Annotated in this window: 50 protein-coding genes and 1 riboswitch (2 of these 51 only partly in view); of the genes, 21 read left to right on the top strand and 29 right to left on the bottom strand. The window is 70.2% G+C overall.

Translation table 11 applies throughout. From position 1 onward, the window contains the following. Both ACFY0K_RS28490 and ACFY0K_RS28485 read left to right on the top strand, forming a co-directional pair. Positions 1-1333, top strand: the 3' portion of a protein-coding gene (locus ACFY0K_RS28490) for a 2-oxoacid:acceptor oxidoreductase subunit alpha (protein ID WP_390642234.1). 596 nt of this gene lie to the left of the window's left edge; the window shows 1333 of its 1929 coding nt (coding positions 597-1929); the start codon falls outside the window, past its left edge; its stop codon occupies positions 1331-1333. 106 nt (positions 1334-1439) lie between these two features. Beyond that, positions 1440-2441, top strand: coding sequence for a 2-oxoacid:ferredoxin oxidoreductase subunit beta (locus ACFY0K_RS28485; RefSeq protein ID WP_390642413.1), 1002 nt, complete (start codon positions 1440-1442; stop codon positions 2439-2441). A gap of 120 nt (positions 2442-2561) precedes the next feature. Here the strand turns inward: ACFY0K_RS28485 and ACFY0K_RS28480 are convergent, their stop codons facing one another. Beyond that, positions 2562-2972, bottom strand: coding sequence for a winged helix-turn-helix transcriptional regulator (locus ACFY0K_RS28480; protein ID WP_390642233.1), 411 nt, complete (start codon positions 2970-2972; stop codon positions 2562-2564). 92 nt (positions 2973-3064) lie between these two features. On the opposite strand from ACFY0K_RS28480, the gene ACFY0K_RS28475 reads away from it, so the two are divergent. From ACFY0K_RS28475 to ACFY0K_RS28465, 3 genes are all read left to right on the top strand, one after another. Beyond that, entirely contained in the window at positions 3065-3916 is an 852-nt protein-coding gene (locus ACFY0K_RS28475) for an SDR family oxidoreductase (protein WP_390642232.1), read from the top strand. 120 nt (positions 3917-4036) lie between these two features. After that, positions 4037-5002 carry an EamA family transporter RarD gene (gene rarD, locus ACFY0K_RS28470; RefSeq protein WP_390642231.1) on the top strand — a complete coding sequence of 322 codons (966 nt, stop codon included), beginning with the start codon at positions 4037-4039 and terminating at the stop codon, positions 5000-5002. Positions 5003-5031: 29 nt separating this feature from the next. Beyond that, a complete protein-coding gene (locus tag ACFY0K_RS28465; protein ID WP_351957538.1) occupies positions 5032-5496 on the top strand; it encodes a VOC family protein in 465 nt (154 codons plus the stop codon). Positions 5497-5527: 31 nt separating this feature from the next. On the opposite strand, the gene ACFY0K_RS28460 is transcribed toward ACFY0K_RS28465, so the two are convergent. The 5 genes from ACFY0K_RS28460 to ACFY0K_RS28440 form a co-directional block, all read right to left on the bottom strand. Next, entirely contained in the window at positions 5528-6748 is a 1221-nt protein-coding gene (locus ACFY0K_RS28460; RefSeq protein ID WP_390642230.1) for a tetratricopeptide repeat protein, read from the bottom strand. 184 nt (positions 6749-6932) lie between these two features. Further along, positions 6933-7820 (bottom strand): ABC transporter permease, encoded by an 888-nt coding sequence (locus ACFY0K_RS28455; RefSeq protein WP_390642229.1) that lies wholly within the window; start codon positions 7818-7820, stop codon positions 6933-6935. Then, positions 7807-8853 carry an ATP-binding cassette domain-containing protein gene (locus ACFY0K_RS28450; RefSeq protein ID WP_390642228.1) on the bottom strand — a complete coding sequence of 349 codons (1047 nt, stop codon included), beginning with the start codon at positions 8851-8853 and terminating at the stop codon, positions 7807-7809. Before ACFY0K_RS28450 ends, ACFY0K_RS28455 begins: the two co-directional genes overlap by 14 nt. A 57-nt stretch (positions 8854-8910) precedes the next feature. After that, positions 8911-10173, bottom strand: coding sequence for an outer membrane lipoprotein carrier protein LolA (locus tag ACFY0K_RS28445; RefSeq protein ID WP_390642227.1), 1263 nt, complete (start codon positions 10171-10173; stop codon positions 8911-8913). 373 nt (positions 10174-10546) lie between these two features. Then, a complete protein-coding gene (locus ACFY0K_RS28440) occupies positions 10547-11557 on the bottom strand; it encodes a polyprenyl synthetase family protein (protein WP_382725962.1) in 1011 nt (336 codons plus the stop codon). 1201 nt (positions 11558-12758) lie between these two features. Next, a riboswitch (cyclic di-AMP (ydaO/yuaA leader) is annotated at positions 12759-12955 on the top strand. A gap of 5 nt (positions 12956-12960) precedes the next feature. On the opposite strand from ACFY0K_RS28440, the gene ACFY0K_RS28435 reads away from it, so the two are divergent. Then, positions 12961-13449 (top strand): transglycosylase SLT domain-containing protein, encoded by a 489-nt coding sequence (locus tag ACFY0K_RS28435; RefSeq protein ID WP_390642226.1) that lies wholly within the window; start codon positions 12961-12963, stop codon positions 13447-13449. 18 nt (positions 13450-13467) lie between these two features. Here the strand turns inward: ACFY0K_RS28435 and ACFY0K_RS28430 are convergent, their stop codons facing one another. Further along, positions 13468-14274, bottom strand: coding sequence for an HAD family hydrolase (locus ACFY0K_RS28430; RefSeq protein WP_390642224.1), 807 nt, complete (start codon positions 14272-14274; stop codon positions 13468-13470). A gap of 463 nt (positions 14275-14737) precedes the next feature. Beyond that, entirely contained in the window at positions 14738-15991 is a 1254-nt protein-coding gene (locus tag ACFY0K_RS28425; RefSeq protein ID WP_388600142.1) for an ATP-grasp domain-containing protein, read from the bottom strand. A gap of 277 nt (positions 15992-16268) precedes the next feature. Between ACFY0K_RS28425 and fahA the strand changes: the two genes are divergently transcribed. The 9 genes from fahA (at position 16269) to ACFY0K_RS28380 (ending at position 26591) form a co-directional block, all read left to right on the top strand. Further along, positions 16269-17480: a fumarylacetoacetase gene (gene fahA, locus ACFY0K_RS28420; RefSeq protein ID WP_390642412.1), complete on the top strand. Its 1212-nt coding sequence runs from the start codon at positions 16269-16271 to the stop codon at positions 17478-17480. A gap of 242 nt (positions 17481-17722) precedes the next feature. Continuing rightward, positions 17723-18661, top strand: a complete 939-nt coding sequence (locus tag ACFY0K_RS28415) for a M56 family metallopeptidase (protein ID WP_382725973.1) — start codon at positions 17723-17725, stop codon at positions 18659-18661. 149 nt (positions 18662-18810) lie between these two features. After that, a complete protein-coding gene (locus tag ACFY0K_RS28410) occupies positions 18811-19437 on the top strand; it encodes a tetratricopeptide repeat protein (RefSeq protein WP_390642223.1) in 627 nt (208 codons plus the stop codon). Between the two features lie 253 nt (positions 19438-19690). Further along, on the top strand, positions 19691-20482 hold the full coding sequence (locus tag ACFY0K_RS28405; protein ID WP_351957526.1) for a GntR family transcriptional regulator: 792 nt from the start codon (positions 19691-19693) through the stop codon (positions 20480-20482). Between the two features lie 34 nt (positions 20483-20516). Further along, positions 20517-20744 carry a ferredoxin family protein gene (locus ACFY0K_RS28400; RefSeq protein WP_010986276.1) on the top strand — a complete coding sequence of 76 codons (228 nt, stop codon included), beginning with the start codon at positions 20517-20519 and terminating at the stop codon, positions 20742-20744. 16 nt (positions 20745-20760) lie between these two features. Further along, positions 20761-22107 carry an ABC transporter substrate-binding protein gene (locus ACFY0K_RS28395; protein ID WP_390642222.1) on the top strand — a complete coding sequence of 449 codons (1347 nt, stop codon included), beginning with the start codon at positions 20761-20763 and terminating at the stop codon, positions 22105-22107. Continuing rightward, positions 22104-23030 (top strand): ABC transporter permease, encoded by a 927-nt coding sequence (locus ACFY0K_RS28390; protein ID WP_390642221.1) that lies wholly within the window; start codon positions 22104-22106, stop codon positions 23028-23030. Before ACFY0K_RS28395 ends, ACFY0K_RS28390 begins: the two co-directional genes overlap by 4 nt. Beyond that, positions 23014-23802, top strand: a complete 789-nt coding sequence (locus ACFY0K_RS28385; RefSeq protein ID WP_390642220.1) for an ABC transporter ATP-binding protein — start codon at positions 23014-23016, stop codon at positions 23800-23802. Before ACFY0K_RS28390 ends, ACFY0K_RS28385 begins: the two co-directional genes overlap by 17 nt. An 11-nt stretch (positions 23803-23813) precedes the next feature. Next, entirely contained in the window at positions 23814-26591 is a 2778-nt protein-coding gene (locus tag ACFY0K_RS28380; RefSeq protein ID WP_390642219.1) for a fumarate reductase/succinate dehydrogenase flavoprotein subunit, read from the top strand. Positions 26592-26624: 33 nt separating this feature from the next. On the opposite strand, the gene recQ is transcribed toward ACFY0K_RS28380, so the two are convergent. Continuing rightward, positions 26625-28649, bottom strand: coding sequence for a DNA helicase RecQ (recQ, locus tag ACFY0K_RS28375; RefSeq protein ID WP_390642411.1), 2025 nt, complete (start codon positions 28647-28649; stop codon positions 26625-26627). 264 nt (positions 28650-28913) lie between these two features. Here recQ and ACFY0K_RS28370 point away from each other — a divergent pair, with 264 nt between their 5' ends. After that, positions 28914-29435, top strand: coding sequence for a hypothetical protein (locus ACFY0K_RS28370; protein WP_390642218.1), 522 nt, complete (start codon positions 28914-28916; stop codon positions 29433-29435). Positions 29436-29510: 75 nt separating this feature from the next. On the opposite strand, the gene nuoN is transcribed toward ACFY0K_RS28370, so the two are convergent. From nuoN to ACFY0K_RS28300, 14 genes are read right to left on the bottom strand one after another with little or no spacing between them, the layout of a single operon-like run. After that, positions 29511-31160 (bottom strand): NADH-quinone oxidoreductase subunit NuoN, encoded by a 1650-nt coding sequence (gene nuoN / locus ACFY0K_RS28365; RefSeq protein ID WP_093499742.1) that lies wholly within the window; start codon positions 31158-31160, stop codon positions 29511-29513. Next, a complete protein-coding gene (locus ACFY0K_RS28360; RefSeq protein WP_390642217.1) occupies positions 31157-32728 on the bottom strand; it encodes an NADH-quinone oxidoreductase subunit M in 1572 nt (523 codons plus the stop codon). Before ACFY0K_RS28360 ends, nuoN begins: the two co-directional genes overlap by 4 nt. Before the next feature lie 5 nt (positions 32729-32733). Beyond that, positions 32734-34680 carry an NADH-quinone oxidoreductase subunit L gene (gene nuoL / locus ACFY0K_RS28355; protein ID WP_390642216.1) on the bottom strand — a complete coding sequence of 649 codons (1947 nt, stop codon included), beginning with the start codon at positions 34678-34680 and terminating at the stop codon, positions 32734-32736. A 14-nt stretch (positions 34681-34694) separates the two neighbouring features. After that, on the bottom strand, positions 34695-34994 hold the full coding sequence (gene nuoK, locus ACFY0K_RS28350) for an NADH-quinone oxidoreductase subunit NuoK (RefSeq protein WP_046726439.1): 300 nt from the start codon (positions 34992-34994) through the stop codon (positions 34695-34697). Then, on the bottom strand, positions 34991-35833 hold the full coding sequence (locus ACFY0K_RS28345) for an NADH-quinone oxidoreductase subunit J (protein WP_390642215.1): 843 nt from the start codon (positions 35831-35833) through the stop codon (positions 34991-34993). Before ACFY0K_RS28345 ends, nuoK begins: the two co-directional genes overlap by 4 nt. Beyond that, positions 35830-36438, bottom strand: a complete 609-nt coding sequence (gene nuoI, locus ACFY0K_RS28340; protein ID WP_352354357.1) for an NADH-quinone oxidoreductase subunit NuoI — start codon at positions 36436-36438, stop codon at positions 35830-35832. Before nuoI ends, ACFY0K_RS28345 begins: the two co-directional genes overlap by 4 nt. Continuing rightward, on the bottom strand, positions 36431-37795 hold the full coding sequence (gene nuoH, locus ACFY0K_RS28335; RefSeq protein ID WP_390642214.1) for an NADH-quinone oxidoreductase subunit NuoH: 1365 nt from the start codon (positions 37793-37795) through the stop codon (positions 36431-36433). The genes nuoI and nuoH overlap by 8 nt, the downstream gene beginning before the upstream one ends. Continuing rightward, positions 37792-40296, bottom strand: coding sequence for an NADH-quinone oxidoreductase subunit G (locus ACFY0K_RS28330; RefSeq protein ID WP_390642213.1), 2505 nt, complete (start codon positions 40294-40296; stop codon positions 37792-37794). The genes nuoH and ACFY0K_RS28330 overlap by 4 nt, the downstream gene beginning before the upstream one ends. Then, positions 40293-41639 carry an NADH-quinone oxidoreductase subunit NuoF gene (gene nuoF, locus ACFY0K_RS28325; protein ID WP_390642212.1) on the bottom strand — a complete coding sequence of 449 codons (1347 nt, stop codon included), beginning with the start codon at positions 41637-41639 and terminating at the stop codon, positions 40293-40295. Before nuoF ends, ACFY0K_RS28330 begins: the two co-directional genes overlap by 4 nt. Continuing rightward, positions 41639-42517, bottom strand: coding sequence for an NADH-quinone oxidoreductase subunit NuoE (gene nuoE, locus ACFY0K_RS28320; RefSeq protein ID WP_390642211.1), 879 nt, complete (start codon positions 42515-42517; stop codon positions 41639-41641). The genes nuoF and nuoE overlap by 1 nt, the downstream gene beginning before the upstream one ends. After that, positions 42514-43836, bottom strand: coding sequence for an NADH-quinone oxidoreductase subunit D (locus ACFY0K_RS28315; protein WP_390642210.1), 1323 nt, complete (start codon positions 43834-43836; stop codon positions 42514-42516). Before ACFY0K_RS28315 ends, nuoE begins: the two co-directional genes overlap by 4 nt. Beyond that, positions 43833-44576 carry an NADH-quinone oxidoreductase subunit C gene (locus tag ACFY0K_RS28310; RefSeq protein ID WP_382726018.1) on the bottom strand — a complete coding sequence of 248 codons (744 nt, stop codon included), beginning with the start codon at positions 44574-44576 and terminating at the stop codon, positions 43833-43835. The genes ACFY0K_RS28315 and ACFY0K_RS28310 overlap by 4 nt, the downstream gene beginning before the upstream one ends. Then, positions 44573-45127, bottom strand: coding sequence for an NADH-quinone oxidoreductase subunit B family protein (locus tag ACFY0K_RS28305; RefSeq protein ID WP_053654534.1), 555 nt, complete (start codon positions 45125-45127; stop codon positions 44573-44575). The genes ACFY0K_RS28310 and ACFY0K_RS28305 overlap by 4 nt, the downstream gene beginning before the upstream one ends. A gap of 13 nt (positions 45128-45140) precedes the next feature. Beyond that, positions 45141-45500, bottom strand: coding sequence for an NADH-quinone oxidoreductase subunit A (locus ACFY0K_RS28300; protein WP_007383963.1), 360 nt, complete (start codon positions 45498-45500; stop codon positions 45141-45143). Between the two features lie 745 nt (positions 45501-46245). On the opposite strand from ACFY0K_RS28300, the gene ACFY0K_RS28295 reads away from it, so the two are divergent. Together ACFY0K_RS28295 and def are read left to right on the top strand one after the other, a co-directional pair. Continuing rightward, the gene (locus tag ACFY0K_RS28295; protein ID WP_390642209.1) at positions 46246-47052 is read left to right on the top strand and encodes a C40 family peptidase; all 807 of its coding nucleotides are present in this window, start codon (positions 46246-46248) and stop codon (positions 47050-47052) included. Positions 47053-47321: 269 nt separating this feature from the next. Continuing rightward, complete coding sequence (gene def / locus ACFY0K_RS28290) at positions 47322-47948, top strand: peptide deformylase (protein ID WP_390642208.1); 627 nt, start codon at positions 47322-47324, stop codon at positions 47946-47948. Positions 47949-47954: 6 nt separating this feature from the next. Here the strand turns inward: def and ACFY0K_RS28285 are convergent, their stop codons facing one another. Next, entirely contained in the window at positions 47955-49289 is a 1335-nt protein-coding gene (locus tag ACFY0K_RS28285) for a geranylgeranyl reductase family protein (RefSeq protein ID WP_390642207.1), read from the bottom strand. 48 nt (positions 49290-49337) lie between these two features. On the opposite strand from ACFY0K_RS28285, the gene ACFY0K_RS28280 reads away from it, so the two are divergent. Then, positions 49338-49874 (top strand): GNAT family N-acetyltransferase, encoded by a 537-nt coding sequence (locus ACFY0K_RS28280; protein WP_390642206.1) that lies wholly within the window; start codon positions 49338-49340, stop codon positions 49872-49874. Positions 49875-49983: 109 nt separating this feature from the next. Then, positions 49984-50295: a PASTA domain-containing protein gene (locus ACFY0K_RS28275; RefSeq protein WP_351957506.1), complete on the top strand. Its 312-nt coding sequence runs from the start codon at positions 49984-49986 to the stop codon at positions 50293-50295. 60 nt (positions 50296-50355) lie between these two features. Here the strand turns inward: ACFY0K_RS28275 and ACFY0K_RS28270 are convergent, their stop codons facing one another. The 4 genes from ACFY0K_RS28270 to ACFY0K_RS28255 are packed head-to-tail and all read right to left on the bottom strand — an operon-like array spanning position 50356 to position 55077. Then, a complete protein-coding gene (locus ACFY0K_RS28270; RefSeq protein ID WP_351487518.1) occupies positions 50356-51051 on the bottom strand; it encodes a demethylmenaquinone methyltransferase in 696 nt (231 codons plus the stop codon). A 24-nt stretch (positions 51052-51075) separates the two neighbouring features. Further along, positions 51076-52305 carry an acyltransferase gene (locus ACFY0K_RS28265; RefSeq protein WP_390642205.1) on the bottom strand — a complete coding sequence of 410 codons (1230 nt, stop codon included), beginning with the start codon at positions 52303-52305 and terminating at the stop codon, positions 51076-51078. Beyond that, the gene (locus ACFY0K_RS28260) at positions 52305-54665 is read right to left on the bottom strand and encodes a bifunctional polysaccharide deacetylase/glycosyltransferase family 2 protein (RefSeq protein WP_390642204.1); all 2361 of its coding nucleotides are present in this window, start codon (positions 54663-54665) and stop codon (positions 52305-52307) included. Before ACFY0K_RS28260 ends, ACFY0K_RS28265 begins: the two co-directional genes overlap by 1 nt. 22 nt (positions 54666-54687) lie before the next feature. After that, positions 54688-55077, bottom strand: a complete 390-nt coding sequence (locus tag ACFY0K_RS28255; protein WP_390642203.1) for a hypothetical protein — start codon at positions 55075-55077, stop codon at positions 54688-54690. Between the two features lie 305 nt (positions 55078-55382). Between ACFY0K_RS28255 and ACFY0K_RS28250 the strand changes: the two genes are divergently transcribed. Then, a complete protein-coding gene (locus ACFY0K_RS28250) occupies positions 55383-56441 on the top strand; it encodes a chitinase (RefSeq protein ID WP_390642202.1) in 1059 nt (352 codons plus the stop codon). 88 nt (positions 56442-56529) lie between these two features. On the opposite strand, the gene ACFY0K_RS28245 is transcribed toward ACFY0K_RS28250, so the two are convergent. Then, positions 56530-56768 carry the 3' portion of a hypothetical protein gene (locus tag ACFY0K_RS28245; protein WP_390642201.1) on the bottom strand. 214 nt of this gene lie beyond the right edge of the window, so 239 of the gene's 453 nt are visible here — the last part of the coding sequence; its start codon lies beyond the right edge, outside the window; it ends in the stop codon at positions 56530-56532.

Here is a 56768-nt window from a genome sequence, read left to right as displayed (position 1 = left end):
CCACCGGCCGACCGAGGGCACGGAGAGATTCCTCCAGCAGAAGTTCGCCCGCAAGCCCGAGGTCATGAAGGCCAACCTGGTCGCCTTCCGCGCGGGCTGGAACTTCGGCGAGACGACGGAGGACTTCGCCGTCTCCTACGAGATCGCCCCGGCGACGACCGCCTTCCCGGTCGGCACCTACCGGAACATCTCCGGGAACCTGGCCCTCGCCTACGGCCTGGTCACCGCGTCCCGGCAGGCGGATCTGCCGCTGTTCCTCGGGTCGTACCCGATCACCCCGGCCTCCGACATCCTGCACGAGCTGTCCAAGCACAAGAACTTCGGTGTGCGGACCTTCCAGGCCGAGGACGAGATCGCCGGCATCGGCGCGGCCCTGGGGGCGGCTTTCGGCGGCTCGCTGGCCGTGACGACGACCTCCGGCCCCGGTGTCGCCCTGAAGGCGGAGACGGTCGGGCTCGCGGTCTCGCTGGAGCTCCCGCTGCTGGTCGTCGACGTCCAGCGGGGCGGGCCGTCCACCGGGCTGCCGACCAAGACCGAGCAGGCGGACCTGCTGCAGGCGATGTACGGCCGCAACGGCGAGGCGCCGGTCCCGGTGATCGCCCCGCGGACGCCGGCCGACTGCTTCGACGCGGCGCTGGAGGCGGCCCGGATCGCGCTGACCTACCGGACACCCGTGATGCTGCTGTCCGACGGCTACCTGGCCAACGGCAGCGAGCCGTGGCGGATCCCGGAGCTGGAGGAGCTGCCCGACCTGCGGGTGCAGTTCGCGAGCGGCCCCAACCACACCCTGGAGGACGGCACCGAGGTCTTCTGGCCGTACAAACGCGACCCGCAGACCCTGGCCCGCCCGTGGGCGGTTCCCGGCACGCCCGGCCTGGAGCACCGCATCGGCGGCATCGAGAAGCAGGACGGCACGGGCAACATCTCCTACGACCCCGCCAACCACGACTTCATGGTCCGCACCCGGCAGGCCAAGATCGACGGCATCGACGTCCCCGACATCGAGGTGGACGACCCGGACGGCGCCAGGACCCTGGTACTGGGCTGGGGGTCGACGTACGGGCCGATCACGGCGGCGGTTCGGCGGCTGCGCGCGGCCGGCGAGCCGATCGCTCAGGCGCACCTGCGGCACCTCAACCCGTTCCCGCGCAATCTCGGCACCGTGCTGAAGAGTTACGACAAGGTGGTGATCCCGGAAATGAACCTGGGTCAGCTCGCCACCCTCATCCGGGCGAAGTACCTGGTGGACGCGCATTCGTACAACCAGGTCAACGGCATGCCGTTCAAGGCCGAGCAGCTCGCCACGGCGCTCAAGGAGGCCATCCATGACTGACGCCATGACCGACGCCGGAACCGACGCAGGGGCCGAGTCCGCGGCCCGTGCCCATGCCGCCGACGGACTGCTGCAGCTCGTCCCCAAGGCCGAGGCCAAGCAGTCCATGAAGGACTTCAAGTCCGACCAGGAGGTGCGCTGGTGCCCGGGCTGCGGTGACTACGCGATCCTCGCCGCCGTCCAGGGGTTCATGCCGGAGCTGGGGCTTGCGAAGGAGAACATCGTCTTCGTCTCGGGCATCGGCTGCTCGTCGCGCTTCCCGTACTACATGAACACGTACGGCATGCACTCGATCCACGGCCGCGCCCCCGCGATCGCGACCGGGCTGGCGACCAGCAGGCGTGACCTGTCGGTGTGGGTGGTGACCGGTGACGGTGACGCGCTGTCCATCGGCGGCAATCACCTCATCCACGCCCTGCGCCGCAACGTCAACCTGAAGATCCTCCTCTTCAACAACCGCATCTACGGGTTGACGAAGGGGCAGTACTCACCGACTTCCGAGGTCGGCAAAATCACCAAGTCGACACCGATGGGCTCGCTGGACGCTCCGTTCAACCCGGTGTCGCTGGCGCTCGGCGCGGAGGCGTCCTTCGTCGCCCGCACGATCGACTCCGACCGCAAGCACCTCACCGAGGTGCTGCGCGCGGCGGCCGCCCACCCGGGCACGGCCCTGATCGAGATCTACCAGAACTGCAACATCTTCAACGACGGCGCCTTCGACGCCCTCAAGGACAAGCAGTCGGCCGAGGAGGCGTTGATCCGCCTGGAGCACGGGAAGCCCATCCGCTTCGGCGCGGACGGCGCGCGCGGTGTCGTACGCGACCGGCTCACCGGCGACCTGAAGGTGGTCGACGTGACCGCGGACAACGAGGCCGAGGTCCTCGTCCACGACGCCCGCTCCGCCTCCCCCACCACGGCCTTCGCGCTGTCCCGGCTTGCCGACCCCGACACGCTGCACCACACGCCCGTCGGCGTCTTCCGCTCGGTGGAACGGCCCGTCTACGACGTCGAGATGTCCGGGCAGCTGGACACCGCGGTCGAACAGCACGGCAAGGGCGACCTCGCGGCGCTGCTGGCCGGCGGGGACACCTGGACGGTCGTGGGCTGACGTTGTCCCGAGGAAACCTAGAGCGGGGCCCGGACGGTGCGTCCGGGCCCCGTTCGCGTTCCCGGGGGCCCGTTTCGCTCCCGGAGGCTCAGTTTCGCGCTCCCGGAGCTCAACGGGCCCTCAGGCGCGCTTCGCGTCGTCGTAGGCCTCCCTGGCCCGCTCCACGTCCGCCATCCGCCGCTCGGTCCACAGCGCCAGATCCCGCACCTGCTGCGCTGCCTCGCGGCCGAGATCGGTGAGGGAGTAGTCGACCCGGGGCGGGATGACGGGCTTGGCGTCGCGGTGGACGAGGCCGTCGCGTTCCAGGGTCTGCAGGGTCTGGGTGAGCATCTTCTCGCTGACCCGGCCGATCGCGCGGCGCAGCTCGCTGAAGCGGTGGGGGCGGTCGAGGAGCTCGATCAGGACCAGGACGCCCCAGCGGCTGGTGACGTGCTCAAGGACCAGGCGGTAGGGGCACATCTCCACGCCGACGACGTACTTCGCGGCATTCGCGGGATCCGGCACACCGGCTTCGGCGGCACTTACGGTCATGCCAGTACCTTACTTCAAAGTGGGTACTTTCCTTTAGTTAGCGCTACTCCTAGGGTTAGTGACAACGGAACCCCACAAGGAGATCGCACACCATGAGCATCGTTGTCACCGGAGCCACCGGACACCTCGGCCGTCACGTCGTGACGCAACTGCTGGAGAAGGTCCCGGCCGAGCAGATCACCGCCGTCGTGCGCGACGAGGCCAAGGCCGCCGACTTCGCCGACGCGGGCGTGACGATCGCCGTCGCGGACTACAACGCCCCCGAGACCTTCGACGGGCTCTTCGCCGCCGGCGACAAGGTGCTGCTGATCTCCGGCAACGAGTTCGACAAGGGCCGTCCCGGCCAGCACAAGGTCGTCATCGACGCCGCGAAGGCGGCCGGCGTGGCCCTGCTGGCGTACACCAGCGCCCCGGGCAGCCTGCACGCCTCGCTGGTGGACGACCACCGCGCCACCGAGGAGGTGCTGCTCGCCTCCGGCCTGCCGTACACCCTGCTGCGCAACGGCTGGTACCACGAGAACTACACCGAGAACCTCGCCCCGGTCCTGGCGCACGACGCCGTCGTCGCGGCCGCCGGTGAGGGCCGGGTCTCCTCGGCCTCCCGCGCCGACTACGCGGCCGCCGCGGTCGCCGTGCTGACCGGCGAGGGCCACGAGAACCAGACGTACGAGCTCGGCGGCGACACGGCCTGGGGCTTCGCCGAGTACGCGGCCGAGATCGCGCGGCAGACGGGCAGGGAGATCGCCTACAACTCCGTGCCCGGCGAGGTGCTCCAGGGCATCCTGACCGGCGCCGGCGTGCCGGAGACGTTCGCCGCGATCCTGGTCGACGTCGACGCGTCCATCGCCAAGGGCGAGCTGGTCGTCGACTCCGGCGACCTCTCCCGCCTGACCGGACGCCCGACCTCCCCGATCTCCGAGGCGATCGCCGCCGCGCTCAAGTAATCCCGGCGGAAACGCCCCACCCCGGTCTGTCATGACCGTATGCCGATACGGCCATGACAGACCGGGGTGCTCGGCGCTACCTTCGTCCCGGCGGGCTGAAGCTGGGTGTGAGGAGGGCCGGTGGCCGACATATCGAAGGGTGAGCGGCGGACAGGACTGGTGAACGGCTTCGCGGCCTACGGGATGTGGGGGCTGGTCCCCCTGTTCTGGCCGCTGCTGAAGCCCGCCGGGTCGATAGAGATCCTGGCCCACCGGATGGTGTGGTCCCTCGTCTTCGTCGCCGTCGCACTCGTCTTCGTACGGCGCTGGGCCTGGGCGGGCGAGCTGCTGCGCCAGCCGCGCAGGCTGGCCCTGGTGACGGTCGCCGCCGCCGTGATCACCGTCAACTGGGGCGTCTACATCTGGGCCGTGAACGCCGGACACGTGGTCGAGGCCTCCCTCGGCTACTTCATCAACCCCCTGGTGACCATCGCCATGGGCGTGCTGCTGCTGAAGGAACGGCTGCGGCCCGCGCAGTGGGCGGCGGTGGGCGTCGGCTTCGCCGCCGTCGTCGTCCTGGCCGTCGGCTACGGGCAGCCGCCGTGGATCTCCCTCGTCCTCGCCTTCTCCTTCGCCACCTACGGACTCGTCAAGAAGAAGGTCAACCTCGGCGGCATCGAGTCACTCGCGGCGGAGACCGCGATCCAGTTCCTGCCGGCACTCGGCTATCTGCTGTGGCTGGCCGGCCACGGCGAGTCCAGCTTCGTCAACGACGGCGCGGGACATGCCGCCCTGCTGGCCTCCACCGGCATCGTCACCGCCGTCCCGCTGGTCTGCTTCGGCGCCGCCGCGATCCGCGTGCCGCTCTCCACACTCGGCCTGCTGCAGTACCTGGCGCCGGTCTTCCAGTTCCTGCTCGGCATCCTCTACTTCCACGAGGCGATGCCGGCCGCGCGCTGGGCCGGCTTCGTCCTGGTCTGGCTCGCCCTCGCTCTGCTCACCTGGGACGCGCTGCGCACCGCCCGCCGGGGCGCGCGGGCGCTCGCGGAAGCACCCCTACCACGGCCGGCCGCCCCGGTCGCGGAGACTCCCGCAAGTCAGGTGTGACCGTCAGAGCCGTCGGCTATAAGGGCGGCATGACGCAGACGCCCGCACCCCTGCACTGGAAGCTCGTCGTCGACGCCCGTGACCCGCACGCGCAGGCCGACTTCTGGGCCGCCGCGCTGCACTACGTGGCAGAGGACAACAGCGCGTTCGTGGCACGGCTGCTGGAACTGGGCGCGCTGCCGGGCGCGGCCACCCTGGAGTACCACGGCCGTGCCGCCTTCCGTGACCTGATCGCCGTACGGCACCCGGACGACCCGTACGACGAGGAGCGCGGAACGGGGCTGGGGCGGCGGCTGCTGTTCCAGCGGGTGCCGGAGGCGAAGTCCGGCAAGAACAGGCTCCACATCGACCTGCACGCCGGGGAGGGGAAGCGGGCGGACGAGGTGGCGCGCCTGGAGGCGCTGGGCGCTGCCGTGGTACGGCATGTCTCCGAGCCCTCCGGGGCGTGGACCGTGATGGCCGACCCGGAGGGCAACGAGTTCTGCGTGCAGTGACGGGGTCTGCGTGCAGTGACGGTGGCGGTGCTCAGGCGTTTCCGGCCGCGCGGCGGGCGCGTTCCGTGAGGCGGGCCATCCGGGCGCGGGCCGACTCCAGTTCCTCGGCGTCGTCGGCCGCCGGGCCGTCCTCGGTGGCGAGCCGAGCCCACAGGTCGATCAGTTCGCGGCCCAGGCGCAGCCCGTGTTCGGGGTCGCGCACCGCGCGCCAGGCGGTCGCCGCGCTCCGCACGTTCCCGTACGCCGCCTCGCCGTCCCCCGCGTGCCGGCGCTGCCGGGCCAGGTCGAGGGAGAGGTGGAAGGCCCGCACGGGGTCGCCAGCCAGGTAGGAGATGTACGCGGTCAGCTCCCCCAGGTGCAGTACCTCGGTGTGGTCGGCGCCGAGGACCGCGGCGGCCTCGGCGACGGTGCGCTCCGCGAGCTCGGCCGCCACTTCGATACGGCCCGTCCGGACGGCCTCGTTGATCCCCGCCACCGGCTCGGTGAGCAGCGCGGCCCCTTCCGCCGTCAGCGTCACGGGCTCGTCCCCGAGCACCTCCTCGGCGACCGCGTCGAAGCCGCGGGCGGGGGTGGGGGTGGAGCGGGTGTCAGGGTCCGGGTTCGGGTACCGGTCGGCCACCGGCTCTTCGGGGGCGGGCGCGGGGGCGGCTGCAGGGGCCGGAGCGGGGGCAGGAGGGTTCATCACAGGCGGCGGGCCGAAGACGCCGGTGGGCGGGCGCACGGTACCGGGCGCGGGCGGCAGGGGCGGTTCCACGGCCGAGGGGGCCGACGGCGCGGGCAGGGCCGGCGGGACGGCGGGCGGTTGCGGTTCCGCGTGCACCCCCTGCCGGGGGAACGGCGGGGCCGCCGCCTGCACGGGTCCCGTCAGCGCGGGTCGGGCCGGTGCCGGTTCGGACGGTGCCGGTTCGGACGGTGCGGATGCCTTCGGCGCGGGCTGTTCCTTCGGCTCGGAGGCCGGTGCGGCCAGTCGTACCGGGTCGCCGGTGAAGCTGCTGGAGCCGTCCAGGTTCACCTGGAGGGGGACGACGTAGCCGATGCGGGTGTCGTGGACGGTGGCGAGGACCGGGCGGCCTGCGGCGCGGGCTAGGCGCTGGAGGTGGTTGAGGACCGCTTGCTGGGGTTCCTCACCGGGGCCCGGGAACAGCGGTACTCCGTCCACGGAAGCGGCCGCGCCCGCCACCCGGACGTCGACCGGTGCCAGGCGCCCCTCCAGCTGGACTTCCCGCTTCTCCTCGCGGCTGAGTCGGGACATCGGCCCTCATTCCCCCGGCGTCACCATCCGGTCGTACCCAGGTCGTACTCGTGCGTACGATCCAGTGTCTCCGCTCGCAACGACTCGCGCGTCACCGCGACGTCACAGCCTCGCACCAGGAAGGAGCCCCGGCGGGGCGCGGGCGGACCGGAGCCCGGGCCGGGCCAGGAGGGTGCGGGCGCCGCTAGGCGGTGATGTCCCGCGTCGTGAACCGTGCCCAGGCCGCCGATCCGAACACCGCCGTGTACAGGGCCTGCAGCTCCAGGTTCTTGACCAGGTCGTCCCAGTACACGGGGTCGCGCATCAGGTCGGCGAAGGACAGCCAGTAGTGGGAGAAGAAGTACGGCTGCAGTGCGTGCAGCTGGGGTATCTGGTCGAGGATCTGGACCGTGATGACCAGGCCCACGGTCGTCGCCATCGCCGCGATGCCGCTGTTGGTCAGGGTGGAAACGAACAGGCCGAGGGCGGCGACGCCGGCCAGGGACGCGGCGACCACCAGGGCGATCAGCAGGGCGCGGCCGAGGCCGTCGGCGAAGGAGATCCTGGTGCCGGAGATCGTCGTCAGGTCGCCGAGCGGGAAGAGGAGCGCGCCGACGGCGAGCGCGGAGGCCGCCACCACCAGGGTCGCGACCAGGCAGAAGGCCATCGTCGTCGCGTACTTGGCGAGCAGGAGGCGGGTGCGGCCCGCCGGGGCGACCAGGAGATAGCGCAGCGTGCCGGCGTCGGCCTCGCCCGCGACCGCGTCGCCGGCGACCACCCCGACGGCCATCGGCAGGAAGAACGGGAGGGTCGCGGCCAGCGCCGTGAACACCAGGAACAGTCCGTTGTTGGTGACCTGGCTGATGAACGCCGGGCCTTCGCCGCCGCCCCGGCCGACCTGACCGCCGCCGCGCGTCTCGATCCTGACGGCGACCCCGACGAGGATCGGCACCGCCGCCAGCACGCCGAGCAGGGCGACGGTGCGCCAGCGGCGGAACGTGGTGACGAGTTCGCTGCGCAGCAGGCCGAGGCTCCACAGCGGGTTCGGCCGTGCGGCCGCCGTGTCCACGACGGCCAGGTCAGCCCGCGACATCGAAGCCCTCTCCGGTCAGTGCCACGAACGCGTCCTCCAGCGAGGCCCGTTCCACGGTGAAGCCGCGGACCCGGACGCCCGCCGTGACGAGCGCCGCATTGATCTCGGCGAGGTCGCGCTCGGGCGGCTCGCCGGTCACCCGGTCGTCGGCGGCGACGACGTCCGCGACGCCCTGTTCCTTGAGTACCCGGGCCGCCTCACCGGGGTCCGGGGTGGTCACCACGAGCCGGCCACGCGCCCCGGCCGCCAGGTCGGCCATCGCGCCCTGGGCGATCAGCCGGCCCTGCGCCATCACGGCCGCGTGGGTGCAGACCTGCTCGATCTCGTCGAGGAGGTGGGAGGAGAGGAACACGGTCGTGCCGTCCCCGGCCAGTTCCCGCACCAGGGAGCGGATCTCCCGCATGCCCTGCGGGTCGAGGCCGTTGGTCGGCTCGTCCAGGACCAGCAGCCTGCGGGGCTGGAGCAGCGCGGCGGCGAGGCCCAGACGCTGCTTCATGCCGAGGGAGTAGGCCTTCGCCTTCTTCCCGGCGGCGGCCCCGAGACCCACCCGGTCCAGCGCGGCCTCCACGCGGGCGCGCCGGGTGCGCGGGTCGGCGGCCGGGTCGGCGGCGTCGTACCGCAGCAGGTTGTCGCGGCCGGAGAGGAAGCCGTACAGCGCCGGGCCCTCGATGAGGGCACCGACGTGCGGCAGTACGACGCGGGAGGCGCGCGGCATCGGGTGGCCGAGGACGCGGGTGGTACCCGAGGTGGGTGCGATCAGACCCATCAGCATGCGGATGGTGGTGGTCTTGCCCGAGCCGTTCGGGCCGAGGAAGCCGAAGACGCTGCCCGCGGGGACGGTCAGGTCGAGACCGTCCACGGCGAGCTGTCCTCCGCGGTAGCGCTTGGTGAGGCCGCGGGTGTCGATGACACCCGCGGCCACCGGCGCGCCGTCCCCCAGGTCACCCAGGTCTCCGGCAGGCTCGCAGTCCCCGGGGTGCCCGGAGTCCCCGGAGCCCTCCGGCTGCCGCTCCGTGGCGGACGGTCGGTCCATCGGCTCCCTCGATTCGTCGTGCGGCAGAGGGTACCCACCGCACCCGCGCCGCCCCTGCTAGCCCGCGTTGGCCGCCTTCACCAGCGCGGCCTTGTCCACGGCACCGACGTACACCTTGCCGTCGTCCGTCATCAGGGCGTTGATCAGCCGGGTGGAGAAGACGGTGCCCTTGCCGAACTTGCCGGAGACGGGGTCGCCGAGCGAGCCGAGGAAGCCGCTCAGGTCGCCGCCGCCGGAGGCGGAGCCGGTGGGCACGCCTCCCTTGCTGCCGGTGTCGAGGACGGCTATGGAGTTCCAGCCCTTGCCGAGGACGTCGAAGCCAGACTTGTCGAGGCCCTTGGCGGATCCGTCACCGGGGGCCTCGGAGGCCTTGCCGCCCTGGGCCGTCCCGTTGCCCCCAGCCGTCTTGCCGGCCTTGCCCGCATGGTCGCCCTCGGTGACCTTGGCTCCCTTGAGCGGGGTGAAGTCGAAGGTGGAGGCGGCCGGCTTCGCGAAGCTGACCTGGGTGTAGCCGGCGTCGACGACGGCCGCGCCGCCGCTCGACGGGGTGAGCGTGAACTTCAGCGGCGTACCGGTCTTGGCGTCCACCGCGATGCTGATCGCGCCGACCGTCGTACCGGACTTCTTGGGCTTGATGACGAGCCGGTAGGCGTCCCGGCCGGCCACCTGGGCGGTGCCGTCGACCGTCACCGACGTGGTGTCGTCGACCGACTTGAGGACCTCGTCGGCGAAGTTCTTGGGCGTGGCCGGGGTTTCGTGCTGCTCGGCCTTGCCGGAGTCGGCGGCGGTGGAGTGGTAGACCTCGTTGGACTTGCTGTCGTAGCCCCACACGTCGGTGCCGTTGTGGATGAGGCTGTACTCGGCGCCGCTCTCCAGCACCGACACCTTCTGCTTCTCGGGGCCGTCGGCGGCCACCCGCAGGGTGTGCGTGCCGGAGGCCAGCTCGGTGAGCTTGCTGGTCGGGTCGGCGGACGAGCCGTCGCCGCTGCCCTGCGTCGCCCCGGACAGCAGGCTGCTCTCCAGGCCACCGAGGTCGGGCAGGCCGAGGTCCGTACTGATCTTCACGGTGCCGGACAGCTGCTGCACGTCCGACTTGGCGATCTTGTCGATGAGTTCCTGCGCGGTGATCTTCGGCAGGTTGGGGTCGCCGGAGTCGGCGAGCGCCGGGACCAGGCCGATGGTGGCCGCGGCCACGCCCACCACCGCGACGGGGACGACGTATCGTGCGGCCTTGCGCCGTCGCTCGGCGCGCAACTCGTCGCGCGGCTCGTCGCCGGCCTGCGCGGCCCCCGTGCTGTCGTCGGATTCGTACGGTGCCATGTGTGCCTTACCTCCGTCGTCGGCGGCGGCCGTCTTCGCACGTGTCCCACCCTGAGCCGCCATTCTCACCCGAATCGGTGAGTGGTGGTGATTTCCGTGGCTTCCATCTCACCAAATCGGGGGCGGGTAAGCGTCAGACCACGGAGCCAACTCCGCGTACACCTGCGGTATGACACAAGGGTGGAGGCGCCGTCTCCGACCCGTAGGGGTCGTGCGGCGTAGAGGCCTCCTGTCACGTACCGTGTCCGACCGGTCGGCGGTCCGTGTCCGGCCGGTCCACGTGCTGTGTCCGCGCCGCTCAGTGCCGTACGAACACGTAGTCCGCCCGGTAGGGGACGCCGGCGACGGCACCCGGAGTGCAGCCGCCGAAGGCCTATCCGGCTCGGTGCACCACCGCGTCGCACAGCTCCACGAGCGCCGTCTTCGCGTCGCATTCCGGGAGCGGACTCAGCGCGGCCCGCGCCTCCTCCGCGTACCGGACCGCGTCCCGGCGGGCCTGCTCCAGCGCCGGATGCGCCCGCAGCGCCGTCAGGGCCTCCGCGTGCCGCGCGTCGTCCGTGAGGTCGGAGTCCAGCAGCTCGCACAGGGCGATGTCCTCGGCCAGTCCCAGCCGGGCCGCCCGCTCCCGCAGCCGCAGCACCGGAAGCGTGGGCACGCCCTCGCGGAGGTCCGTCCCCGGGGTCTTCCCGGACTCGCGCGAGTCGGAGGCGATGTCCAGGACGTCGTCGGCGAGCTGGAAGGCGACGCCGAGCCGTTCGCCGTACTGGGTGAGGACGTCGACGACCGTCTCGTCGGCTCCGGACAGCATCGCGCCGAAGCGGCAGGAGACCGCGACCAGCGAGCCGGTCTTGCCGCTGAGCACGTCGAGGTAGTGCTCGACCGGGTCACGGCCGTCCGACGGGCCGGCCGTCTCCAGGATCTGACCGGTCACCAGCCGTTCGAACGCGAGGGCCTGGACCCGGACCGCCTCGGGACCGAGGTCGGCGAGGATCTGGGAGGCGCGGGCGAAGAGGAAGTCGCCGGTGAGGACCGCCAGCGAATTGCCCCAGCGGGTGTTGGCACTGTCGACACCGCGGCGTACGGCCGCCTCGTCCATGACGTCGTCGTGGTACAGCGTGGCCAGGTGGGTGAGCTCGACGACGACGGCCGACGGCACGACACCGGGCGCGTACGGGTCGCCGAACTGCGCGGCGAGCATCACCAGCAGCGGACGGAACCGCTTCCCCCCGGCCCGCACGAGGTGCTGCGCGGCCTCCGTGATGAACGGGACCTCGCTCTTGGTGGCGTCTAGCAAGCCTTCCTCGACAGCCGTCAATCCGGCCTGGACATCGGCTTCCAGAGCCTGGTCCCGCACGCTCAGCCCGAACGGCCCGACGACGGTCACGAGGGGTCTCCTGTCTGCTGGTGTCTACTGGCGATTACACGGTTTGTCGATAGGTCGCTGCCATCACTCAAGTCAGCGTATCCGGTCAGGTTTCGATCACCGATAGCGCCCACGGTTACACCCCGGGCGCTATCGGATCACGACCGTTATGTTTTTGATCAGCTGATACGACCTGACATGCAATGACTTAACAGGAAGTGCGGTCAGTTGTCGCGAACCGAGGCCCAAGCCGTGTCCCGCACCGGTCTCCATGCCGGGCCCGGGTCCGGGGTGACGCGCCGCATCCGTCCGGCAACGAACCCTCCGGACGGCCGCCGCCCGGAAACCGCCCCACTCCCCCCGGCCAACGTCACCTGCCCGGGCGTACCCCTCTCCACCGCCCACCCGGGCCGACGGGGACACCCGATGCACGAACGGCGGCATCCCGCACCCGTCCGCACACCCTTCCTCCACGGGACCACGCACGGCGACCTCCACGTTCCGTCGGCCTACGTCCCCCGGCCTGCGCCTCCTGGATGCGCACGCTCCCCGGCCCGGCTCGCAGGGACATCTCATGCCCGGGTCCCCGCCCAGGCTGCCGTCATGTCAACGACTCACACCGCAGAGGAGGTTCCGCCCTCACGACGGGCACTCACACCGACGATCCCCGAGCCCCTGACACACCTCCTCCGACGTGACGAGAATCACGCATACGCACACCGACCCTCGACACGCTCCCGGCACCCGGACCGGCCAACCAGGAGCCTCACCTGCGCCGTTGAGCCCGGTCGGCGGCCCCCGCCCACTCCCTTCACCCGACCCGAATCAACCATAAGCTGATACAAGCCACCAATTCGGACTAATCTCGCTAATCATCCAGACGGGGACAACCGAGAATCCAACCCCAACGAATGCGAGCCGGGCGCTATTCCGCCGAACCAGGAAAAGGCAGTTTCCAATAGTCCCTGATGTCTGATTTGCCGCTATTGCGAATTCGTGAAGTAGGTCACGCGCACCCAAATGCCGCAAGGCGCGTAAGGCGCCCTTTCTTTCCTTTCCCTGTGGGCCAGTTGAGGGTTGGCAGTCGCAAAGGATCAAGCGGTTCATACGGCGCGGATCAAGGCCAATCGGCACGTTGTGTGAATCAGGCTCTTGTTCCGGACATGTGCTGTCGCATACGTTCCGGCTCGCCGGGCGGACGCCGAATCCTGCCGCCGCCCGTAATGACCCATCGACGAGTTCATTCGCACGGCAGGAGCGGGGGACCCAGGTAAGTCGCCGGACCGGGCGGCCGACGTCACAGAACAGACGCCGTTCCGGAACGGCTAGGGGTGAAGTCGTATCGCCTTCGGGCGGTGCGGCCGGGCACTCCCCGGGCCCGAACCCGACAGCTCACCTCGCAGGCGACGGAGAGGAACCTCGCCATGCCTGCTGCCGCCCAGCACCGCCGTCCCCGCCGTAACCGCATCGTCCGCACGCTCGCCGTCGTCGGCACCGGTGCCGCCGTCCTCGCTATCCCGCTCATCGGGGCGACGACCGCGTCCGCCGCCGGCTCCTCCGCCGCAACGGCCTCCACGACCCTCGCCGGGTACCCGAACAACCTCGACGGCTGGATCCGCGAGTCGCTCGCGATCATGCACGAGAAGAGCATCCCGGGCACCTACAACGGCATCTACCGCAACCTGATGCGCGAGTCCTCCGGCAACCCGCGGGCCATCAACCTCTGGGACTCCAACGCGGCGAAGGGCATCCCGTCCAAGGGCCTGCTCCAGGTCATCGACCCGACGTTCAAGGCCTACCACGTGGACGGCACGTCGTTCGACATCTACGACCCGGTCGCGAACATCACCGCCGCCTGCAACTACGCCGCCGCACGGTACGGCTCGATCGACAACGTCAACGGCGCGTACTGACCCGACCGACGCCCCGCGTCAGTCGAAGAGTCTTTCGAGGACGACGGCGATGCCGTCGTCCTCGTTCGACGTGGTGATCTCGTCGGCCATCGCCCTGAGTTCGGGATGGGCGTTGGCCATCGCCACCCCGTGGGCCGCCCACTCGAACATCGGGATGTCGTTGGGCATGTCGCCGAAGGCGATGGCCCGTCCGGGGCTCAGCCCCAGCCGGTCCGCGGCCAGCGCGAGCCCGGTCGCCTTGGTCACCCCGCACGGCTGCAGTTCGACGGTGCCCGGCCCCGACATCGTGACCGTCGCCAGCGATCCGACGACCGAGCGGGCGGTCGTCGCCAGTTCGTCGTCGGACAGGGTGTGGTGGCGCAGCAGCACCTTGCTGATCGGCGCGCACCACAGGTCGTCGCGCCGGGCGACGCGCAACGCGGGCAGCGTGGGATGAGGCATCAGATAGCCCGGCTCGATGAGGGTGAGCCCGTCCACACCGTCCTGGTCGACCGCCGCGTACACCTGGCCGACCTCGGCCTCGATTTTGCCGAGTGCGGTCTCCGCCAGCTCCCGGTCCAGGGTGACCGACCACAGCAGCCGGTGCGTGCCGGCGTCGTACACCTGCGCGCCCTGGCCGCAGACCGCGAGCCCCGTGCAGCCGAGGTCGTCGAGGAGCGGGCGCGCTCTCGGGGCCGGACGGCCGGTCACCACGAGGTGCTGGGCACCGGCCCGGCGGGCCTGCCCGAGCGCGGCGAGCGACCGTTCCGACAGGGTGTCGTCGCCGCGCAGCAGCGTGCCGTCCAGGTCTGTGGCGATCAGTGAGTACGGGGAGGGTGCGGCCATGATCAGAGAATACGGACAGCGCGGCCGTGGGACTCACGTGCGTTTCGGCCTCAAGTGGCGCCCGCCGCCTCCGTGATGGGGCCGTTGTCAGTGGCGGGCGTTGTGTCTTCCGAGACGCTCGGCACTTGCCCAGAGGACCCGGCCGGCGATGCGCTGCGCGTCGGGGAGGTCCGACGGCTCGGACTCCGGTTCGACGGGGACGGCGACGCAGTCGAACTGGACGTCGCGCACGAGCTGTTGGGGCTGCGCTGCGCCGGCACGGACGGTCCGGCCCCGGGGTTTCAGGCGGGGGCCGGCGCCAGGTGCCTGGCCAGGGCCGAGGAAGCCCGTCGCGCCGGTGTCCATGCGGTTGCCGGTGGCGGCCGTGAGGTGGCCGGCGGTGCGGCGGTCGGTGCCGCCGTCGCGGGGTGCTGACGGTGAGGACGGGTGGCACCGCCGGAGGTGTCGGCGCAGGTCACGGCGGCTATGGTGCCTGCTTCGTGGCGTTGCTGGAGCCGCGGCGGTTGGTACGCCACAGCTGGTAGAGGTGCTTCGCGCCCGGACGCACGAAGCGGGCGAGCATGGTGACGAACGGCAGCGGGTCGTCACCCGCCAGCCAGGCCAGCTCGGTCCCGCTCGGCCGCTTCGGCGCGTGCGGTGTCGTGTAGCCGCTGCGGCGGTAGGCGAGGAGGGCGGGCAGGTCGATGTTCTCCACCACGTAACGGTGGCCGGTGCGCTGTTCCCCCTCCGGGACACGGCGCCCGGTCAGGTCCAGATGCATGGCACGGACGACGTCCACGCCCGGCTCGCTCTCGAAGAGCCGGAACTGGGCGCCCATGCGCGGGTTGAAGTCGAGCAGCTTGTACTGCCCGTCGCGCCGGTCGAAGCGCAGGTCGAGATCGATGATGCCGGTGAAGCCGATCTGCTTGATGAAACGCGCGGCGAGGTCGGCGAGTTCCGGGTTGTCGACGACGTACGCGTTCGCGGTCATGCCGGCGTGCGGCGGCCAGGAGCGGACCTTGACCCCGGTGAACAGGGCGCGCGGAGTGGAGTCGGCGTCGAAGTAGGCGTGCACGATCCAGTCCTCGGCCTCCTCCCTCGGGAGGTACTCCTGGAGGATGACACCCGGATGGGTGCCCCAGTCACGGGCGAGGGCGAGCAGTCCCTCCCTGGTGGCGATCCGCGTCGTTCCGTTGACGGCGGGCTGCTTGCGCCGGACGAACGCCTCACGGTTCTTGGCGACGATCGGGAAGCGGGCCTTCTCCGCGAAGTCGGCGATCTCGTCGTACGAGTCGGGAAAGGCGGCCGCCGGGCTTGGGATGCCGTGTTCCACGCACAGTTCGTGCAGGCCCTGCTTGCTCGCCAGCCGGCGGGGCAGTTCCGGGTCCACGCGCGGGAAGAGGAAGCGGTCGCCGAGTGCGTCCTGGTGCTCGGCGATCAGGACGGCGGCCTCCTCGTCGGTGGGGATCAGCACGGTCGGACGGCCGATGCGGCGGCCGATGCGCAGCAGCCCCTCGACGAGATGGTCCGGTTCCTCGGCGCCTGTTGTCGGCCACACGAACGCCCGTTTGAGATAGCGGGACGAAGCCGCCGGCGTGTACGCGTCCTCCGTGATCGCGTACATGGGCACGCCCAGGCGGCCCAGACTGCGAATCGCGCCGACCCCGCCGTGGTGCAGCGGATAGTCGCCGAACTTGACGATCAGGCCCGGCACGTCGCGGTCCGCCTCGAACGGCACGCTGACGGCATTCCTGGCCACGGGTCCCCCCACGTGTCCCCCTCTACGGACCGGACCCACCCCGTCCGTGTCCCCCAAAGGACGCTAAGCCGGAATTGCCTACTCCGACAAGGCCTATTAGGACATTGCGAACTCTTTAGACACTGTCACGACAGGCAACTCACCCGTAACGTGTGGCGCGACCACATGGAACGTCGCGCAACGCCATAGTGACGTCGCCACATGGCCGTCCCCCGCGCGGCACGGATGAGAGTGAGGCAGCCACCCCATGCCCTCCTTGCCACCCTTCGAGGTCCCCGAGGGTGACCCCTTCGGCCCGAACAACCTTCCGTATGGCGTGTTCTCGACCTCCGAGAGCTCGGACCGGAGGGTCGGCGTCCGCCTCGGCGACCACGTCCTCGACGCCGGTGCCGCGGCCCTCGCCCTCGGCTCCCCCTACGCCTCCCTGCTCGCCAGGCCGACCCTCAACCCGCTGCTGGCCGCCGGCCGCACCGCCTGGTCGGACGTGCGGCGCGCCCTGACCGCCTGGGTGACCGTGCCCGCGCACCGGGAGACACTCGCCCCTCTCCTGCACCCGCTGGCCGAGGTGACCCTGCATCTGCCCTTCGAGGTCGCCGACTACGTCGACTTCTACGCCTCCGAGAACCACGCCCGAAACGCCGGCCGCATCTTCCGCCCCGACGCCGCCGAGCCGCTCACCCCCAACTGGAAGCACCTGCCGATCGGTTACCACGGCCGCGCGGGCACGGTCGTGGTGTCCGGGACGGACGTCGTACGGCCCTCGGGGCAGCGGAAGGCACCCTCGGACGCGGCACCGGTGTTCGGCCCGTCGGTGCGACTGGACATCGAGGCCGAGGTCGGCTTCGTCGTCGGCACGCCTTCACCGCAGGGCAGCCCCGTGGCACTGGCCGACTTCAGGGAGCACGTGTTCGGCCTCTGCCTGCTGAACGACTGGTCGGCGCGGGACATCCAGGCCTGGGAGTACGTCCCGCTCGGCCCGTTCCTCGGCAAGTCGTTCGCCACCTCGGTCTCGGCGTGGATCACCCCGCTCGACGCGCTGGAGGAGGCACGGGTCGCCCCGCCGCGGCGGACGCATCCGCTGCTGCCGTACCTCGACGACGCCATGGAGGAACCCGCCGGCTACGACCTGCGGATCTCGATCGCCATCAACGGGCAGACGGTGTCCGAGCCGCCGTTCTCCACCATGTACTGGACCGCCGCCCAGCAACTCGCCCACCTCACGGTCAACGGCGCCTCCCTGCGCACCGGCGACCTGTACGGCTCCGGCACGGTGAGCGGCGCGGAGCCCGGGCAACGCGGATCCCTGCTGGAGCTGACCTGGAACGGACGCGACCCCCTCGAACTCCCGGACGGAAAGCGGACGTACCTGGAGGACGGCGACGTGGTGACGATGTCGGCCTGGGCTCCGGGGCCGGGCGGCAGCCGGGTCGGGCTCGGGGAGGTCAGCGGGCGGGTCGTGGCGGGGTGAGGAGGACGCCGGGCCGGTGAACGGATGGGTGTGCCCGGATCGTCGTCGACACCTGACTCGGGGCACCCGGCACCGTCATACTGACGGGACACGCACCATGCGATGCGCCCGCACGCGCACCATGCGAGGCGTCGGCGCCCGCACCAAGGGACGCGTCGGCGCGCGCCATGTCACGCAGCGGCGTATCGCCCCGCACCAGCCGCCACTCGCACGCATTTCCGATCAGGAAACGGAGCCCCGGCATGACCGTCTGCCTGCTCCTGCTGACCGTCGTCGCCCTGACAGCCGCGGTGCCTGCGCCGCGTGCCCTGGTGCGGTCCCTGTGGCCGGAGCGGGAACCGGTGGTCGCGCTGTGGGTGTGGCAGTGCCTGGTCGCCACCGTGCTGATGTGCTGCCTGGCCGCGCTCACCCTGGGCGCGGCGGCCGTCTTCCACACCGTGCGCGACCGGGTGTTCGCGCCGGCGCCACCGGCGGTCACCGCCGCGTACGACCTCTCCGTCGCGCCCCCTTGGGCGGTCGCCCTCACCGTGCTGCTGGCGTCCGGAGCCGCATGGACGACGGCGATGCTCGCCCGCGAACTGGTCGAGGCCCGGCGCCGCCGCGACCGGACCCGCGCACACCTGCGCGAACGGGCACCGGAACTGCCGGCAGGGCTGCCCGCGGCACGCGGCCCGATGCTGGTGCTGGAGGACGAGTACCCGGACGCCTGGTGGATGCCGGGCCATCCACCGCAGCTGGTCGTGACGACGGGGGCACTGCACCGCCTCACCGACCACCAGCTGGACGCCGTACTCACCCACGAACGAGGACATGCCCGCGCCCATCACGACTGGCTGCTGCACCTGTCCAGCGCCCTGGCCACGGGTTTCCCGCGCGTGCCGCTCTTCTCCCACTTCTGCGACCAGACCCACCGGCTCGTCGAACTCGCCGCGGACGACACGGCGTCCCGCCGCTGCGGCCATCTCACCACCGCGCTGGCCCTGATCGAACTGAACCAGCACCGTGGGGTCCTGTCCTGCGCGTCGAGCCGCCGACTGCTGGGAGAACGCGTCGACCGCCTGCTGGAACCGCCACCACGGCTGCTGCGCCGCCAGCGTGCCCTGACGACGACAGTGGCCGCCCTGGTCCCCCTGCTGCCGCTCCTGATCGCGTTCGCACCGGGACTGACCGCACTCGGCTAGAGCGAACACCGCCGGACCGCGGACGGCAGGAGCCGGAGAGCCGCCCTCACAATGGCTCGGCTGCTTGCGGTGAGCGCGGGATAGCCTCGGCACCGTCATCGTCCGGCAGGAAAGGCAGGGGGCTGCGGATGCAAGGGCAGGACTGGGTCGTGCAGGCGGAAGAGCTCTTCGAAGCGGCGATGTTCGGCGGGGACACATCCGCGCTGGACCGGTCCGACGACGTACTGGACGCGGTCGAGGCGCGGCTTTCCATGGCGCGGGGCAAGGTACTGCACGTGCGTTTCCTCAACGACCGCGAGGAGAACAGCCGGGAGGTGGCGCTCTTCGAGCGCGCGGCGGAGTTGTACCGGCGGCTGGAGGACGCGTCGGGTGAGGCGCACGCCTTGTTCTGGATCGGCTGCTGGCACCAGGTGGTGAAGGGCGAGGACGCCACCGGCAGACCGTACTTCGAGCAGTCGTACGCGCTGGCGAAGTCCGTCGGCGACCGGTTGACGATGTCGTACGCAGTACGCCATCTCGGCTTCACCGACAAGGACGCGGGCCGCGTGGACCTGGCACGGGAGCGGCTGGCCGAGTCGGTGGCGCTGCGCCGGGAGATCGGCTTCAGACCCGGGGAGGCGGCCGGCCTGCTGGCCCTGGCCCACCTCGCGGCCGAGACCGGCGACCGGCCGGCGGCACTCCGGCACCTCGACGAGGCCCAGGCGGTTGCCCGGAGCTGCGGCGCCAAGGCGGTCTCGGGGTGGGTCGAACAAGCCCGCGCGTCCATGTGCGCGTAGCTGTCGGCGGGCAGGGTGACCGTCGCGGCCGCCCGATCACCCTTCCCACGAACGTGATCGTCCAAGACCGCCCGGCGGCTGAGACCTGCTTGCCGGCACGCCACGGGTGCGCGGGTGAACAGACCCGCGCCCGGGTGGCAGATCTTCCCCGCACTGTGGAATAAACCCAGCTCAGCGGAGTGCGCACAGAGCCACAAGTGGCGCAACATTTCCGCAACACGCGTTTCCCTACCCCATCGGTATGGTTCCAGCCATGCCACCCGCCGACCGCATCCGAGACCACTCCGGTCAGGGCGCCGCGACCACGGTCGCCGCCCACCGGACACGTCGCCGGCTGCGTGCGGACCAGGCCCGGCAGCTCGCCGACCTCCTGCGCCACCAGATCCTCGCCGGAGCCTTCCCGGACGGCACCCTCCCGCACGAGTCCACCGTCGCCGACGACTACCGCGCCACTCGCAACACCGTCCGCCAGGCCCTGGATCTGCTGCGGGCGGAGGGACTGGTCGACCGGCTGCCCGGCGTGGGCACCGTGGTCGTCGCCCGCAAGTACCCGCACGGGCTCGACCGCCTGATGGGCCTCGCGGAAACCCTCCGCGAACACGGCCAGGTCACCAACGAGGTCCGCACCATGGGCCCCTCCGCGGCACCCACACCCGTCGCCGAACGCCTCCGCGTCCCGCCCGGCGCCGACGTCCTCTACATCGAACGCCTGCGCCGCCTGAACGGCCTGCCCCTCTCCCTCGACCTCACCTACATCCCACTCGACATCGGCAGCGCCCTCCTCGGAGCCGACCTGGAGAACAACGACGTCTTCAGGCTCCTGGAGTCGATCACCGGACAGCCCCTGGGCCACGCCGAGATCACCCTGGAGGCGGTCAACGCGGACGCCCACTCCGCCGCCGTGCTCCAGGCCCCGCGCGGCGCGGCTGTCCTGATGCTGGAACGGCTCACGCACCTCGCCGACGGCCGGCCCGTCGATCTCGAGTTCATCCGCTTCCGCGGCGACCGCATCACCATGAGCGGCCTCCTGCACCGCTCCCTCTGACCATCCCCGCCCGACCCGTTCCCCGGAGACAGCCATGCCCTTGGCACCCCAGCGGGCCGACGTGCCCGTGACCATCGACGAGTCGAAGTGCATCGACGGCTGCACCCTCTGCGTGGACATGTGCCCGCTGGACTCCCTCGCCATCGACGAGAGCAACGGCAAGGCCTACATGCACGTCGACGAGTGCTGGTACTGCGGCCCGTGCGCGGCCCGCTGTCCCACCGGAGCCGTCACGGTCAACATGCCCTATCTGCTCCGGTGAGAGGCCCACAACTCCCATGAAACGCACCGCGACCGCCGCGACCGCCGCCCTCCTTCTGCTGTCGCTCTCCGCCTGCGGCGGCAGCGCCCGGGCCGGCGACGGCAACACGGTCACCATCACCGTCGGCTACCAGTCCAAGACCATCAACACGGTCACGGCGGGCACCTTGCTGCGTTCCCTCGGCTACTTCGAGCAGCAGCTCAACGCCCTCCACGACGGCCACACCTACAAGGTCGACTGGCAGGACTACGCCACGGGCGCCCCGATCACCGCGCAGATGACGGCCGGGAAGATCGACATCGGTTCGATGGGCGACTTCCCGCTGCTGCTCAACGCGGCCCGGGGCAAACAACTCGGCCGGCCCACCCGCCTGGTCTCCGTCACCGGCTACAACCTCCGTGGCGGCCTCAACACCGTGGTCACCGCACCCGACTCCAAACTCACCTCCCTGACGGACCTGAAGGGCAAGAAGGTCTCGACGAGCATCGGGTCCGCTGCCGACGGCACGCTCGTCCGCGCCCTGCAGCGCGCCGGCATCGACCCGGACAAGGGCATCTCCAAGCTCAACCAGCAGCCCGCGGTGGGCGCTTCGGCGCTGTCGGCGGGCAGTGTGGACGCACTGTCCCAGTTCGTGGCTTGGCCGGGCCTGCTCGCCTATCAGGGCAAGGCGAAGGTGCTCTACGACGGCGCGCAGCTGAACCTTCCCACCTTCCACGGCGTCACCGCCCGCGAAGACTTCGCCCAGCAGCGGCCCGCCGTCCTGGAGGCCTTCCTCAAGGCCCAGGCGAAGGCCACCGACTACCTCAACGCCCATCCTCTGACGGCTGCCGAGAAGGTCGCCGAGGCCACCGGCCTGCCGGCGGAGGTCGTCTACCTCTACAACGGCGCCCACGGCATCGCCACCTTCGATCCTGCCGTCAAGCCCGCGCTGGTCTCCGCGCTGAAGCAGGACGTTTCGGTGCTGAAGGCCGCCAAGCTGACCGGGGACGTCGACGTGGACTCGTTCGTCGACGACCAGTACGCGAAGAAGGCCTTCGGCAGCACCGACTATGCCCAGCGGCTCGCCGCCGCACCGCCGGCGTCCGCGAGCGAGGTGTGGGCGAAGGGGAGCGAGAAGACGACGAGCTTCGCCACTCCGGAGGAGTTGCTGGCCTACGTCGCCAAGCACAGCGGTGGCATTCGCGCCGCCTACGTCCCCGATGCCACCACTCATACCCTCTGGTTCGCCGACAAGGCGGTGTGGGTGGCCGACGGCGGGCAGCTGCTGCCGTTCGTGACGCAGGCGACCGCGCTGGGGTACGTGGACGCGCACGACGGTGCGCAGGTCCTCAGTTACGCCGACGCGCTGCGGCGCGCGTCATGACCCGGTACGTCCTGCGGGTGGTGTCGCTGGCCGCCGCCCTGGGGCTGTGGCAGTTGCTGACCAGCCTGAAGGTCGACCTGTGGCTGCGTTTCTCGCAGTTCCCGACGGTCACGGACGTCGCCCGTGCCTTCGCCGGCCGGATCTCCGGCGGCGACTACTGGACCGATCTCACTGACAGCCTCACCCGCATCCTCACCGGGTTCGCGCTGGCGGCCGTCCTGGGTGTGGCGACGGGTGTGCTCGTGGCCCGCTCGCGTGTCGCCGAGGATCTGCTCGGCCCCGTCCTGGAGGTGGTCCGTCCGATCCCGGCGATCGCCCTCGTGCCCGTGGCGATCCTGATGTTCCCCTCCAATGAGCAGGGCATCGTCTTCATCACCTGCACCGCCGCGTTCTTCCCGGTGATGGTCTCCACGCGGCACGCGGTGCGTGCTCTCACTCCGGTGTGGGAGGAGGCGGTGCGGACGATGGGTGGTGGCAGGTGGCGGATCCTGGGTTCGGTGGTGCTGCCGGGTGCGTTGCCGGGGATCTTCGGCGGGTTGTCGGTCGGTATCGGCGTTTCGTGGATCTGTGTGATCTCCGCGGAGATGATCTCCGGCCAGTACGGGGTCGGTTACCGCACCTGGCAGGACTACACGATCGTCAACTACCCGGGGGTGTTCGTCGGGATGGTCACGATCGGTGTGCTCGGCTGGGTCACCTCGACGGCCGTGGAACTTCTCGGCCGGTGGCTGACCCGCTGGCTGCCCCGTACGTCGTACGTCCCCGGCGGCCGGCCGCGCGTTGCGCGGCCCGGCGTCGTCGCTGCTCCTCGCCAGGGCGAGGTCGCAGTGCAGGCCGACGGCGAGTCCCAGAAGCAGTCCGATGCCCAGCAGCAGGGCCGCGGCGACACCGGCAAGGAGGCGCGCGATGAGCACTTCGTCTGAGGTGGCCGTACCGGCGGTGGTTGCGCCGCCGGGGGCCGCGCGGGGGGCCCGGCTCACGCTGGGTGCGGCTGTGCTCGGCCGTCCGGGCGCGCCGGTGCTGCACGATGTGGCGCTGGACGTCCGGCCCGGGGAGATCCTCACCGTGGTCGGGCCGTCGGGGTGCGGCAAGTCGACGTTGCTGCGGACGTTCGCGGGGCTGCTGCCGCCGCTGGCTGGGACGGTGTCGCAGGACGGCTCGGTGGTGACGGGGCCGTCGGCCGACCGGGCGCTGGTCTTCCAGGAGGATGCGCTGCTGCCCTGGCGGACGTTGCGCGGCAATGTCGAACTGCCGCTCGCGATCAAGGGGGTCGCGCGTGCCGAGCGTCGTGCGCAGGCTGAGTCGTGGCTGGGCCGGGTCGGGCTGGCCGCGCAGTCGGGGCAGTTGCCGCACCGCGTTTCCGGTGGGCAGCGCCAGCGGGCGCAGTTGGCGCGTGCGCTGGCCGGTTCGCCGCGCGCGGTGCTGATGGACGAGCCGTTCGGGGCGCTGGACGCCCAGACCCGTTCCGGCATGCAGGACCTGCTGGTGGAGGTGCTGGCGGGCACGGGCGCGACCGTCGTCTTCGTCACCCATGACGTCGACGAGGCGCTGTTCCTCGGTGACCGGGTGGCCCTGCTCACCGCCGGCCGGGTGACCTCCGTGCGTGACGTTCCGCGGCCGCGTGAGCGCGGCGCCCTCGACGACCCGGCCCGTGTGGCCCTGCGCCGTACCGTCCTCTCCTCGTTCGGCATCTGAAAGGCATCCCGGTGACCACCCCCGCGAACGCCCCCGTCCCCGCTTCCCTGGAGGTTCCCGCCGTCTCCGACGCCGATGAGCTGGCCTGTGACGTCCTCGTCGTCGGCGGTGGCACCGCCGGCACCATGGCCGCTCTGACCGCCGCCGAGCGCGGTGCGAACGTGCTGCTCCTGGAGAAGGCTCATGTCCGTCACTCCGGGGCGCTCGCCATGGGCATGGACGGCGTCAACAACGCGGTCGTCCCCGGCCGTGCCGAGCCCGACGACTACGTCGCCGAGATCACCCGCGCCAACGACGGGATCGTCGACCAGTCCACGGTCCGGCAGACGGCGACGCGCGGTTTTGCCATGGTCCAGCGCCTGGAGTCGTACGGGGTCAAATTCGAGAAGGACGAGCATGGCGCGTACGCGGTCCGCCAGGTGCATCGCTCCGGTTCGTACGTACTGCCGATGCCGGAAGGCAAGGATGTCAAGAAGGTCCTGTACCGGCAGTTGCGGCGTCGTGAGATGCGGGAGCGGATCCGGATCGAGAACCGGGTGATGCCGGTGCGGGTGCTGACGGTGGACGGTCGTGCGGTGGGTGCGGCCGGGTTCAACACGCGTACGGGGGCCTTTGTCACGGTCCGCGCGGGCGCGGTGATTCTGGCGACCGGTGCGGCCGGGCGGCTGGGGCTGCCGGCTTCCGGGTACCTGTACGGGACGTACGAGAATCCGACCAACGCCGGTGACGGTTACGCCATGGCCTACCACGCGGGCGCGGAGCTGACCGGGATCGAATGCTTCCAGATCAATCCCCTGATCAAGGACTACAACGGGCCTGCGTGCGCGTACGTCGCGAACCCGTTCGGGGGTTACCAGGTCAATCGGCACGGTGAGCGGTTCGTCGACTCCGACTACTGGTCGGGGCAGATGATGGCGGAGTTCGCCGCGGAGGTCGCCTCGGACCGTGGTCCGGTCTACCTGAAGCTGAGCCACCTTCCCGAGGAGTCGGTCTCCGCTCTGGAGTCCATCCTGCATTCCACCGAGCGGCCCACCCGCGGCACGTTCCATTCCGGGCGGGGGCACGACTACCGGACCCATGACGTCGAGATGCACATCTCGGAGATCGGTCTGTGCGGGGGGCATTCCGCGTCCGGGGTCCGGGTCGACGACCATGCCCGGACGACCGTTCCCCGCCTGTACGCGGCCGGTGACCTGGCCTGTGTCCCGCACAACTACATGATCGGCGCATTCGTCTTCGGTGATCTGGCGGGTGCGGACGCCGCCCAGTACGCGGCGTACGAAGGGGAGTTGCCGGCGGGCCAGGTGCGTGAGGCGCACGAGTTGGTCTACCGTCCGCTGCGCCATCCGGACGGCCCGCCGCAGCCCCAGGTCGAGTACAAGCTGCGCCGTTTCGTCAACGACTACGTGGCGCCGCCGAAGTCCGGGGCGCGGCTGTCGCTCGCTCTGGAGTCCTTCGAGCGGATGCGGGAGGACATCGCCGCCATGGGTGCCCGCACTCCGCACGAACTGATGCGCTGTGCCGAGGTGAGTTTCATCCGCGACTGTGCGGAGATGGCGGCGCGTGCCTCCCTGGCCCGTACCGAGTCCCGTTGGGGTCTCTACCACGACCGGCTCGATCACCCCGAGCGTGACGACGCCTCCTGGTTCCATCATCTCGATCTGCACAAGTCCCCCTCTGGTGCGATGGAGTTCACGGCTCGTCCCGTGGCTCCGTATCTGGTGCCGGTCGAGGAGTTCACCCCGGTCGGCGGTCCGTCCCGGTACATCGGCGAGGTGCGTCCGCTGGACGTGGCCACGGCGGGTGCCCGGGACGTGCCGCCGGTGGCCGCGGGGCCGGTGGCGGCTGCCGCCGTGCGGCCGGTGGAGCTGGACCGGGCCGAGCCGGTCTCGCCCCGCCTTCTGGGGCTCCTCGCCCTCGCCGAGGAGGAGCCCGAGCTGGCTGTTCTGGAGCCGTACTTGACGGACCTCGATGCCTCGGTGCGCCGTACCGCTGTTTCGGTGCTCTCGGAGACGGCTCCGGCAGGGGTCGGGCCTGCGCTGGCCGGTGCGCTGGCGGATCCCGATGCCGGGGTCCGTTCGGTGGCCGCGGCCTCGCTGCGCGAGCTGGTCGAGACCCTGCCGTCCGATCCGGCGCTGGGCGACGCCCTCGTCGACGCGCTCGGTGTGACCGATTCCCTGGTCCGGGCGGCCGTACTCGACGTGCTGCGGGCGTTGCGCCTGGGTGGCGCCGGTCTGTTCGCCGGTTTCCTGGCCGACTCCGATCCGGCGGTGCGGATCGAGGCGGTGCGGGCGCTGGTCTCGGTGGACGCCGTCGACGTCCTGGCGGGTGCCGTCGCCGTCGGGGACCCGTCCCGTGAGGTGCGGGTGACGGTGGCGAAGGCCCTCGGGACGGTGGGCTCCGCCGGTACCGCCCCTGGAGAGGGCGGCGTCCTGGAGGCCCTGACCACGCTTGTCGGCGATGCCGATGTGCTGGTCCGGAGTGCGGCTTACGAGGCCCTGGGGGGCGTCGGCTGTCCGCCGGCCCTGGCCGGGGCCGCAGTGGCCGCGCTGGCGGAGCCGGCCTGGCAGGTGCGGGTCGGCGCGGCCAGGGCGCTGGGGGCTGCCGACGGTGCCGTGGCGGTTCCGGCTCTCGCCAAGTCCCTCGCCGACCGGAACGCCGACGTCCGCAAGGCTGCCGTTCTGGCCCTGACCCGGCATTCCGGTGTCGAGGGGGCCCGTGCGGCTCTGGCCACGGCGACGGCCGACCCGGACGCGGACGTCAGGGCGTATGCGGCGAGGGGGCTGTAAGCGGCGGCTCCCCCGCCGCCACCCCGGGCCGCCCTATATCCAGTCCTCCGGTTCCGGTTCCGCGTCCATCTCGGGCCAGTGGTCCTCGTCCCCGGTTCCCGGCGCCGCGGGGGCCGGGGCGGCGGTCGGCGTCTTCAGGCCGGCCAGTACCCCTAGGACGCCCTCTCCGTACGTCATGAGCTTCTTCTCGCCGACGCCGCCGACGGTGGCGAGTTCGGCCACGGACTCGGGCCACCGGCTGACGATCTCCCGCAGGGTGGCGTCGTGGAAGATCACGTACGCGGGTACGCCCTGTTCGCGGGCCTGCTCGGCGCGCCAGGCACGCAAGGCCTCGAAGGCGGGGAGCAGTTCCTCGGGCAGCTCTGCCACGGCTGCCTTCGCCTTGCCCCTGCCGGAGGCTCCGGCGGACCCGGAGCTTCCGGTCGCTCGCGAGGCCGCCGGCTTCTTCGGCTCCTTGCGCAGCGGAACCTCGCGTTCCCGCCGCAGTACCGTCCCGCTGGCCTCGGTGAGCACCAGGGTGCCGTACTCGCCCTCGACGGCGAGCAGCCCCTGGGCGAGCAGTTGCCGGACGACGCCCCGCCATTCGCCTTCGTCGAGGTCGGTGCCGATGCCGAAGACGGACAGCTGGTCGTGGTCGAACTGGATGACCTTGGCGGTGCGCTTGCCGAGCAGGATGTCGACGATCTGGACGGCGCCGAACTTCTGCCCGCGTTCGCGCTGGAGCCGTACGACGGTGGAGAGGACCTTCTGGGCGGCGACGGTGCCGTCCCAGGTCTCGGGCGGGGTGAGGCAGGTGTCGCAGTTGCCGCAGCCAGCGGGGTCGGGGTCCTGGCCGAAGTAGTTGAGGAGTTGCCCGCGGCGGCACTGGGCGGTCTCGCACAGGGCGAGCATGGAGTCGAGGTGGGCCTGGGCGCGGCGGCGGAAGGCCTCGTCGCCCTCGCCGGACTGGATGAGTTTGCGCTGCTGTATGACGTCGTTGAGGCCGTAGGCCATCCAGGCGGTGGAGGGCAGGCTGTCGCGGCCGGCGCGGCCGGTCTCCTGGTAGTAGCCCTCGACGGATTTGGGCAGGTCGAGGTGGGCGACGAAGCGTACGTCGGGTTTGTCGATGCCCATGCCGAAGGCGATGGTGGCGACGACGACCAGGCCGTCCTCGCGCAGGAAGCGGGACTGGTGGGCGGCGCGGGTGGCCCCGTCGAGGCCGGCGTGGTAGGGCACGGCGTCGATGCCGTTGCGGGTGAGGAATTCGGCGGTGGTTTCGACGGACTTGCGGGAGAGGCAGTAGACGATGCCCGCGTCGCCTTCGTGTTCCTGGCGGAGGAAGGTGAGGAGCTGCTTCTTGGGGTCGGCCTTGGGGACGATCCGGTACTGGATGTTGGGCCGGTCGAAGCTGGCCACGAAGTGCCGGGCCGTCGGCATGTGCAGCCGCTGGGTGATCTCCTGGTGGGTGGCGTGGGTGGCGGTGGCCGTGAGCGCGATGCGCGGGACGTCGGGCCAGCGCTCGCCGAGGAGGGAGAGGGCGAGGTAGTCGGGGCGGAAGTCGTGGCCCCACTGGGAGACGCAGTGCGCCTCGTCGATGGCGAACACGGCGATCTTGCCGCGGGCGAGCAGGTCGAGTGTGGAGTCCAGGCGGAGCCGCTCGGGAGCGAGGTAGAGCAGGTCGAGCTCGCCCGCGAGGAACTGGGCTTCGACCACGCGCCGCTCGTCGAAGTCCTGGGTGGAGTTGATGAACCCGGCGTTGACGCCGAGGGCGCGCAGGGCGTCCACCTGGTCCTGCATGAGGGCGATGAGTGGTGAGACCACGATGCCCGTACCGGGTCTGACCAGGGCGGGGATCTGGTAGCACAGTGATTTTCCGCCGCCGGTGGGCATGAGGACGACGGCGTCGCCGCCCGCCACCACGTGCTCGATGATCGCTTCCTGCTCGCCCCGGAAGGCGTCGTACCCGAAGACGCGGTGCAGCGTGGCCAGTGCCTCGCTGTCCGCCAGGCCGTGCGCCTGTGGCGCCCCCGGCGTCTCGGTCGTCCCTGGCATGTCGTCGGTCCCGCCCGTCCCGCCCATCGTCGTGTCCCCCGTACGTCGTCCTTCGACCACTGCCACCACGATAGGGGTCCGGACCGACAGCGCCGGAGTTATCCACAGGCTGCCCGCCGGGAGGGGGCGGGTGCGGGGTTCCCCCGTCCGGCGGTGGCCTCAGTCCTTTGGCGGTCTTCGCGTGGCGGCGGGGAAGAGGTGCGGGCGATGCTGCACGGGCGGGACCGGGGAGGCCCGCGTTGTACGGAGGCGTCGCGCTCGCGTGCCTCTTCCGCCCCAAGGAGCATCAGGATGTCTCTCAGGTCCCGCACCGCCGGCGCCGTTCTGGCCCTGGCCGTGCCGTTCGCTCTGGCCGCGGTTCCCGCCGGCGCGGATCCCGTCCCCGGTCCCGACCCGTTCGCGTGGACGGACCTGACCTCGACGTACACGGCGACAGCGGACTACCAGCACGAGCCGTTCGCGGTCACGGACGGGTACGCCAGGACCGAGATCTGCGACAAGGACGGCCCGGGCGGCAAGGGAGGCGCGGGCTACCACTACGTGAAGGCCTCCGGCGTCGGCAGTCTGGACCCGGCCGAGCCCGCTGGTCTCCTCTACGAGACCGACTCCGGCGGCGGCCGTGCGCTGGTCGCGGCGGAGTGGATCGTGCGGGCGGGCAGCGGCACCGTGCCGACGTTGTTCGGCCGGCAGTTCCAGGGGCCGACGACGGTTCCGGGTGTGACGGGGTCCGTGTACACGCTGCGCGCCTGGATCTGGAAGGACAATCCGAGCGGTCTGTTCGCTCAGTGGAACCCGACGGTGACGTGCCCGTAGTCCTGGTCCGTGCACGCGCGCGTGGGCCCCGGTTCCTGTGTGGGGAACCGGGGCCCTTGGGACGCGCAGGTTGTCTCAGCGCACGAACACTCCGGCCTGGCTGGCCAGGTTCAGGAAGTACTGCGGTGCCACACCGAGGACCAGGGTGACGGCGACACCGAGGCCGATCGCCGCCATGGTGAGCGGTGAGGGCACGGCGACCGTGGGTCCTTCGGGCCTCGGCTCGCTGAAGAACATCAGGACGATCACTCGGATGTAGAAGAACGCGGCGATCGCGGACGAGATCACACCGATCACGACGAGCGGGACCGCGCCGCCCTCGGCCGCCGCCTTGAACACGGCGAACTTTCCGGCGAAGCCGGAGGTCAGCGGGATGCCCGCGAAGGCCAGCAGGAAGACGGCGAAGACGGCTGCCACGAGTGGTGAGCGGCGGCCGAGGCCTGCCCACTTGGACAGATGGGTGGCCTCGCCGCCCGCGTCGCGCACCAGGGTGACCACGGCGAAGGCTCCGATGGTCACGAAGGAGTAGGCGGCCAGGTAGAAGAGGACGGACGACACGCCGTCCTTCGAGGTCGCGATGACACCGGCGAGGATGAATCCGGCGTGCGCGATCGACGAGTAGGCGAGGAGCCGCTTGATGTCGGTCTGGGTGATAGCGACGATCGCGCCGCCCAGCATGGTGATGATCGCGACCCCCCACATGACCGGCCGCCAGTCCCAGCGCATGCCGGGCAGGACGACGTACAGGAGACGCAGCAGGGCGCCGAAGGCGGCGACCTTGGTGGCGGCGGCCATGAAGCCGGTGACCGGGGTGGGTGCGCCCTGGTAGACGTCGGGTGTCCACATGTGGAAGGGGACGGCGCCGACCTTGAAGAGCAGGCCCATGACGACCATGGCGGTGCCGATGAGGAGCAGTGCGTCGTTGCCCATGGTGTTGGCGAGGGCGGGGTCGACGCTGGTGACGGTGCCGTCGACGACCTGGGCGATGGTGGCGTAGGACACCGAGCCGGCGTAGCCGTAGAGCATGGCGATGCCGAACAGGGTGAACGCGGAGGCGAAGGCGCCGAGCAGGAAGTACTTGACGGCGGCTTCCTGTGACATGAGGCGCTTGCGGCGGGCCAGGGCGCACAGCAGGTAGAGCGGGAGGGAGAAGACCTCCAGGGCCACGAAGAGCGTCAGCAGGTCGTTGGCCGAGGGGAAGACCAGCATGCCGGCGATGGCGAAGAGCAGGAGCGGGAAGACCTCGGTGGTGGTGAAGCCGGCCTTGACGGCGGCCTTCTCGGTGTCGCTGCCGGGGACCGCGGCGGCCTGGGCGGCGAAGGAGTCGACGCGGTTGCCGTGCGCCTCGGGGTCGAGGCGGCGTTCGGCGAAGGTGAACAGGCCGACGAGGCCGGCCAGCAGGATCGTGCCCTGGAGGAACAGGGACGGTCCGTCGACGGCGATGGCGCCCATGGCGGCGATGTGCGCCTTGGTGGTGCCGTAGCCGTCGGCTGCCAGGGCGACCACTGCCGCGAAGGCGGCGCACAGGGCGACGGCGGAGACGAACACCTGGGCGTAGTAGCGGGACTTGCGTGGGACGAACGCCTCGACCAGCACTCCGACGATCGCCGCGCCGACGATGATCAGGGTGGGTGACAGCTGCCCGTATTCGATTTTCGGTGCCGGGATCTTCGAGATCGGCTCGGCTGCGGTTGTCCACAGGCTGTGGACGGCTGCTGCGCTCACTTGGCCGCCTCCACTGCGGGCTTCGGGTCGGTCTTGTGTACGTCCGACATGGTCTGCTTGACCGCCGGGTTGACGATGTCCGTGACGGGCTTCGGGTAGACGCCCAGGAAGATCAGAAGAACGATCAGCGGGGCGACCACGACGAGTTCGCGGGCCTTCAGGTCGGGCATCGCGGAGACCGCCGGTTTCACCGGGCCCGTCATCGTCCGCTGGTAGAGGACGAGGGTGTAGAGCGCGGCGAGCACGATGCCGAAGGTGGCGATGATCCCGATGGCCGGGTAGCGCGTGAACGTGCCGACTAGGACGAGGAATTCGCTGACGAAGGGTGCGAGGCCGGGCAGGGACAGGGTGGCCAGGCCGCCGATAAGGAAGGTGCCGGCGAGGACCGGGGCGACCTTCTGCACGCCGCCGTAGTCGGCGATGAGCCGGGAGCCGCGGCGGGAGATCAGGAAGCCGGCGACCAGCATCAGGGCGGCGGTGGAGATGCCGTGGTTGACCATGTAGAGGGTGGCGCCGGACTGGCCCTGGCTGGTCATCGCGAAGATGCCCAGGATGATGAACCCGAAGTGGGAGATGGACGCGTAGGCGACCAGCCGCTTGATGTCGCGCTGCCCGACGGCGAGCAGTGCGCCGTAGATGATGCTGATCAGGGCGAGGACGAGGATGGTGGGCGTCGCCCACTTCGAGGCCTCCGGGAAGAGCTGGAGGCAGAAGCGGAGCATCGCGAACGTGCCCACCTTGTCGACGACCGCGGTGATGAGGACGGCGACGGGGGCGGTGGACTCCTGCATGGCGTTGGGCAGCCAGGTGTGCAGCGGCCACAGCGGCGCCTTCACGGCGAAGGCGAAGAAGAAGCCGAGGAACAGCCAGCGTTCGGTGCTGGTGGCCATGTGCAGGGTGCCGTTGGCGCGGGCCTGGGCGATCTCGGCGAGGGAGAAGTTCCCGGAGACCGTGTAGAGGCCGATCACCGCGGCCAGCATGATCAGGCCGCCGACCAGGTTGTAGAGGAGGAACTTCACGGCGGCGTACGACCGCTGCGTCGACGCGGCCTCCTCGCCCTGGGCGTGGGCGCGGTCCCCGAAGCCGCCGATGAGGAAGTACATCGGGATGAGCATGGCTTCGAAGAAGATGTAGAAGAGGAAGACGTCGGTGGCCTCGAAGGAGATGATCACCATCGCCTCGACGGCCAGGATCAGGGCGAAGAAGCCCTGGGTGGGCCGCCACCGCTTGCTGCCGGTCTCCAGCGGGTCGGCGTCGTTCCAGCCGGCCAGGATGATGAACGGGATGAGCAGGGCGGTCAGGGCGAGCAGGGCGACCGCGATGCCGTCGACGCCCAGTTCGTAGCGGACGCCGAAGTCGCTGATCCAGGCGTGGGATTCGGTGAGCTGGTAGCGGGCGCCGCCGGGATCGAAGCGGACCATGACGACGATCGCCAGGGCGAGCGTGGCGAGCGAGACCAGCAGTGCGAGGTATTTGGCGGCGGTGCGCCGGGCGGCCGGTACGGCGGCCGTGGCGACCGCCCCGACGGCCGGGAGGACCGCCGTCGCTGTCAGCAGAGGAAAGGACATCGGTATCAGACCGCCCTCATCAGCAGGGTCGCGGCGACCAGGAGGGCAGCGCCGCCGAACATCGAGACCGCGTACGAGCGCGCGTAGCCGTTCTGCAGTTTGCGCAGCCGGCCGGAGAGCCCGCCGAAGCCCGCTGCCGTGCCGTTGACGACGCCGTCAACCAGGGTGTGGTCGACATATACAAGGGAGCGGGTGAGGTGTTCGCCGCCGCGGACCAGGACGACGTGGTTGAAGTCGTCCTGGAGGAGGTCGCGGCGGGCCGCGCGGGTGAGCAGGGAACCGCGCGGGGCGACGGCGGGGACGGGACGGCGGCCGTACTGGAGGTAGGCGATGCCGACGCCGATGATCAGGCAGACCATGGTGGCGCCGGTGACGACGCCGGCGCTGATCGGGGAGTCGCCCTCGCTGTGGCCGGTGATCGGCTCCAGCCAGTGCAGGAAGCGGTCGCCGATGCTGAAGAAGCCGCCGGCGAAGACCGAGCCGACCGCCAGGACGATCATGGGGATCGTCATGACCTTCGGGGACTCGTGCGGGTGCGGCTCGGCGTGCTCGCCGTGGTGTTCGGCGGCGGGCTCGGCGCTGGGGGCCTGCGGGGAGCGGGTGGGCTGGTTGCGCCAGCGTTCCTCACCGAAGAACGTCATCAGCATCACGCGCGTCATGTAGAAGGCGGTGATGGCCGCGCCGACCAGGGCGCAGGTGCCGAGGATCCAGCCCTCGGTGCCGCCCTTGGCGAACGCCGCCTCGATGATCTTGTCCTTGGAGAAGAAGCCGGACAGGCCCGGGAAGCCGATGATGGCGAGGTAGCCGAGGCCGAAGGTGATGAAGGTGACCGGCATGTACTTGCGGAGGCCGCCGTACTTGCGCATGTCGACCTCGTCGTTCATGCCGTGCATCACGGAGCCGGCGCCGAGGAAGAGCCCGGCCTTGAAGAAGCCGTGCGTCACCAGGTGCATGATCGCGAAGACGTAGCCGATCGGGCCGAGGCCGGCGGCGAGCACCATGTAGCCGATCTGCGACATGGTGGAGCCGGCGAGGGCCTTCTTGATGTCGTCCTTGGCGCAACCGACGATCGCACCGAAGAGGAGGGTGACGGCGCCGACGACGGTGACGACCAGTTGGGCGTCGGGGGCCGCGTTGAAGATCGCTCCGGAGCGGACGATCAGGTAGACGCCCGCGGTCACCATGGTCGCCGCGTGGATGAGGGCGGAGACCGGGGTGGGGCCTTCCATGGCGTCGCCGAGCCAGGACTGCAGCGGCACCTGGGCGGACTTGCCGCAGGCGGCGAGCAGCAGCATGAGGCCGATCGCGGTGAGCCGGCCCTCGGAGGCGTCGGTGGCGTGGCTGAGGACCGGACCGAAGGCGAACGTGCCGAACGTCGTGAACATCAGCATGATCGCGATGGACAGGCCCATGTCGCCGACGCGGTTGACGATGAAGGCTTTCTTCGCCGCGGTCGCCGCGCTGGGCTTGTGCTGCCAGAAGCCGATCAGCAGGTACGAGGCGAGGCCGACGCCCTCCCAGCCGACGTACAGCAGCAGGTAGTTGTCGGCGAGGACGAGCAGCAGCATCGCCGCGAGGAACAGGTTGAGGTAGCCGAAGAAGCGGCGGCGGCGCTCGTCGTGCTCCATGTACCCGACGGAGTACAGGTGGATGAGGGAGCCGACGCCGGTGATCAGCAGGACGAAGGTCATCGACAGCTGGTCGAGGCGGAAGGTGACGTCCGCCTGGAAGCCCTCGACCGGCACCCAGGTGTACAGGTGCTGCATCAGGGTGCGGTGTTCGGGGTTCTTGCCGAGCAGGTCGGCGAAGAGGATGACGCCGAACACGAAGGACGTCGTCGACAGGATGGTGCCGATCCAGTGGCCCACGGCGTCCAGGCGCCGGCCGCCGACGAGGAGGACGGCCGCTCCGAGCAGGGGCGCCGCGATCAGCAGCGCAATCAGGTTCTCCACGATTCAGCGACCCCTTACAGCTTCATCAGGCTGGCGTCGTCGACCGAGGCCGAGTGGCGGGTACGGAACAGCGACACGATGATCGCGAGCCCGACCACGACCTCCGCGGCGGCGACGACCATCGTGAAGAAGGCGATGATCTGGCCGTCGAGATTGCCGTGCATCCGGGAGAAGACGACGAACGCGAGGTTGCAGGCGTTCAGCATGAGCTCGATGCACATGAAGACGACGATCGCGTTCCGTCTGATCAGCACACCGGTGGCGCCGATCGTGAACAACAGGGCCGCGAGGTAGAGGTAGTAGACGGGGTTCACTTCGACGCCTCCTCGCTGCGCTTGAAGTGCGCGGGCTCGACCGGGGTCCGCTCCAGCCGTTCCTCGGAGCGCTGTTCCAGGGCGCGCAGGTCGCCGAGCGCCTCGGCGGACACGTCGCGGATCTGGCCGCGGTCGCGGAGCGTCTTGCTGACGGTGAGCTCGGACGGGGTGCCGTCGGGGAGCAGGCCGGCGATGTCCACGGCGTTGTGCCGGGCGTAGACGCCGGGGGCGGGCAGCGGCGGCAGGTGCTTGCCGTCGCGGACGCGCTGCTCGGACTGCTCGCGCTGGGTCTTGGCGCGTTCGGTGCGCTCCCGGTGGGTGAGCACCATGGCCCCGATCGCGGCGGTGATGAGCAGGGCGCCGGTGATTTCGAAGGCGAAGACGTACTTGGTGAAGATGAGGGCGGCGAGGCCCTCCACGTTGCCGTTGGCGTTGGCCTGGCCGGTGCCCGCGAAGTCCTTCAGGGAGGCGTTGGCGATGCCCGCGAGGAGCAGGACGCCGAAGCCGGCCCCGCAGAGCAGGGCCAGCCAGCGCTGGCCCTTGATGGTCTCCTTCAGGGAGTCGGCGGCGGTCACGCCGACCAGCATCACCACGAAGAGGAACAGCATCATGATCGCGCCGGTGTAGACGACGATCTGGACGATGCCGAGGAAGTAGGCGCCGTTGGCGAGGTAGAACACCGCCAGGACGATCATGGTTCCGGCGAGCGAGAGTGCGCTGTGCACGGCCCGCTTCATGAAGACGGTGCACAGGGCGCCGATCACGGCGACGGTGCCGAGGACCCAGAACTGGAAGGCCTCGCCGGTGGAGGTGGCGTAGGCGGCGAGCTGCGGGCTCATGCGTCCACCTCCCGGTCCTGCTCCTCGGGCTTCTCGCCCTTGGAGACGGCCACCTGGCGTACGGTCCCGGGGGCGGCCTCGGTGACCAGGCCCCGGTAGTAGTCCTGTTCGTCGGTCCCAGGGAAGATCGCATGGGGGGTGTCGACCATGCCCTCCTCGAGGCCGGCGAGGAGCTGTTCCTTGGTGTAGATGAGGTTGGCGCGGCTGCTGTCGGCCAGTTCGAACTCGTTGGTCATCGTGAGCGCGCGCGTGGGGCACGCCTCGATGCACAGGCCGCACAGGATGCAGCGCGCGTAGTTGATCTGGTAGACGCGGCCGTAGCGTTCACCCGGCGAGTAGCGCTCCTCGTCGGTGTTGTCGGCGCCCTCCACGTAGATGGCGTCGGCGGGGCAGGCCCAGGCGCACAGCTCGCAGCCGACGCACTTCTCCAGGCCGTCCGGATGGCGGTTGAGCTGGTGCCGTCCGTGGAACCGCGGGGCCGTGGTCTTCGCCTGTTCCGGGTACTGCTCGGTCAGCCGCTTCTTGAACATGGCCTTGAAGGTCACGCCGAAGCCGGCGACGGGGTTCTGGAAACCGGGCTTGGTCTCCTTGGGCTCCTCAGCCATCGGACGCCTCCTTTCCATCCGTAGATCCGTCACTGACAGTGTCCGGCCCGCCACTGACAATCAGCTCCCGCTCCCGGCGTGGGGTGCGCCGGGGCACCGGCGGCAGTTCCTGTCCGGGCAGTGGCGGTACGGGGAAGCCGCCCGCCATCGGGTCGAACGCGGCCGGTTCGGCAGCGGGCTGAGCGGCCTCCTTGCCCTTGTCGCGGAACATGTCGACGACGAAGGACAGGACCAGCAGGGCGAGGACTCCGCCGCCGACGTACAGGGCGATGTCGGCGAAGCCGTAGTTCTGGTTGCGCAGGGTCCGCACCGTCGCGACGAGCATCAGCCAGACGACGGAGACCGGGATGAGGACCTTCCAGCCGAGCTTCATCAGCTGGTCGTAGCGCACGCGCGGGAGCGTGCCGCGGACCCAGACGAAGCCGAACAGCAGGAGGACGACCTTGGCGACGAACCAGAGCATCGGCCACCAGCCGTGGTTGGCGCCCGCCCAGACGGTGCTGATCGGCCAGGGGGCCCGCCAGCCGCCGAGGAACAGGGTGGTCGACACGGCCGAGACGGTCACCATGTTGACGTACTCGGCGAGCATGAACATCGCGAACTTGATCGACGAGTACTCGGTGTTGAAGCCGCCGACCAGGTCGCCCTCGGACTCGGGCATGTCGAAGGGTGCGCGGTTGGTCTCGCCGATCATGGTGACGATGTAGAGGACGAAGGAGACCGGCAGCAGCAGGATGTACCAGCGGCCCTGCTGCTGGTCGACGATCGTGGACGTCGACATGGACCCGGAGTACAGGAACACGGAGGCGAACGCGGCGCCCATGGCGATCTCGTAGGAGATCATCTGCGCGCAGGAGCGCAGGCCGCCGAGGAGCGGGTAGGTGGAGCCGGAGCTCCATCCGGCGAGGACGATGCCGTAGATGCCGACGGAGGCGACCGCGAGGACGTAGAGCATCGCGATCGGCAGGTCGGTGAGCTGCATCGTTGTGCGGTGGCCGAAGATGGAGATCTCGTTGTCGGCCGGGCCGAACGGGATGACCGCGATGGCCATGAACGCCGGGATCGCCGCGACGATCGGCGCGAGGACGTAGACGACCTTGTCGGCGCGTTTGACGACGACGTCTTCCTTGAGCATCAGTTTGATGCCGTCGGCCAGCGACTGGAGCATGCCCCAGGGGCCGTGCCGGTTGGGGCCGATGCGCAGCTGCATCCAGGCGACGACCTTGCGCTCCATGACGATGGAGATCAGCACGGTCACCATCAGGAAGGCGAAGCAGAAGACCGCCTTGATGACGACCAGCCACCACGGGTCGCGGCCGAACATGGAGAGGTCTTCAGCGGCGAGAAACGGGCTCATGCCTCCACCTCCTTGAGTGCCTCACCGGCGGTGGCCGCCGGGCCGATTCGGACGAGGGAGCCGGGCAGCGCCCCGGTGTCGGAGGCGACGCCGCCGCCGGCCGAGTTCAGCGGGAGCCAGACCACGCGGTCGGGCATCTCGGTGATCCGGAGCGGGAGTTCGACGGTGCCGGCGCCCCCGGTGACGGCGAGGAGGCCGCCGTCCTCGACGCCCGCCTCGGCGGCGGTCGCCGCGGACACGCGCGCGTGGGCGGCGTGCCGGGTGCCTGCCAGTGCGTCGTCACCGTCCTGGAGGACGCCCTGGTCGAGGAGGAGCCGGTGCCCGGCGAGCACGGCCTCCCCGGCGGCGGGCCTGGGCAGCGAGGCGGCCGTCTCCAGCGGTTCGGAGGCCTTGGGTCCGTCCCAGGCGCCGAGCCGGTCCAGTTCCGCCCGCGCGGTGCGCAGGTCGGGCAGGCCGAGGTGGACGTCCATGGCGTCGGCGAGCATCTGCAGCACGCGCGCGTCGGTGGGCGGCAGCCGCCGGGTCATCTGCTCGGGCTTGAGGGCGGCTTCGAAGAGACGCGCCCGGCCTTCCCAGTTGAGGAAGGTGCCAGCCTTCTCGGCGACCGCGGCGACCGGCAGGACGACGTCGGCGTGTTCGGTGACCTCGCTGGGCCGCAGCTCCAGGGAGACCAGGAAGCCGACGGCTTCGAGTGCGGCACGCGCGCGTGCAGGGTCGGGCAGGTCGGCGACCTCGACGCCGGCGACCAGCAGGGCGGACAGTTCGCCGCGGACGGCGGCCTCGACGATCTGGCCGGTGTCGCGGCCGTAGCGGAGCGGGAGTTCGGCGACGCCCCAGGCGGCGGCGACCTCCTCACGCGCGCGTGGGTCGGTGGCCGGGCGGCCGCCCGGCAGCAGCGACGGCAGCGCGCCGGCCTCGAGCGCGCCGCGCTCACCTGCCCGGCGCGGGATCCAGACCAGCTGTGCGCCGGTGGCGGTGGCGGCCCGTACGGCGGCGGTGAGGCCGCCGGCGACCGATGCCAGCCGCTCCCCTACGACGATCACCGCGCCGTCGGAGCGCAGCGCTTCGGCGGCCCGGGTGCCGGGCTCCTCCAGGCCGACTCCGCTGGCGAGGGCGTCCAGCCACTCGGTCTCGGTGCCGGGTGCGGCCGGCAGCAGCGTGCCGCCGGCCTTCTCCAGCCCGCGTGTGGCGTACGTGGCGAGGGAGAACACCTGCTGCTTGTGCTTGCGCCATGCCTTGCGCAGCCTCAGGAAGACGCCGGGTGCCTCCTCCTCCGACTCGAACCCGACCAGGAGGACGGCGGGCGCCTGCTCCAGGGAGGTGTAGGTGACGCCCGTACCGTCCAGGTCGCGGCCGCGGCCCGCCACCCGTGCGGCCAGGAAGTCGGCCTCCTCGCTGGTGTGCACGCGCGCGCGGAAGTCGATGTCGTTGGTGTCGAGGGCCACGCGCGCGAACTTGCTGTACGCGTAGGCGTCCTCGACGGTGAGCCGGCCGCCGGTGAGGACGCCGGCCCGGGAGCGGGCGGCGGCCAGGCCCCGGGCGGCGGCTTCGAGGGCCTCCGGCCAGGAGGCGGGTTCGAGGACGCCCTGGGCGTTGCGGACCAGCGGGGTCTCCAGGCGGTCCTTCTGCTGTGTGTACCGGAACGCGAAGCGTCCCTTGTCGCAGATCCACTCCTCGTTGACCTCGGGGTCGTCGGCGGCGAGCCGTCGCATGACCTTGCCGCGCCGGTGGTCGGTGCGGGTGGCGCAGCCGCCCGAGCAGTGCTCGCACACGGACGACGAGGAGATCAGGTCGAAGGGCCGGGAGCGGAAGCGGTACGCCGCCGAGGTGAGGGCGCCGACCGGGCAGATCTGGATGGTGTTCCCGGAGAAGTACGACTCGAACGGGTCGCCCTCGCCGGTGCCGACCTGCTGCAGCGCGCCGCGCTCCAGGAGTTCGATCATCGGGTCGCCGGCGATCTGGTTGGAGAACCGGGTGCAGCGGGCGCACAACACGCACCGCTCGCGGTCCAGGAGCACCTGGGTGGAGATCGGGACGGGCTTCTCGTAGGTGCGCTTGCGGCCGTCGAAGCGGGAGTCGGCGTTGCCGTGCGACATGGCCTGGTTCTGCAGCGGGCACTCGCCGCCCTTGTCGCAGACCGGGCAGTCCAGCGGGTGGTTGATGAGCAGCAGCTCCATCACGCCGTGCTGGGCCTTCTCGGCGACGGGCGAGGTGAGGTGAGTCTTCACCACCATCCCGTCCGTACAGGTGATCGTGCAGGAGGCCATGGGCTTGCGCTGCCCCTCGACCTCGACGATGCACTGGCGGCAGGCGCCGGCCGGGTCGAGCAGGGGGTGGTCGCAGAAGCGCGGGATCTCGATGCCGAGCTGTTCGGCGGCGCGGATGACCAGGGTGCCCTTGGGCACGCTGATCTCGATGCCGTCGATCGTCAGCGTGACGAGGTCCTCCGGCGGGACCGCCGCCGTTCCCCCCGAGGAGGGGGAACTCGTGGTCACGGTCATGCGTTCACCTCCGGGCGGTCCGCCCAGGCCGTCGACTTGGCCGGGTCGAAGGGGCAGCCCCGGCCCGTGATGTGCTGTTCGTACTCCTCGCGGAAGTACTTGAGCGAGGAGAAGATCGGGGACGCCGCGCCGTCGCCGAGGGCGCAGAAGGACTTGCCGTTGATGTTGTCGGCGATGTCGTTCAGCTTGTCGAGGTCGGACATCACGCCCTTGCCGGCCTCGATGTCGCGGAGCAACTGCACGAGCCAGTAGGTGCCTTCGCGGCAGGGGGTGCACTTGCCGCAGGACTCGTGGGCGTAGAACTCGGTCCAGCGGGTGACGGCGCGCACCACGCAGGTGGTCTCGTCGAAGCACTGGAGTGCCTTGGTGCCGAGCATGGAGCCCGCGGCGCCCACTCCTTCGTAGTCGAGGGGGACGTCGAGGTGCTCGTCGGTGAACATGGGTGTCGAGGAACCGCCCGGGGTCCAGAACTTCAGGCGGTGGCCCTCGCGCATCCCGCCGCTCATGTCGAGGAGCTGGCGCAGGGTGATGCCGAGCGGTGCCTCGTACTGGCCGGGGCTCGCGACGTGGCCGCTGAGGGAGTAGAGCGTGAAGCCGGGCGACTTCTCGCTCCCCATCGACCTGAACCATTCCTTGCCCTTGTGGAGGATGGCGGGAACCGAGGCGATGGACTCGACGTTGTTCACAACAGTCGGGCAGGCATAGAGCCCTTCGACAGCAGGGAAGGGGGGACGCAGTCGCGGTTGACCGCGGCGGCCTTCGAGCGAGTCGAGCAGTGCGGTCTCCTCACCGCAGATGTACGCGCCGGCGCCGGCGTGCACGGTGAGCTGCAGGTCGAGTCCGCTGCCGAGGATGTTCTCGCCGAGATAGCCGGCCGCGTAGGCCTCGCGGACGGCCTCGTGCAGCCGCCGCAGGACCGGGACGACTTCACCGCGCAGGTAGATGAAGGCATGCGACGACCGGATGGCGTAGCACGCGATCACGATGCCCTCGATGAGGCTGTGCGGGTTGGCGAACAGGAGCGGGATGTCCTTGCAGGTCCCGGGCTCCGATTCGTCGGCGTTGACAACTAGATAGTGCGGTTTGCCGTCTCCCTGCGGAATGAACTGCCACTTCATCCCGGTGGGGAATCCCGCGCCGCCGCGGCCGCGCAGTCCGGACTCCTTGACATAGGCGATCAGGTCGTCCGGTGACATGGCGAGCGCCTTGCGGAGCCCCTCGTATCCCTCGTGCCTCCGGTAGACGTCGAGCGTCCAGGAGCGGTCCTCGTCCCAGAAGGCCGACAGCACGGGTGCGAGCAGCTTCTCGGGGCTGGTGTCCTTGAGGTCGGGTACCACCGTCATCACTCCCCCTCCTCGGCGGCAGGCCCTGCCGGGCGCGACGGGTCGGAGGCCGAGGTCTCCTGCGGTGCGTCATGGGAACTGAGGTGCTCGGCCGGCGACGGCCGGTGCACCGGCCGGTCCTGCCGGTCCGGTGCTCCCTCTTGCGGACCTCCGCGCGGATGGACCACGCGCGCGGGTGCGGCCTCACCCCTTGCCAGGCGGAGGCCCACCAGCGACGCGGGTCCCGCACTCCCGCTCTCCTCGACGGCCCCGGGCCGCTCGTCGGGGAAGCCGGCCAGGATCCGCGCGGTCTCCTTGAAGGTGCACAGCCGGGCGCCGCGGGTGGGCTCGACGTCCCGGCCGGCGCGCAGGTCGTCGACGAGGCGTTTTGCGCTGGCCGGGGTCTGGTTGTCGAAGAACTCCCAGTTGACCATCACGACGGGCGCGAAGTCGCAGGCCGCGTTGCACTCGATGTGCTCCAGGGTGACCTTGCCGTCGCCGGTGGTCTCGCCGTTGCCGACGCCCAGGTGCTCCTGGAGGGTCTCGAAGATCGCGTCGCCGCCCATGACCGCGCACAGCGTGTTGGTGCAGACGCCCACCTGGTAGTCGCCGGAGGGCTTGCGCCGGTACATGGTGTAGAAGGTGGCGACGGCGGTGACCTCGGCCGTGGTCAGCTCCAGGACGTCCGCGCAGAACTGCATCCCGGTGCGCGTGACATGCCCTTCCTCCGCCTGCACGAGGTGCAGCAGCGGCAGCAGGGCGGACCGGGAGTCGGGGTAGCGGGCGACGATGTCGCGCGCGTCCGTCTCCAGGCGGGCCCGGACGTCGTCCGGGTAGGCGGGCGCGGGCAGCTCGGGCATGCCCAGGCTGATTCCGCGCTCCGAGGAAGAGGTGGTCACCGGTCGACGCCTCCCATCACGGGGTCGATGGACGCGACGGCGACGATGACGTCGGCGACCTGGCCGCCCTCGCACATCGCCGCCATGGCCTGCAGGTTGGTGAAGGACGGGTCGCGGAAGTGGACCCGGTAGGGGCGGGTGCCGCCGTCGGACACGGCGTGTACGCCGAGTTCGCCCTTGGGGGACTCGACGGCCGCGTAGGCCTGGCCGGGCGGGACCCGGAAGCCCTCGGTGACCAGCTTGAAGTGGTGGATCAGGGCCTCCATGGAGGTGCCCATGATCTTCTTGATGTGGTCGAGGGAGTTGCCGAGTCCGTCCGGCCCGAGGGCGAGCTGGGCGGGCCAGGCGATCTTCTTGTCGGCGACCATGACCGGTCCGGGCTGGAGCCGGTCCAGGCACTGCTCGACGATGCCGAGCGACTGGCGCATCTCCTCCAGGCGGACCAGGAAGCGGCCGTAGGCGTCGCAGGTGTCGGCGGTCGGGATCTCGAAGTCGTACGTCTCGTAGCCGCAGTAGGGCTGTGCCTTGCGCAGGTCGTGCGGCAGGCCCGCGGCGCGCACGATCGGGCCGGTGGCGCCGAGGGCCATGCAGCCGGCCAGGTCGAGGTAGCCGATGTCCTGCATGCGGGCCTTGAAGATGGGATTCCCGGTGGCGAGCTTGTCGTACTCCGGGAGGTTCTTGCGCATCTTCTTCACGAACTCGCGGATCTGGTCGACCGCGCCGGGCGGCAGGTCCTGGGCGAGGCCGCCGGGGCGGATGTAGGCGTGGTTCATCCGCAGGCCGGTGATGAGTTCGTAGAGATCGAGAATCATTTCACGATCACGGAAGCCGTAGATCATGATCGTGGTGGCGCCGAGTTCCATGCCGCCGGTGGCGATGCACACCAGGTGGGAGGAGAGCCGGTTCAGCTCCATCAGGAGCACCCGGATGATCTTGGCGCGCTCGCTGATCTGGTCCTCGATGCCGAGGAGCTTCTCGACGGCGAGACAGTAGGCGGTCTCGTTGAAGAAGGACGTCAGGTAGTCCATGCGGGTCACGAACGTGGTGCCCTGCGTCCACGTGCGGAACTCGAGGTTCTTCTCGATGCCGGTGTGCAGGTAGCCGATGCCGCAGCGGGCCTCGGTGACCGTCTCGCCGTCGATCTCCAGGATGAGGCGGAGCACTCCATGGGTGGACGGGTGCTGGGGACCCATGTTGACGACGATGCGTTCGTCGTCGGCGCGGGCCGCGGACTGGACGATCTCGTCCCAGTCGCCGCCGGTGACCGTGTATACGGTGCCCTCGGTGGTTTCGCGGGCGGCTGCTGACTGTGTGCTCACGAGTACGACCTCCGCTGGTCCGGAGCCGGGATCTGGGCGCCCTTGTACTCGACGGGGATGCCGCCGAGCGGGTAGTCCTTGCGCTGCGGATGGCCCTGCCAGTCGTCCGGCATCATGATCCGCGTCAGGGCCGGGTGACCGTCGAAGACGATCCCGAAGAAGTCGTAGGTCTCGCGCTCGTGCCAGTCGTTGGTGGGATAGACCGGGACCAGCGACGGGATGTGCGGGTCGGCGTCCGGGGCGCTGACCTCCAGGCGGATCAGCCGGTTGTGGGTGATCGAGCGCAGGTGGTAGACGGCGTGCAGCTCGCGGCCCTTGTCGTGCAGGTAGTGGACGCCGCTGACGCCGGTGCACAGTTCGAAGCGCAGGGCGGGGTCGTCGCGCAGGGTGCGGGCGACGCGCGGAAGATGCTCGCGCTCGATGTGGAAGGTGAGCTCGCCGCGGTCGACGACCGTCTTCTCGATGGCGTTGTCCGGGAGCAGTCCCTGCTCCTCCAGGGCGCCTTCGAGCTCGTCGGCGACCTCGTCGAACCAGCCGCCGTAGGGGCGGGCGGCCGGTCCCGGGAGGCGGACCGAGCGGACCAGGCCGCCGTAGCCGGAGGTGTCGCCGCCGTTGTTGGCGCCGAACATGCCGCGCTGGACGCGGATCTCCTCTCCGCCCTGGCCGCGCTGGCCGGGGAGGTTGTCGGCGGCCAGGTCCTTCTCGGGGTTGACCCCGTTGTGGCCGTTCACGTCGCTCACCGCAGCAGCCCCTTCATCTCGATCGTGGGCAGGGCCTTGAGCGCCGCCTCCTCCGCCTCCCGGGCCGCTTCCTTCGCGTTGACGCCGAGCTTGGAGGTCTGGATCTTCTGGTGGAGCTTGAGGATCGCGTCCATCAGCATCTCGGGGCGGGGCGGGCAGCCCGGCAGGTAGATGTCGACGGGGACGATGTGGTCGACGCCCTGGACGATCGCGTAGTTGTTGAACATGCCGCCCGATGAGGCGCAGACGCCCATGGAGATCACCCACTTGGGGTTGGGCATCTGGTCGTAGACCTGCCTGAGCACCGGCGCCATCTTCTGGCTGACCCGGCCGGCGACGATCATGAGGTCGGCCTGGCGGGGTGAGCCGCGGAAGACCTCCATGCCGAAGCGGGCCAGGTCGTAGCGGCCGGCGCCGGTGGTCATCATCTCGATGGCGCAGCAGGCGAGGCCGAAGGTGGCGGGGAAGACGGACGCCTTGCGCACCCAGCCCGCGGCCTGCTCGACGGTGGTCAGCAGGAAGCCGCTCGGCAGCTTTTCTTCGAGTCCCATGTCCAAAGACCCCTCAGTCCCATTCCAGGCCGCCGCGCCGCCAGACGTATGCGTAGGCGACGAAGACGGTGAGCACGAAGAGCAGCATCTCCACGAGCCCGAAAACACCCAGGGCGTCGAAGGTGACGGCCCACGGGTAGAGGAAGACGATCTCGATGTCGAAGACGATGAAGAGCATCGCCGTCAGGTAGTACTTGATCGGGAAACGCCCGCCGCCGGCCGGCGTGGGGGTCGGCTCGATACCGCACTCGTAGGCTTCGAGCTTGGCGCGGTTGTACCGCTTCGGACCGATCAGCGTGGCCATGACCACGGAGAAGATCGCAAAGCCTGCCCCGAGGGCTCCCAGTACGAGGATGGGCGCATAGGCGTTCACCGCTCCTCGCTCCTCTCAGTCGGCACTGACTGGTGGCGGTTCGGATCGGGCTCCCCACCTGCCTCGTCCGTCCCGCGAACCCCGCGCGTCCCAGGCGAAGATCGCGAACATGTGAAGCAGGTCACAAGCCCAACTGCCTCGCATCTTATGCCTGCCGCTCTGTGATCTGCGACACGGGGTATTCCACAAGCTTTGTGATCTCCACCACCTGACGATCGATCATGAAGTCGGATGAGTGGTGATCTTCGTACGCGAAGCGTTCAGCTGATCACCAGAAGTGACAATTTCGACCGTTGATGCAGACCAGATGGGGTCGCGAGCGGGCGTCTCTATATCAAGAGGGTTCCTCTGCATGCAAATTCGCCGTGGACGAGACCCCTTGATAGTGAGCCGCGTTCACACATCAGAGGGAGGTTCGGCGGCCGATGTGGACGCGTGCGCGCGTTCACGAACCCGGACGCGCGAGACGCGCCTCCACCGGTAACCGTTCCGTGACCTCCACCACATCGATGAGAGGCGCCTGAGAACGGGGCTTGGCCAACCATCCCGACCGATGGTAGGCGGGGGGCAATCCGGACGTAACAGCGAAAGAACGTGATCACGGGCTTGATCACAGGAGTCCGCAATGTCCGTTACGGCGTCAATAAAGGAAGACGCGCGAGGGATTCGCCGTCTCGATTGAGCAACTGTGGCGCAGCACACGTTTCTTGTAGATATGAAGGAGCCCCTGATACCGGTTGTTCCCATGTCCCACACCGCTCACATACGCAGCCACCGAAAACCCCGCCGCAGCGCGACGACAAGCATCGCCGTGCGCGCCGGAGTTGCCAGTGGCGTCCTCGGCATGGCAGCGGCGGGCGCGGCCTCGGCGAGTGCCGCCGAACCCGTGACGCAGACGCTCGAACTGCCCACCCTGACGGCCGATCTGGCCACCCAGGTGGCCCAGTCCGCCGACGCCACGCAGCAGGCTGCGGCGAACTACACCCTCCAGGCCGAGCGCGACGCGGCTGCCGCAAATGCCGCGAAGCAGGCCAAGGCGGACCTCGCCGAGGCCAAGCAGAAGGCCGAGGCCAAGAAGAAGAAGGCCGAGGAGGCCCGCAAGGCCGCCGCTGAGCGCGCCGCCTCGCGCAGCGCCGAGCGGACCACCCTCAGCGCCTCCACGACCTCCAGCGCCGCCACGAGCACGTCCACGGCGACCGGTTCGGCGGCCGCGGTGGTCGCCTTCGTGAAGGCACAGATCGGCGACGCCTACGTCTCCGGCGGCACGGGCCCCAACTCGTGGGACTGCTCGGGCCTCGTCCAGGCCGCCTTCAAGTCGGTCGGTGTCAGCCTGCCGCGCGTCTCCCAGGACCAGTCGACGCAGGGCACCCAGGTCTCGCTGAGCAACCTCCAGCCCGGCGACATCCTCTACTGGGGCAGCGCCGGCAGCGCGTACCACGTGGCGGTGTACGTGGGCGACGGCATGTTCGTGGGCGCGCAGAACCCCTCCAGCGGCGTCGGTGAGCACCCGCTGTCGTACGACCCGCCGACCGGCGCGGTGCGGGTGCTCTGACAACCCGGGCAACCAAGACAACTCAGGCATCGCACAAGCACGGTAGGGCCGCAGCCGCTCGGGGGCAGCGGCCCTTCCGGCGTACCCGCCCGGCCACGGATCGCCCCGCCGTGCGGGTCACCCTCCCCCCGGCCGGTTTTCCACAGGCCGCAGCCCCTCGCGAGGGTTTTCCACAGGCCCGCCCGTGATCCGGTGACTCCTGGGATGCTCGGTGCAGGCCGCTCGCACACGGTGCGGCCGCCCCGAGATCCGAGAAGGAGAACATCGCGATGCCACGCGTCTTCGTCCAGGGCAACCCCATGGACTACTACCCCCGGCACGCCCCCGAAGCCCGGCGCGGATCGGTGCGCCGGATCACCGAGACCGGTGAGGACGTCCTGCACAAGCCGTGCCGGGACGTCACCGAGTTCGGCCCCGACCTCGCCGCGCTCATCGACGACATGTTCCGCACCATGTACATCGCCGAGGGAGCCGGCCTCGCGGCGAACCAAGTCGGGGTCGACCTGCGGCTCTTCGTGTACGACTGCCCCGACGGCGACGGTATCCGACATGTCGGGCACATCGTCAACCCCGTCCTGGAGGCACCGGACCCGGCCGGGCGGCGGCTGCTCGACAAGGGGGAGGGCTGCCTGTCGGTGCCGGGGGCGGTGATGGAGGTGCCGCGGCCGGACCGCGCGGTCGTGCACGGCCGGGACAAGGAAGGCAATCCGCTCACCATCGAGGGAACGGGGTATTTCGCCCGCTGCCTGGCGCACGAGACCGACCATGTGAACGGGCGCGTGTATCTCGAGCGCCTGTCCAGGCGGGAGCGGAAGGAAGCGCTGCGGCAGATGGCGGACCGGCGGGAGGACGTCTACGCCCGCCGGGCCGCCCACATCGAGGCGACCGGCTCCTAGGAGCGGTCAGGCCTTCGGGGCCACCTTGCTCAGGCCGTTGATGATGCGGTCCATCGCGTCGCCGCCGGTCGGGTCGGTGAGGTTCGCCAGGAGCTTCAGGGTGAACTTCATCAGCAGCGGGTGGGTCAGGCCGCGCTGGGCGGCGATCTGCATGACCTTCGGGTTGCCGATGAGCTTCACGAAGGCGCGGCCCAGGGTGTAGTAGCCGCCGTAGGTGTCCTTGAGGACGCGCGGGTAGCGCTGCAGGGCCAGCTCGCGCCCGCTGGGCGTGGCCCGCGCGTGGGCCTGGACGATGACGTCGGCGGCGATCTGGCCGGATTCCATGGCGTAGGCGATGCCCTCACCGTTGAAGGGGTTCACCAGGCCGCCGGCGTCGCCGACGAGGAGGAGGCCGCGGGTGTAGTGGGGCTGGCGGTTGAAGGCCATGGGGAGGGCGGCGCCGCGGATCGGGCCGGTCATGTTCTCGGGGGTGTAGCCCCAGTCCTCGGGCATGGAGGCGCACCAGGCCTTGAGGACCTCGCGCCAGTCCAGTTCCTTGAAGGAGTCGGAGGTGTTCAGGACGCCGAGACCCACGTTGGAGGTGCCGTCGCCCATGCCGAAGATCCAGCCGTAGCCGGGAAGGAGGCGGTCCTGGGGGCCGCGGCGGTCCCAGAGTTCCAGCCAGGACTCCAGGTAGTCGTCGTCGTGCCGGGGGGAGGTGAAATAGGTCCGGACGGCCACGCCCATCGGGCGGTCCTCGCGGCGGTGCAGGCCCATCGCGAGGGAGAGCCGGGTGGAGTTGCCGTCGGCGGCCACGACGAGTGGCGCGTGGAAGGTGACTTCGCGCTTCTCCTCGCCGAGCTTGGCGTGCACGCCGGTGATCCGGCCGGTGCGGTCGTCGACGATCGGGGCGCCGACGTTGCAGCGCTCGTAGAGGCGGGCGCCCGCCTTCTGCGCCTGGCGGGCGAGCTGTTCGTCGAAGTCGTCGCGCTTGCGGACCAGGCCGTAGTCGGGGAAGGAGGCGAGATCCGGCCAGTCGAGCTGGAGGCGGGTGCCGCCGCCGATGATGCGCAGGCCCTTGTTGCGCAGCCAGCCGGCCTCCTCGGAGATGTCGATGCCCATGGCGACCAGCTGTTTCACCGCGCGCGGGGTGAGTCCGTCGCCGCACACCTTCTCGCGCGGGAACTCGGTCTTCTCCAGCAGGAGGACGTCGAGGCCGGACTTGGCGAGGTGGTAGGCCGTCGTGGAGCCGGCTGGCCCCGCGCCGACGACGATGACATCGGCGGTGTTTTCGGAGAGGGGCTCGGTCACGGCGGGGGCTCCCCAAGGCTCGAAATCTGCGTGCCGACCGGCACTGGACATGGGCAGTCTATTCAGCGGTACTGATCACCCTGCTGAAGGGCTGTCCCTGTGAACCGAGCTCTCCCCGCGGTACGGCTGCGTGTACCCACGCACGAGGACGCGTTCGCCTGGCACCGGGTCTTCGACGACCCCGAGGTCATGGAGTTCCACGGCGGCCGGGCCGCCGAGCTGTCCGTCTACGAGGAGCTCACCGCACGCCAGCGCCGGCACGACGCGGAGCTCGGCTTCTGCCTGTGGACGATGACCGACGAGACCGGGCAGGTCATCGGGTTCACCGGCGCCCAGCCGTGGGCGCCGGACTGGGGACCCCGGGGTGAGATCGAGATCGGCTGGCGGCTCGGGCGGGCCCACTGGGGCAAGGGGTACGTGACGGCGGCGGCGCACATGACGCTGGGGCGGCTGCGGGCGGCGGGCGTGCCGACGGTGGTGGCGATGGTGCGGCCGGGCAACGAGCGGTCCGTCGCGGTGACCCGGCGCCTCGGGATGGAACTGCGGGAGACGTTCCCGCACCCGCGCCTGCCGGAGGAGGCGCTCTGCTTCCGGCTCGACCTGCGGGGCGGCAGCGCACCTAACTACACAGAGTGACGATCTGTTACAGAAAGACACTTGGCGCTTCCGGCCGCCGCGTGCCGGGGTTACCCTTCCAGTACCGCTGGGGGTGACATCTGTGCATATAACACCCAAAACACCCGAAGTGCGCGTGCCACGGCTGGTCGGACTGATGGCCGTGGACGCGCGCGAGACCGCCCGGTCGCGGGGTCTGTTCCTCAACGCGCCGGACCGGCCCGACTTCCACCTCACGGTCGTCGACTACGTCGTGCGCCAGTTCCCGCAGCCCGGTGCCGAGGTGCCGCGGGACTCGATGGTGTACGTGTGGTTCGACTTCGGTGAGGGCGAGGGCGGCGGAGGAGTGCGCGAGCCACGCATCCCACGGCCGCCCAGTGGCGGGCTGCAGCGGGAGCTGGACCAGCCCGGGGACAACACCTTCGAGGTGAGCAGCCTGTGAGTCACCGGCCGGCGAGTCCCGGGCCGGCGTGTCCCACGCTGGCGAGTCCCAGGCCGGGGCTCAGGCCTCCTTGAAGCCCCGGTGCAGGGCGACGATCCCGCCGGTGAGGTTGCGCCAGGCCACCTTCGACCAGCCCGCCTCGCGCAGCCGGCCGGCCAGCGCGGGCTGGTCGGGCCAGGCGCGGATGGACTCGGCGAGGTAGACGTAGGCGTCCGGGTTGGAGGAGACCGCGCGGGCGACCGGCGGCAGGGCGCGCATCAGGTACTCGGTGTAGACGGTCCGGAAGGGCGCCCAGGTCGGGTGCGAGAACTCGCAGATCACGACCCTGCCGCCAGGCCGCGTCACCCGGTACATCTCACGCAGGGCCGCGTCGGTGTCCTGGACGTTGCGCAGCCCGAAGGAGATCGTCACGGCGTCGAAGGTGTCGTCCCCGAACGGCAGCCGGGTGGCGTCCCCGGCGGTGAAGGGCATCCAGGCGTTGCGCCGCTTGCCCACCTGGAGCATGCCCAGGGAGAAGTCGCAGGGCACGACGTAGGCGCCGGCCCGGACGAACGGCTGGGAGGAGGTGCCCGTGCCGGCCGCCAGGTCCAGGATCTTCTGCGCGGGGCGCGCGTCGACCGCCTTGGCGACCTCCTTCCGCCACTGCCGGTCCTGGCCGAGCGACAGGACGTCGTTGGTCAGGTCGTACCGTTCCGCCACGTCGTCGAACATCGAGGCGACTTCGTGCGGCTGCTTGTTCAGGGAAGCGCGGGTCACGCCTGCCATTCTTGCAGCACGCCCTCAGGGCAGAAGCTTCGGCTTCTTCTTCGCGGCCACGTCCTCCACCCAGCCGCACGCCACGACGAACACCGCGATCAGGATCCAGCCGACGCCGAACATGAACCACTGGCTGTCCAGCGGGAGCCATTTCTCGAACGCGGGCACGTTCCACATCTGGTCGATCAGCGGGACCGCGAGGACCAGGGCGATCTCGTGCCAGAGGTAGATCGTCACCGCGCGGGCGTTGAAGATCGTGACCGTCCGGTCGAGCTTCCGGTAGCGGGTCAGCCAGGCGAAGTCGATCTTGAAGTAGGCCTTCGCCCACATCAGCAGCATCACGAACCCGGCGGACCAGAACGCCTGCGCGAGGGGGTTCTCGTCCAGGTCGTAGGTGCCGAAGTCGGCCTGGTGCGAGAAGGCGTACCAGCCGCCGTAGCCGACGGCGGCGAACGAGCCCACGATCACCAGGCCCGGCTTCATCCGCCGGAGCACGCCGTCGCGGTGCGCGAAGCCGAGGATCCAGCAGAAGAGGTAGGTCGACAGGTCCCACAGGGCGCTGCCGAAGCGGTTGTCCGGGCCGGACCAGACGAAGTTCAGCACCAGGATCGGGGCGAGGGACAGCAGGAGCACCGGGATCGGGGCCTTGCGGAAGATGCACAGCAGCGCCGGGGAGAGGAGGACGAACCAGAGGTAGGTGCGCAGGTACCAGAGGATCTCCCAGGCCTGCTCGCCCCACGCGTTGCCCGGCGGGTCGCCGAGCGGCACGATCCAGTAGACGATCTGCCAGCCCGGCATCCAGTCGTGGATCAGCATCGCCAGGACGACGAAGAAGCCCCAGAACCAGAAGGGCGGGAGAAGACGGCGGAGGCGGCTCTTGACGACCTTCGGAGCGGGGCGCTCCAGGGACTTCGCCATGAGGGTGCCGGCGAGGCCGAACATGATGCCCATGGAGGGGAACACCATGCCGCACCAAGCCCAGCCGAAGGTGTGGTAGGTGACGACGCGGATCAGGGCGACGGCGCGGAGGGTGTCGAAGTAGCGGTCCCTTGCGGGGGGCTTGGGCCGACGGTCGGCTTCCGGCTCCGGTTCCACCAGGGGCAGTGGGGCCGTCTGATCAGGCACCGGAGTGTAGGAGTAGCCGGCGTACGGCTGCTGGGCGTACTGCTGCTGGCCGTAGGAGCCGGAGTCGTAGCCGTTGTAGCCCTGCTGGTACGGGTTCTGCTGGTACGGGTTCTGCTGGTCCCAGGTCATCAGCCGCTCACTCCTGCCGGGGTGCCGACCTCGCCGGTGCGCTTGAGTTTCTGCCAGCGCAGGCGGCCGCCGGTGAGGGCGGTGATGCAGGAGTGGATGAGGACGAGGTACATCATCTGGCGGTAGGCCAACTGCTGCAGCGGCATCATCGCGAGGTACCGGTACCTCTCCTTGTCCAGGCGGAACGCGTAGGCAGCGCAGGCCAGTTGGATGCCGAGGACGGCGAGCCAGGCCAGCAGGGCCGCCTCGAAGTCGACGAAGATCATGGAGTAGACCGTGAACACGTCGATGAGCGGGGCGAAGACCGGGGTGACGATCTGGAAGAGGACGACCAGGGGCATGCCGACGCGGCCGAAGCGGCCCGAAGCGCCCTTGTCCGTCAGGGACTTGCGGTGCTTCCACAGGGCCTGCATGGTGCCGTAGGACCAGCGGTAGCGCTGGGACCACAGCTGCTTCAGCGAACCGGGCGCCTCCGTCCAGGCCTTGGCGTGCTCCTGGTAGACGACCCGCCAGCCCGCGCGGTGCATGGCGATGGTGATGTCGGTGTCCTCGGCGAGGGTGTCCTCGCTCATCCCGCCGACCCCCAGGACCGCCTCGCGGCGGAACGCGCCGATGGCACCGGGGATGGTGGGCATGCAGCGCAGCAGGTCGTACATGCGGCGGTCGAGGTTGAAGCCCATCACGTACTCGATGTGCTGCCAGGCGCCGATGACCGTGTTGCGGTTGCCGACCTTGGCGTTGCCGGCGACCGCGCCGACCTCGGGGTCGGCGAACGGCTGCACCAGGTGCCGTACCGTGTCCGGCTCGAAGACCGTGTCGCCGTCCATCATCACGACGATGTCGTAACTGGCGTTGCGGACGCCGTTGTTGAGGGCGGCGGGCTTGCCCGCGTTCTCCTGGCGGATGACCCGGACGTTGGGCATGCCGAGCTTGTCGGCGGCGGCGCGGGCGATCTCCGAGGTGCCGTCCGTGGAGCCGTCGTCGACGACGATGACCTCGATCGGGTGGGTGCTCTGCGCCAGCGACTCCAGGGTGTTGGCGATGCACTCCTTCTCGTTGTACGCCGGGACGATCACGCTCACCGGCCGGGTGACGGTCGGCCCCCAGCTGAACCGGCGTTTGTTGCGCTGTCTGTAGTGGCGGCGGGCGATGAGCAGCATCATCCCGAAGCGGCCCATCACCGCGACGCCGACGACGAACAGCAGGCTGGAGAGGACGGGGAGGGCCCACTCGGCTATCGCGACCGCCACGATGAGGGCCTTGCCCTCGTAGAGGGTCATGCCGGTGGCGGTGCGGTGGGCGGCCTGGAGGCGGGAGACGGCGGCGCCTCCAGCGCCCGCACCGGTGCCGGTGCCTGTGCCTGTGCCGGTCCCGCCGTTGGGGACGGTGCCGGTCACGCCCGCCTCGGTGAGGCCGGTGGTGGTCTGGCTCTGGCCGTTCGTGGCGGAGCTCGCGGCGGCGGCCTGCCGGCTCGCGGCGTTGCGCTTCTCGATGACTCCGCTGACGGTGGTGAAGGTGTAGCCCTTCGCCTTCATCTTCTCGATGTACTGCGGCAGCGCCTTGATGGTCTGCGAGCGTTCGCCGCCGGCGTCGTGGAACAGGACGGCGGCGCCCTTGGTGCCGCTCGGGGTGGCCCACTTGACGATCTTCGATACGCCCGGCTTCTTCCAGTCGTCGCTGTCGGTGTCGACGAAGACGCTGCTGTAGCCCTCGTCGCCGAGCTTCTTGTAGACCGGCCAGCTGTAGTTGTCGATGGCGTCCGTCTCCGAGGAGTACGGCGCGCGGAAGAGGGTCGTGGTGATGCCGGCCGCGCCCGCCAGCGCGAGCTGCGTCTGCTGCATCTCGCGGTTGATCCGGGCGTCGCTCTGGTACGAGAGGTCGACGTGCGTGAACGTGTGGATGCCGACCTCGTTGCCCTGCCGGACCATCGTCTTCACGATGCCCGGGTAGCGCGACACCATCGAGCCGACCAGGAAGAACGTGGCGGGTACGTCGTACTGCTTCAGGATCTTGAGGACCTGCGGGGTGTAGGTCGGGTTCGGGCCGTCGTCGAAGGTGAGGGCGATGGTCTTGGAGGGGACCGAGACGGTGGTCGCCTGGCCGCCCCGGAAGGTGAGGATGGGACCGCCGTCGAGGACCTTGTCCGGGACCTTGCTCGAGCTGGCTCCGGTGCGCACCCGCTGGTCGCCGCCGACCTCTGCGCGCAGATAGCCGTCGAGCAGCATCACGCAGGTCAGCGCCAGCAGGAGCAGCAGGGCGAGGATGACACGTGGTTTCTGCAGCGCCGCGGCCCGGCCCGCCGCCCGCTCGATGCGGGTGGGGGCGCGCCTGCGGCCGCGTGCGGACGTCGGAGTGGTCATGGGGAGAGGCCTGCGTTCCCGGTCAGTCCGCGGTGGCGGATGCGGAGGCGGACGGGGTGGCGGATGGGGTGGCGGCGGTCGAGGGCGGCGCCGAGGGGCGGCCGCTGGGCAGGCCGGCCTGCCGGCCGATGCCGCCCTGCGGGCGTTCGCCGATGGGGGCGTTGCCGGCGCGCGCGAAGTCGGGGATCAGCGAGTCCGGGGTGAGCGAGGTTCCCCAGCCCATGAAGGCGGCGCCGAGCACTCCGGTGTAGGCGAGGCAGACGACGCCGAGGAGGAGGCCGACGCGCCGCAGCACCTTGGAGCGGCGCCCGGAGGAGTCGACGAAGACGGGCCCCTCGGCAGCCCCGTTGCCTTGTTTGCGGCGGCGACCGCGCCCCGCGGCGCGGCTTTCGATGGCAGGCTCGGATTGCATTCCACGGATATTAGGGAGCCTTTATGTGATCGCCTTCGGAGTTCTTGTGAGGCGCCCATGAGAAACCCCTTAGCCTGTCTTTTCGCTGAGAGATTCTGTGAACACCTGCGGCGGCGGGCAGGGGCGGGAAACCGCCTGAACGCCCTTTTCGCGGCGCACCTTTCGCCCTGTTCGCGCCCTCCATTCCATGAGGTTTCTATGTATTGATCGAACCGATGAACACCATGACCGTGTGAGACGTTTTCCTTTGGAATCAGGCTTTGTTTCGAGCCTGAGACACAAATCACGAGAGCGGGTGCGTGTTAATGCGGAGTTTCCTCAGGCCGGCTGCTGGGCTTACCTGCCTGTTTGCCATGGCAGTCACGGGGTGCTCCTCGGGTTCCGGCGCCACGTCGGACGCGGCGCCCGCACCGTCGAAGAAGGCGTCGGCGTCCGCGTCGGCGTCCGCGAGCGAGGCCGACGGGTCGGGCGGGTCGGACGGGTCCGGCACGTCCTACGCGCCCTACGTCAGCGCGACGGAGGCCGCCGGCACGGACGACGCGGGGTCACCTTCGACGTACAACCTGGCCTTCGTGATCGCAGACGGCAGCAGCTGCACGCCCGCGTGGAACGGGGCGGACGCCATAGGCAGTTCGACCGTGAAGTCGCGGATCTCCAAGCTGAAGGAGGAAGGCGCGTCGGTCCGGGTGTCCTTCGGCGGGGCCTCCGGCAAGGAACTGGCGACGACCTGCTCCAGCGCGTCGCAACTCGCCGCCGCGTACGGCGCCGCGCTGGACGCCGCGGGCTCCGCGCAGGCCGACTTCGACATCGAGGGCGACACGCTGACCGACTCCGGCTCGGTCACCCTGCGGTCGCAGGCGATCGCGCTGCTCCAGACGGAACGGCCGGACCTGAAAATCTCCTTCACGCTCCCCGTGATGCCGTCCGGGCTGGACTCCGGCAGCCTCGCGCTGCTGGCGTCCGCGAACAAGTACGACGTGCAGGTCTCGACGGTCAACATCATGACCATGAACTACGGCGAGTCGTACGACGGGGACATGGGCGACTACGCGCTCACCTCGGCGAGGGCCGCGCACACGCAGCTGAAGAAGGTGTTCGGGCTGTCGGACGCGGCAGCGTGGGGCGGGATGGCGCTGACGTCGATGATCGGGGTCAACGACGTCGACGGGGAGACGTTCTCGTTGTCCGACGCGAAGGACGTACGGGCGTTCGCGGAGGAGGAGGGGGTCGCGTGGGTGTCGATGTGGTCGACGTTCCGGGACGTGCAGTGTGAGAGCGGGGCTGCTTCGCAGGATGACGCCGCGACGAACTGCAGTGGGGTGACGCAGAGTTCGGGGGCGTTCGGGGAGGCGTTTGCCGGTTGAGTGCCGTCTGCGGGACGGTCCCGGTTGAGTGCCGTCTGCGGGGCGGTGGGGCTTGACCGCGCAGCTCCCCGCGCCCCCGGAAAACCTCCTAGCGCCGTCTGTGGACAAGGCGGCCCGCGCACACCGTGGCGATACACTCCCCCGCCTCGTCGAACACCGCCAGGTCGGCCCGGGCGGTCCGCACGATCGTCGGCGTCGGGGGCGTACCCGGCAGAACCGCCACGTCGTTGCGGTCCGCCGCCGCGCGCAGTCCGGGTGAGTCGACGTACCGCTCGAGGACCGCGGCCGCCCCCGTCTTCAGCACGGCGTGCACGCGCTCCCGTGGGC

It is taken from the genome of Streptomyces sp. NPDC001507, assembly GCF_042894765.1.
In the GTDB taxonomy this organism is placed as follows: Bacteria; Actinomycetota; Actinomycetes; order Streptomycetales; family Streptomycetaceae; genus Streptomyces.
Note: the sequence above shows the minus strand (reverse complement) of the source record. Positions and strands in the feature narration are given on the sequence as shown.

What these genes read in the sequence shown, in the direction of transcription:
- ACFY0K_RS28485 (WP_390642413.1), top strand. Translation starts at nt 1,440, where the DNA reads ATGAAGGACTTCAAGTCCGACCAGGAGGTGCGCTGGTGCCCGGGCTGC.
- ACFY0K_RS28480 (WP_390642233.1), bottom strand. Translation starts at nt 2,972, where the DNA reads ATGACCGTAAGTGCCGCCGAAGCCGGTGTGCCGGATCCCGCGAATGCC.
- ACFY0K_RS28475 (WP_390642232.1), top strand. Translation starts at nt 3,065, where the DNA reads ATGAGCATCGTTGTCACCGGAGCCACCGGACACCTCGGCCGTCACGTC.
- ACFY0K_RS28465 (WP_351957538.1), top strand. Translation starts at nt 5,032, where the DNA reads ATGACGCAGACGCCCGCACCCCTGCACTGGAAGCTCGTCGTCGACGCC.
- ACFY0K_RS28460 (WP_390642230.1), bottom strand. Translation starts at nt 6,748, where the DNA reads ATGTCCCGACTCAGCCGCGAGGAGAAGCGGGAAGTCCAGCTGGAGGGG.
- ACFY0K_RS28455 (WP_390642229.1), bottom strand. Translation starts at nt 7,820, where the DNA reads ATGTCGCGGGCTGACCTGGCCGTCGTGGACACGGCGGCCGCACGGCCG.
- ACFY0K_RS28450 (WP_390642228.1), bottom strand. Translation starts at nt 8,853, where the DNA reads ATGGACCGACCGTCCGCCACGGAGCGGCAGCCGGAGGGCTCCGGGGAC.
- ACFY0K_RS28445 (WP_390642227.1), bottom strand. Translation starts at nt 10,173, where the DNA reads ATGGCACCGTACGAATCCGACGACAGCACGGGGGCCGCGCAGGCCGGC.
- ACFY0K_RS28435 (WP_390642226.1), top strand. Translation starts at nt 12,961, where the DNA reads ATGCCTGCTGCCGCCCAGCACCGCCGTCCCCGCCGTAACCGCATCGTC.
- ACFY0K_RS28430 (WP_390642224.1), bottom strand. Translation starts at nt 14,274, where the DNA reads ATGGCCGCACCCTCCCCGTACTCACTGATCGCCACAGACCTGGACGGC.
- ACFY0K_RS28415 (WP_382725973.1), top strand. Translation starts at nt 17,723, where the DNA reads ATGACCGTCTGCCTGCTCCTGCTGACCGTCGTCGCCCTGACAGCCGCG.
- ACFY0K_RS28405 (WP_351957526.1), top strand. Translation starts at nt 19,691, where the DNA reads ATGCCACCCGCCGACCGCATCCGAGACCACTCCGGTCAGGGCGCCGCG.
- ACFY0K_RS28400 (WP_010986276.1), top strand. Translation starts at nt 20,517, where the DNA reads ATGCCCTTGGCACCCCAGCGGGCCGACGTGCCCGTGACCATCGACGAG.
- ACFY0K_RS28395 (WP_390642222.1), top strand. Translation starts at nt 20,761, where the DNA reads ATGAAACGCACCGCGACCGCCGCGACCGCCGCCCTCCTTCTGCTGTCG.
- ACFY0K_RS28390 (WP_390642221.1), top strand. Translation starts at nt 22,104, where the DNA reads ATGACCCGGTACGTCCTGCGGGTGGTGTCGCTGGCCGCCGCCCTGGGG.
- ACFY0K_RS28385 (WP_390642220.1), top strand. Translation starts at nt 23,014, where the DNA reads ATGAGCACTTCGTCTGAGGTGGCCGTACCGGCGGTGGTTGCGCCGCCG.
- recQ (WP_390642411.1), bottom strand. Translation starts at nt 28,649, where the DNA reads ATGGGCGGGACGGGCGGGACCGACGACATGCCAGGGACGACCGAGACG.
- ACFY0K_RS28370 (WP_390642218.1), top strand. Translation starts at nt 28,914, where the DNA reads ATGTCTCTCAGGTCCCGCACCGCCGGCGCCGTTCTGGCCCTGGCCGTG.
- ACFY0K_RS28360 (WP_390642217.1), bottom strand. Translation starts at nt 32,728, where the DNA reads ATGTCCTTTCCTCTGCTGACAGCGACGGCGGTCCTCCCGGCCGTCGGG.
- ACFY0K_RS28345 (WP_390642215.1), bottom strand. Translation starts at nt 35,833, where the DNA reads ATGAGCCCGCAGCTCGCCGCCTACGCCACCTCCACCGGCGAGGCCTTC.
- nuoI (WP_352354357.1), bottom strand. Translation starts at nt 36,438, where the DNA reads ATGGCTGAGGAGCCCAAGGAGACCAAGCCCGGTTTCCAGAACCCCGTC.
- nuoH (WP_390642214.1), bottom strand. Translation starts at nt 37,795, where the DNA reads ATGAGCCCGTTTCTCGCCGCTGAAGACCTCTCCATGTTCGGCCGCGAC.
- ACFY0K_RS28330 (WP_390642213.1), bottom strand. Translation starts at nt 40,296, where the DNA reads ATGACCGTGACCACGAGTTCCCCCTCCTCGGGGGGAACGGCGGCGGTC.
- nuoF (WP_390642212.1), bottom strand. Translation starts at nt 41,639, where the DNA reads ATGACGGTGGTACCCGACCTCAAGGACACCAGCCCCGAGAAGCTGCTC.
- ACFY0K_RS28305 (WP_053654534.1), bottom strand. Translation starts at nt 45,127, where the DNA reads ATGGGACTCGAAGAAAAGCTGCCGAGCGGCTTCCTGCTGACCACCGTC.
- ACFY0K_RS28295 (WP_390642209.1), top strand. Translation starts at nt 46,246, where the DNA reads ATGTCCCACACCGCTCACATACGCAGCCACCGAAAACCCCGCCGCAGC.
- def (WP_390642208.1), top strand. Translation starts at nt 47,322, where the DNA reads ATGCCACGCGTCTTCGTCCAGGGCAACCCCATGGACTACTACCCCCGG.
- ACFY0K_RS28285 (WP_390642207.1), bottom strand. Translation starts at nt 49,289, where the DNA reads ATGTCCAGTGCCGGTCGGCACGCAGATTTCGAGCCTTGGGGAGCCCCC.
- ACFY0K_RS28265 (WP_390642205.1), bottom strand. Translation starts at nt 52,305, where the DNA reads ATGACCTGGGACCAGCAGAACCCGTACCAGCAGAACCCGTACCAGCAG.
- ACFY0K_RS28260 (WP_390642204.1), bottom strand. Translation starts at nt 54,665, where the DNA reads ATGACCACTCCGACGTCCGCACGCGGCCGCAGGCGCGCCCCCACCCGC.
- ACFY0K_RS28255 (WP_390642203.1), bottom strand. Translation starts at nt 55,077, where the DNA reads ATGCAATCCGAGCCTGCCATCGAAAGCCGCGCCGCGGGGCGCGGTCGC.
- ACFY0K_RS28250 (WP_390642202.1), top strand. Translation starts at nt 55,383, where the DNA reads ATGCGGAGTTTCCTCAGGCCGGCTGCTGGGCTTACCTGCCTGTTTGCC.